The sequence below is a fragment of the Streptomyces sp. NPDC051913 genome (assembly GCF_044593635.1).
Taxonomy (GTDB): Bacteria; Actinomycetota; Actinomycetes; order Streptomycetales; family Streptomycetaceae; genus Streptomyces.
On the sequence record NZ_JBIUCI010000006.1, the window covers coordinates 112972 to 169209 of the forward strand.

51 protein-coding genes (2 of these 51 cut by a window edge) are annotated in these 56238 nt (G+C 72.0%); 28 read left to right on the forward strand and 23 right to left on the reverse strand.

Annotated elements, in window-relative coordinates:
* The 3 genes in view from ACIHIX_RS19850 to hmgA are tightly spaced (at most 27 nt apart) and all read right to left on the reverse strand, a layout consistent with a single transcriptional unit that may run on beyond the window.
* Positions 1-220 carry the beginning of a type ISP restriction/modification enzyme gene (locus ACIHIX_RS19850; RefSeq protein WP_399957606.1) on the reverse strand. Its footprint begins 935 nt before the window's first position, so only the first 220 of its 1155 coding nucleotides appear in the window; the start codon lies at positions 218-220; its stop codon lies off the left edge, out of view.
* 26 nt (positions 221-246) lie between these two features.
* Complete coding sequence (locus tag ACIHIX_RS19855) at positions 247-996, reverse strand: GntR family transcriptional regulator (protein ID WP_399957610.1); 750 nt, start codon at positions 994-996, stop codon at positions 247-249.
* Positions 997-1023: 27 nt separating this feature from the next.
* Entirely contained in the window at positions 1024-2340 is a 1317-nt protein-coding gene (gene hmgA, locus ACIHIX_RS19860) for a homogentisate 1,2-dioxygenase (protein WP_399957613.1), read from the reverse strand.
* 192 nt (positions 2341-2532) lie between these two features.
* On the opposite strand from hmgA, the gene ACIHIX_RS19865 reads away from it, so the two are divergent.
* From ACIHIX_RS19865 to ACIHIX_RS19930, 14 genes are all read left to right on the forward strand, one after another.
* Positions 2533-3183: a hypothetical protein gene (locus ACIHIX_RS19865; RefSeq protein WP_399957616.1), complete on the forward strand. Its 651-nt coding sequence runs from the start codon at positions 2533-2535 to the stop codon at positions 3181-3183.
* Positions 3180-3803, forward strand: coding sequence for a TetR family transcriptional regulator (locus tag ACIHIX_RS19870; protein ID WP_399957619.1), 624 nt, complete (start codon positions 3180-3182; stop codon positions 3801-3803). The genes ACIHIX_RS19865 and ACIHIX_RS19870 overlap by 4 nt, the downstream gene beginning before the upstream one ends.
* 71 nt (positions 3804-3874) lie before the next feature.
* Positions 3875-4738 (forward strand): hypothetical protein, encoded by an 864-nt coding sequence (locus ACIHIX_RS19875; protein ID WP_399957621.1) that lies wholly within the window; start codon positions 3875-3877, stop codon positions 4736-4738.
* Positions 4716-10136 (forward strand): caspase family protein, encoded by a 5421-nt coding sequence (locus ACIHIX_RS19880; RefSeq protein WP_399957623.1) that lies wholly within the window; start codon positions 4716-4718, stop codon positions 10134-10136. The genes ACIHIX_RS19875 and ACIHIX_RS19880 overlap by 23 nt, the downstream gene beginning before the upstream one ends.
* Positions 10137-10204: 68 nt before the next feature.
* Complete coding sequence (locus ACIHIX_RS19885; protein WP_399957626.1) at positions 10205-12436, forward strand: molybdopterin oxidoreductase family protein; 2232 nt, start codon at positions 10205-10207, stop codon at positions 12434-12436.
* A gap of 122 nt (positions 12437-12558) precedes the next feature.
* Positions 12559-13968, forward strand: a complete 1410-nt coding sequence (locus tag ACIHIX_RS19890) for a CitMHS family transporter (RefSeq protein WP_399957629.1) — start codon at positions 12559-12561, stop codon at positions 13966-13968.
* Between the two features lie 22 nt (positions 13969-13990).
* Positions 13991-15229: an MFS transporter gene (locus tag ACIHIX_RS19895; protein ID WP_399957632.1), complete on the forward strand. Its 1239-nt coding sequence runs from the start codon at positions 13991-13993 to the stop codon at positions 15227-15229.
* Between the two features lie 102 nt (positions 15230-15331).
* On the forward strand, positions 15332-15964 hold the full coding sequence (locus ACIHIX_RS19900; RefSeq protein ID WP_399957634.1) for a hypothetical protein: 633 nt from the start codon (positions 15332-15334) through the stop codon (positions 15962-15964).
* A 55-nt stretch (positions 15965-16019) separates the two neighbouring features.
* On the forward strand, positions 16020-16910 hold the full coding sequence (locus ACIHIX_RS19905) for a class F sortase (protein ID WP_399957637.1): 891 nt from the start codon (positions 16020-16022) through the stop codon (positions 16908-16910).
* A 206-nt stretch (positions 16911-17116) separates the two neighbouring features.
* Complete coding sequence (locus ACIHIX_RS19910) at positions 17117-18457, forward strand: ABC transporter ATP-binding protein (RefSeq protein WP_399957640.1); 1341 nt, start codon at positions 17117-17119, stop codon at positions 18455-18457.
* 90 nt (positions 18458-18547) lie between these two features.
* Complete coding sequence (locus ACIHIX_RS19915; RefSeq protein ID WP_399957643.1) at positions 18548-18697, forward strand: DUF3574 domain-containing protein; 150 nt, start codon at positions 18548-18550, stop codon at positions 18695-18697.
* Between the two features lie 97 nt (positions 18698-18794).
* On the forward strand, positions 18795-20183 hold the full coding sequence (locus ACIHIX_RS19920) for an aldehyde dehydrogenase family protein (RefSeq protein ID WP_399957646.1): 1389 nt from the start codon (positions 18795-18797) through the stop codon (positions 20181-20183).
* A 10-nt stretch (positions 20184-20193) separates the two neighbouring features.
* Positions 20194-21273, forward strand: a complete 1080-nt coding sequence (locus tag ACIHIX_RS19925) for a Zn-dependent alcohol dehydrogenase (RefSeq protein ID WP_399957649.1) — start codon at positions 20194-20196, stop codon at positions 21271-21273.
* Between the two features lie 192 nt (positions 21274-21465).
* Positions 21466-22788, forward strand: a complete 1323-nt coding sequence (locus ACIHIX_RS19930; RefSeq protein WP_399957652.1) for an MFS transporter — start codon at positions 21466-21468, stop codon at positions 22786-22788.
* Here ACIHIX_RS19930 and ACIHIX_RS19935 read toward each other — a convergent pair.
* From ACIHIX_RS19935 to ACIHIX_RS19945, 3 genes are all read right to left on the reverse strand, one after another.
* The gene (locus tag ACIHIX_RS19935; RefSeq protein ID WP_399957654.1) at positions 22780-23700 is read right to left on the reverse strand and encodes a DMT family transporter; all 921 of its coding nucleotides are present in this window, start codon (positions 23698-23700) and stop codon (positions 22780-22782) included. The two genes, ACIHIX_RS19930 and ACIHIX_RS19935, sit on opposite strands and share 9 nt — an antisense overlap.
* 109 nt (positions 23701-23809) lie before the next feature.
* Positions 23810-24550 carry an ArsR/SmtB family transcription factor gene (locus tag ACIHIX_RS19940; protein ID WP_399957656.1) on the reverse strand — a complete coding sequence of 247 codons (741 nt, stop codon included), beginning with the start codon at positions 24548-24550 and terminating at the stop codon, positions 23810-23812.
* A gap of 34 nt (positions 24551-24584) precedes the next feature.
* Positions 24585-25226, reverse strand: a complete 642-nt coding sequence (locus ACIHIX_RS19945; protein WP_399957659.1) for a TetR/AcrR family transcriptional regulator — start codon at positions 25224-25226, stop codon at positions 24585-24587.
* A gap of 89 nt (positions 25227-25315) precedes the next feature.
* On the opposite strand from ACIHIX_RS19945, the gene ACIHIX_RS19950 reads away from it, so the two are divergent.
* From ACIHIX_RS19950 to ACIHIX_RS19960, 3 genes are all read left to right on the forward strand, one after another.
* Complete coding sequence (locus ACIHIX_RS19950; protein ID WP_399958564.1) at positions 25316-26470, forward strand: acyl-CoA dehydrogenase family protein; 1155 nt, start codon at positions 25316-25318, stop codon at positions 26468-26470.
* A gap of 80 nt (positions 26471-26550) precedes the next feature.
* Positions 26551-26838 (forward strand): YiaA/YiaB family inner membrane protein, encoded by a 288-nt coding sequence (locus tag ACIHIX_RS19955; protein WP_399957662.1) that lies wholly within the window; start codon positions 26551-26553, stop codon positions 26836-26838.
* A gap of 108 nt (positions 26839-26946) precedes the next feature.
* Positions 26947-27570, forward strand: coding sequence for a TetR/AcrR family transcriptional regulator (locus ACIHIX_RS19960; protein WP_399957665.1), 624 nt, complete (start codon positions 26947-26949; stop codon positions 27568-27570).
* Positions 27571-27589: 19 nt separating this feature from the next.
* Here ACIHIX_RS19960 and ACIHIX_RS19965 read toward each other — a convergent pair whose 3' ends face one another.
* Positions 27590-28051, reverse strand: coding sequence for a MaoC family dehydratase (locus ACIHIX_RS19965; protein WP_399957668.1), 462 nt, complete (start codon positions 28049-28051; stop codon positions 27590-27592).
* 95 nt (positions 28052-28146) lie between these two features.
* On the opposite strand from ACIHIX_RS19965, the gene soxR reads away from it, so the two are divergent.
* Positions 28147-28650 (forward strand): redox-sensitive transcriptional activator SoxR, encoded by a 504-nt coding sequence (gene soxR, locus ACIHIX_RS19970; protein WP_399957671.1) that lies wholly within the window; start codon positions 28147-28149, stop codon positions 28648-28650.
* 45 nt (positions 28651-28695) lie between these two features.
* Here the strand turns inward: soxR and ACIHIX_RS19975 are convergent, their stop codons facing one another.
* The 3 genes from ACIHIX_RS19975 to ACIHIX_RS19985 form a co-directional block, all read right to left on the reverse strand.
* A complete protein-coding gene (locus tag ACIHIX_RS19975) occupies positions 28696-29763 on the reverse strand; it encodes an RNA ligase (ATP) (protein ID WP_399957673.1) in 1068 nt (355 codons plus the stop codon).
* A 106-nt stretch (positions 29764-29869) separates the two neighbouring features.
* Entirely contained in the window at positions 29870-30601 is a 732-nt protein-coding gene (locus ACIHIX_RS19980; protein WP_399957676.1) for a 3-keto-5-aminohexanoate cleavage protein, read from the reverse strand.
* 185 nt (positions 30602-30786) lie between these two features.
* Positions 30787-31389, reverse strand: coding sequence for a hypothetical protein (locus ACIHIX_RS19985; RefSeq protein ID WP_399957679.1), 603 nt, complete (start codon positions 31387-31389; stop codon positions 30787-30789).
* A gap of 221 nt (positions 31390-31610) precedes the next feature.
* Here ACIHIX_RS19985 and ACIHIX_RS19990 point away from each other — a divergent pair, with 221 nt between their 5' ends.
* A complete protein-coding gene (locus tag ACIHIX_RS19990) occupies positions 31611-34397 on the forward strand; it encodes a penicillin acylase family protein (protein WP_399957681.1) in 2787 nt (928 codons plus the stop codon).
* 28 nt (positions 34398-34425) lie between these two features.
* Here ACIHIX_RS19990 and ACIHIX_RS19995 read toward each other — a convergent pair whose 3' ends face one another.
* Together ACIHIX_RS19995 and ACIHIX_RS20000 are read right to left on the reverse strand one after the other, a co-directional pair.
* A complete protein-coding gene (locus tag ACIHIX_RS19995; protein ID WP_399957684.1) occupies positions 34426-35766 on the reverse strand; it encodes a serine-threonine protein kinase in 1341 nt (446 codons plus the stop codon).
* 107 nt (positions 35767-35873) lie between these two features.
* A complete protein-coding gene (locus ACIHIX_RS20000; RefSeq protein WP_399957688.1) occupies positions 35874-37109 on the reverse strand; it encodes an exo-beta-N-acetylmuramidase NamZ domain-containing protein in 1236 nt (411 codons plus the stop codon).
* 163 nt (positions 37110-37272) lie between these two features.
* Here ACIHIX_RS20000 and ACIHIX_RS20005 point away from each other — a divergent pair, with 163 nt between their 5' ends.
* Genes ACIHIX_RS20005 through ACIHIX_RS20015 form a run of 3 tightly spaced genes read left to right on the forward strand, consistent with a single transcriptional unit; the run spans position 37273 to position 40344 of the window.
* On the forward strand, positions 37273-38046 hold the full coding sequence (locus tag ACIHIX_RS20005) for an SDR family oxidoreductase (protein ID WP_399957691.1): 774 nt from the start codon (positions 37273-37275) through the stop codon (positions 38044-38046).
* On the forward strand, positions 38043-39710 hold the full coding sequence (locus ACIHIX_RS20010) for a class I adenylate-forming enzyme family protein (protein WP_399957693.1): 1668 nt from the start codon (positions 38043-38045) through the stop codon (positions 39708-39710). The genes ACIHIX_RS20005 and ACIHIX_RS20010 overlap by 4 nt, the downstream gene beginning before the upstream one ends.
* A 40-nt stretch (positions 39711-39750) precedes the next feature.
* The gene (locus ACIHIX_RS20015; protein ID WP_399957696.1) at positions 39751-40344 is read left to right on the forward strand and encodes a TetR/AcrR family transcriptional regulator; all 594 of its coding nucleotides are present in this window, start codon (positions 39751-39753) and stop codon (positions 40342-40344) included.
* A gap of 177 nt (positions 40345-40521) precedes the next feature.
* On the opposite strand, the gene ACIHIX_RS20020 is transcribed toward ACIHIX_RS20015, so the two are convergent.
* From ACIHIX_RS20020 to ACIHIX_RS20030, 3 genes are all read right to left on the reverse strand, one after another.
* A complete protein-coding gene (locus tag ACIHIX_RS20020) occupies positions 40522-41736 on the reverse strand; it encodes an acyl-CoA dehydrogenase family protein (RefSeq protein WP_399957699.1) in 1215 nt (404 codons plus the stop codon).
* A 6-nt stretch (positions 41737-41742) separates the two neighbouring features.
* On the reverse strand, positions 41743-42765 hold the full coding sequence (locus ACIHIX_RS20025; RefSeq protein ID WP_399957702.1) for a phosphotransferase family protein: 1023 nt from the start codon (positions 42763-42765) through the stop codon (positions 41743-41745).
* A gap of 238 nt (positions 42766-43003) precedes the next feature.
* On the reverse strand, positions 43004-43300 hold the full coding sequence (locus ACIHIX_RS20030) for a hypothetical protein (RefSeq protein ID WP_399957705.1): 297 nt from the start codon (positions 43298-43300) through the stop codon (positions 43004-43006).
* Positions 43301-43420: 120 nt separating this feature from the next.
* Here ACIHIX_RS20030 and ACIHIX_RS20035 point away from each other — a divergent pair, with 120 nt between their 5' ends.
* Positions 43421-44398: an NADP-dependent oxidoreductase gene (locus tag ACIHIX_RS20035; RefSeq protein WP_399957708.1), complete on the forward strand. Its 978-nt coding sequence runs from the start codon at positions 43421-43423 to the stop codon at positions 44396-44398.
* Positions 44399-44441: 43 nt separating this feature from the next.
* Here the strand turns inward: ACIHIX_RS20035 and ACIHIX_RS20040 are convergent, their stop codons facing one another.
* The 4 genes from ACIHIX_RS20040 to ACIHIX_RS20055 are packed head-to-tail and all read right to left on the reverse strand — an operon-like array spanning position 44442 to position 46669.
* Entirely contained in the window at positions 44442-44768 is a 327-nt protein-coding gene (locus ACIHIX_RS20040; RefSeq protein WP_399957711.1) for a DUF202 domain-containing protein, read from the reverse strand.
* Positions 44765-45157, reverse strand: a complete 393-nt coding sequence (locus tag ACIHIX_RS20045) for a YidH family protein (RefSeq protein ID WP_194083759.1) — start codon at positions 45155-45157, stop codon at positions 44765-44767. Before ACIHIX_RS20045 ends, ACIHIX_RS20040 begins: the two co-directional genes overlap by 4 nt.
* A gap of 55 nt (positions 45158-45212) precedes the next feature.
* Positions 45213-45728 carry an NUDIX hydrolase gene (locus ACIHIX_RS20050; protein WP_399957714.1) on the reverse strand — a complete coding sequence of 172 codons (516 nt, stop codon included), beginning with the start codon at positions 45726-45728 and terminating at the stop codon, positions 45213-45215.
* Positions 45729-45775: 47 nt separating this feature from the next.
* Positions 45776-46669: a DMT family transporter gene (locus ACIHIX_RS20055; protein ID WP_399957717.1), complete on the reverse strand. Its 894-nt coding sequence runs from the start codon at positions 46667-46669 to the stop codon at positions 45776-45778.
* Between the two features lie 417 nt (positions 46670-47086).
* On the opposite strand from ACIHIX_RS20055, the gene ACIHIX_RS20060 reads away from it, so the two are divergent.
* The 4 genes from ACIHIX_RS20060 (at position 47087) to ACIHIX_RS20075 (ending at position 51025) form a co-directional block, all read left to right on the forward strand.
* On the forward strand, positions 47087-48037 hold the full coding sequence (locus ACIHIX_RS20060; RefSeq protein WP_399957720.1) for a hypothetical protein: 951 nt from the start codon (positions 47087-47089) through the stop codon (positions 48035-48037).
* Between the two features lie 30 nt (positions 48038-48067).
* Positions 48068-49591 (forward strand): APC family permease, encoded by a 1524-nt coding sequence (locus ACIHIX_RS20065; protein ID WP_399957723.1) that lies wholly within the window; start codon positions 48068-48070, stop codon positions 49589-49591.
* Between the two features lie 74 nt (positions 49592-49665).
* Positions 49666-50421 (forward strand): molybdopterin-dependent oxidoreductase, encoded by a 756-nt coding sequence (locus ACIHIX_RS20070; protein WP_399957726.1) that lies wholly within the window; start codon positions 49666-49668, stop codon positions 50419-50421.
* Complete coding sequence (locus ACIHIX_RS20075) at positions 50405-51025, forward strand: cytochrome b/b6 domain-containing protein (protein WP_399957729.1); 621 nt, start codon at positions 50405-50407, stop codon at positions 51023-51025. The genes ACIHIX_RS20070 and ACIHIX_RS20075 overlap by 17 nt, the downstream gene beginning before the upstream one ends.
* A gap of 1110 nt (positions 51026-52135) precedes the next feature.
* Here the strand turns inward: ACIHIX_RS20075 and ACIHIX_RS20080 are convergent.
* Positions 52136-53533 carry a GntP family permease gene (locus ACIHIX_RS20080; protein ID WP_399957731.1) on the reverse strand — a complete coding sequence of 466 codons (1398 nt, stop codon included), beginning with the start codon at positions 53531-53533 and terminating at the stop codon, positions 52136-52138.
* A 49-nt stretch (positions 53534-53582) separates the two neighbouring features.
* The gene (locus tag ACIHIX_RS20085; protein ID WP_399957734.1) at positions 53583-54089 is read right to left on the reverse strand and encodes a gluconokinase; all 507 of its coding nucleotides are present in this window, start codon (positions 54087-54089) and stop codon (positions 53583-53585) included.
* Between the two features lie 127 nt (positions 54090-54216).
* Between ACIHIX_RS20085 and ACIHIX_RS20090 the strand changes: the two genes are divergently transcribed.
* The gene (locus ACIHIX_RS20090) at positions 54217-54918 is read left to right on the forward strand and encodes a FadR/GntR family transcriptional regulator (protein WP_399957738.1); all 702 of its coding nucleotides are present in this window, start codon (positions 54217-54219) and stop codon (positions 54916-54918) included.
* A 6-nt stretch (positions 54919-54924) separates the two neighbouring features.
* Here ACIHIX_RS20090 and ACIHIX_RS20095 read toward each other — a convergent pair whose 3' ends face one another.
* Both ACIHIX_RS20095 and ACIHIX_RS20100 read right to left on the reverse strand, forming a co-directional pair.
* Positions 54925-55296: a YchJ family protein gene (locus ACIHIX_RS20095; protein WP_399957741.1), complete on the reverse strand. Its 372-nt coding sequence runs from the start codon at positions 55294-55296 to the stop codon at positions 54925-54927.
* A 12-nt stretch (positions 55297-55308) separates the two neighbouring features.
* A protein-coding gene (locus tag ACIHIX_RS20100) for a M1 family metallopeptidase (protein ID WP_399957744.1) crosses the window boundary here: on the reverse strand, positions 55309-56238 show its 3' portion. Its footprint extends 414 nt past the window's final position; only the last 930 of its 1344 coding nucleotides appear in the window; its start codon lies off the right edge, out of view — the gene reads right to left on this strand; the stop codon is at positions 55309-55311.

Below are 56238 nucleotides of genomic sequence, written 5' to 3' on the forward strand. Positions count from 1 at the left end.
CCGGCAGCTGCCCGACCGCGGAGCGCAGGGTGCGGGAGCGCGTCGGCTCGAACAGGGCGTCCCGGTCCGGGCCTTCGGCCTTCAGCAGGGCGTCCCAGCGGGCTTTCAGGGATGCCGCGTCCGGTCCCGCCGGCCACCCCCGGCCGAGCCGCGGCGGTGCGACGGACCACGGCATGAGGTCCGCGAGCAGCGGAGCGTCGTCGTGCGTCACGCTGGGCATCGTACGACTTGGAAACGGCACCGGGGTCAGGTCGCCTCCAAGGTCACCGTGAAGGAGAAGCGGTCGCCGCGGTAGTGGATGACCGCCGCGTCCAGCACCCGGCCCTGCGTGTCGTAGGTGACGCCCGTGTAGTGCAGGATCGGGCTGAGCAGCGGTACTTGGAGGAGCTGGGCCGTCTCCGGGTCCGCGAGGCGGGCCTCCACGGTGTCCGTGATGCGGCTGATGTCCGCGCCGACGACATCCCGCAGCACCTTCGTCATCGGCCAGCGGACCAGGTCCTCCGGGTCGACCCGGGAGGCGAGTTCGGGGCGGATCCAGTTGCGCGCGTGGTTGGTCGGCTCGCCTGTCTTCTCGTCGGAGCGCAGCCGGTGGTACGTGCCCACCTCGTCCAGATCGGGGAAGTGCTCGGCGAGTTCGGGCGGCACCGGTCCCTTGCCGTGGTCGAGCAGCTCTGTGGTCATGCCCGACTGCTGGGCCACGATCGCGTCCACCGAGCCGAGCAGCCGCACGGGCGCGGTCCGCAGGGCGTTCGGCTCGATGAACGTGCCGCGCCGGCGGTGGCGGGTGATCAGCCCCTCGTCCTCCAGCTCCTTGAGCGCCTGCCGCATGGTCAGCACGCTCACCCCGTAGTGCCCCGCCAGCTGCTCCTCGGTGGGCAGCCGCAGCGGGTCCTGGGGCGAGCGGCCCAGTATCGAGGCGCGCAGCGACTGCGACACCTGGTACCAGAGCGGCAGTTTGCGGTTCAGGACGATCGAGTCCGGGGCGAAGGAGGTCACCAGGCCATCCGTACCGGTCGGGGATCTTCAGTGCAAGGGGCGGAAGTGGCGCTCCAGGCCCTTCCACACGTCGTCGTAGTGGCGTTGCAGATGGTCCGCCTGGGCCGCGTGCGCGGTGAGCGTGACCGGCCAGCGCGTCTCGAACATGAACGCCAGTCCGTCGTCGACCTTCCGTGGCGCCAGCTCCGCCGCGCTCGCCCTGTCGAAGGTGTCCCGGTCGGGACCGTGCGCCGACATCATGTTGTGCAGCGAGCCGCCGCCCGGCACGAAGCCCTCCGCCTTGGCGTCGTAGGCGCCTTCGATGAGGCCCATGTACTCGCTCATCACGTTCCGGTGGAAGTACGGCGGCCGGAAGGTGTCCTCGCCCACCAGCCAGCGCGGCGCGAAGACGACGAAGTCGACCCCGGCGAGACCGGGGGTGTCGCTCGGCGACGTCAGCACCGTGAAGATCGACGGGTCCGGGTGGTCGTACGAGATCGACCCGATGACGTTGAAGCGGCGCAGGTCGTAGACGTACGGGAGGTGGTTGCCGTGCCAGGCGACCACGTCCAGCGGGGAGTGGTCGTACGTCGCCGTCCAGAGGTTGCCGCAGAACTTGTTCACCACCTCCACCGGGCCCTCGACGTCCTCGTACGCGGCGACGGGCGCCTTGAAGTCGCGGGCGTTCGCGAGACCGTTGGCGCCGATCGGGCCGAGGTCGGGGAGGCGGAAGGGGGCGCCGTAGTTCTCGCAGACGTAACCGCGGGCCGAGGTGTCGAGGAGCTCGACCCGGAAGCGGACGCCCCGCGGGATCAGGGCGACCTGGCCGGGCTCGGCGTGCAGCAGCCCGAACTCGGTGCGCAGCAGGAGCCCGCCGCGCTCCGGGACGATCAGCAGCTCGCCGTCGGCGTCGCTGAAGACACGGTCCATGGAGTCGGTGGCGTGGTAGAGGTGCACGGCCATGCCGGTGCGCTGGGTCACGTCGCCGTTGCCGCCCAGGGTCCACAGGCCGGCCAGGAAGTCGGTGCCCTCCGTGGGGTCGGGGAGGGGGTTCCAGCGCAGCCGGTTCGGGTCCGGGACGGACTCGGTGAAGGGGGCCGTACGGATCCGGCCGTGGTGGGTGTGGGTGAACGCCGGGTGGGCCGCGGAGGGGCGGATGCGGTACAGCCAGGAGCGGCGGTTGTGGGCGCGGGGTTCGGTGAACGCCGTACCGCTCAGCTGTTCCGCGTAGAGGCCGAGGGGGGCGCGCTGCGGTGAGTTGCGGCCCTCGGGCAGTGCCCCCGGGACCGCCTCCGAGCTGTGCTCGTTGCCGAACCCGGAGAGGTAGGTCAGGCCCTCCGCGGTCTTCCGCGCGTCCCCGCTCATGATCGCTCCCTTGCGCTCTGATTCCTATGGACCACCGTAGGAATGCGTTTTCGTCCGCGCAAGGGGGAGCGCCCGGTCCGGTGATCGGTCCGGTGATCGGCCCGCTCCCGGGGCGGGCCTCCTCATCAGGGAGGATGAACAACCAGTCTTCAGGGGGATCCGACTTTCGGATGACTGTTCTACGCTCCCGGCATGTCGTGGACGCGGGCCCTGCCGACCGCGCTCGCGGTCTGTGTCCTTGTGCTGACCGGAACCGCGAGCTGCGATTCGGACGACGGGCGACAGAAGGAGCGAGCGGTGTCGCCCTCACCGGTGGGCAAGGTCCTCAAGGACACCGACGAGGAGGGGCGGCACTACCGTGAGGTGGACGACAAGGACGCCCCCGAGGTCGGCATCGAGGTGCAGCCGGAGACGGACGCCAGCTGGGACGTACGCCTGACCGTCAGCAACTTCCGCTTCTCCCCGGCCGGCGCGAAACCCGAGGCCGTCAAGGGACGCGGACTGGTCTACCTGTACGTCGACGGCGACCTCGTCTCCCGGCTGCGCACCCCGGACTGCCGCATCCCCGGCGACCTCGTCCCGCGCGGCACCCACACCGTCACCGCCCGCCTCTACGCCGACGACGGCACGGTGTGGGCGGTCGACGGCGAGGCGGTGGAGAGCGCGGCCGACATCACCGCGTCGGGCGCGGAGGCGTCACCGAGTCCGGACGCGTCGCCCCGCCCGGACGGCACGCCGGGTCCGGAGGCCACCGCCACCACGCCGGACGCGCTGAGTGCACCGGGCACGTATGTCCGTACTGGGGGGCGAGGTTCACCGGACCGCGCCGGAAAGGCATCATGAAGCCCGTGCCCCACGCGACATCCGCGACATCGCTCCGCCGAGCCCCCGTGCAGCGGCGCAGCGCCGAACGGCTGACCAGGATCCTCGACGCCTGCGCCGACCTCCTCGACGAGGTCGGCTACGACGACCTGAGCACACGGGCCGTCGCCCAGCGGGCCGGCGTCCCCATCGGCTCCGTCTACCGCTTCTTCGGCAACAAACGGCAGATGGCCGACGCCCTCGCCCAGCGCAACCTCGAACGCTTCACCGAGCAGGTCGGCGAGCGCCTCCAGGGCGCCGACGGGGGCTGGCGGGTGGCCCTGGACGCCGTACTGGACGAGTACCTCGCCATGAAGCGCACGGTGCCCGGCTTCTCCCTCATCGACTTCGGCAACCAGATCCCCGTCGGCGCCCGCGTCGCCGAACCCAACCACCGGGTCGCCGACCGCCTCATCGCACTCCTCTCCGGCTACCTCGGCCGCGACGCCGACGAGGATCTGCGGCGCACCTTCCTCATCGCGGTGGAGACCGCGGACACCCTGGTCCACCTGGCGTTCCGGGTGGCCCCCGACGGCGACGAGAAGATCATCGCCGAGATGCGGGAGCTGCTGCGGGCGTATCTCTCCCGGGTGCTGGACTGACGCGGAACGTCCCGTGCGGGCACCCCCGTTGCTAAGGTGATCCAGCCTCGGCCCGGCGACAGGGGGACGCCATGACGCGGGTGGTCTGCATCCACGGTGTCGGTCAACAGCACGCGGGGGAGCGCCAGTTGGCCTCCGCCTGGCACACCGCGCTCGCCGACGGCCTGCTGCGCGCCGGCTCCTCGCTCGCCCTGACGCCCGACGACGTGCGCTGCGTCTTCTTCGGCGACCTGTTCCGCCGGCCCGGCCGCACCCTCGCCGTCGGCGACCCGCCGCTCGACGCCTCCGACGTCGAAGCGGGCTTCGAGACGGAGCTGCTCCTCGCCCTGTGGCAGGAGGCGGCCCGCACGGATCCCGCCGTCCTGCCGCCGGACGCGCGGACCCTCGCGCGCACCCCGCAGGCGGTCCAGCGCGCCCTGAACGCCCTCAGCCGGTCCCGCTTCTTCGCGGGCGTCGCCCTGCGCGCCCTCGTCCTCGACCTCAAACAGGTCCGTGCCTATCTGTGCGACACCGCCGTACGGGACGCCGTCCAGGCGCGGGTCGCCGCCGCCGTGGACGAACGGACCCGGGTGGTCGTGGCGCACTCCCTGGGCAGCGTCGTGGCCTACGAGGCCCTCTGCGCGCACCCCCGGTGGCCGGTGCGGGCCCTGGTGACGGCCGGGTCGCCCCTGGGCATCCGCAACCTGGTCTTCGACCGGCTGCGCACCGGCGTGCACGGCCGACCCGGCGACTGGCCGGGCGGTGTCGAACAGTGGACCAACCTCGCCGACGAGGGAGACGTCGTCGCCCTGGTGAAGGACCTGCGGCCGCTGTTCGGCGAGCGCGTCCGCTGCCATGTGGTCCACAACGGGGCCCGGGCGCACGACGCGACGCGCTACCTGAACACGGCCGAGGCCGGCCGAGCGGTCTCCGATGGCTGCCGCGTCCCCCGCTGAGGCCCCGGCGCCCGGCCCGGCCACCGGCCCCCCGCGCCGCTATCTCATCGCCGCCGCCGTCACCGAGGTGTCGGCACACCCCGAGGCCGAACGCGCCGAACTGGCCGACGACCTGCGCCGGATCGAGAACCTGTTCCTCGACGAGCTCGGCTACCGCCGGGGTGCCGACGCCGGTCTCGATCCCACCCGCGAGGACCTGTGCGCCGCACTGCGCGGCTTCGCCACCGACCCCGACCGCCGCCCCGACGACCACGTCGTCGTCTACCTCGCCGCCCACGGCGTCATCGACCCCGACAGCCACGGTCACTACCTGCTCCTGCGGGACAGCCGCACGGACGACCTGTACGGCACGGCCCTGCCCACCGAGGACCTGGTCGGCCAGGTCTGGCAGGGCACCTCCGTCGAGCGGCTGCTCGTGCTGATCGACGCCTGCTACGCCGAGGAAGGCGCCGACAAGGCCCTGCGCCGCGCCCTCGACGCCCGCCGCTACCGGGAGCCGGTCACCGAGCACGGCAGCACCGGCCTGGTGCTGGTCGCCGCGTCCCGCCGCAAGGAGGAGGCCTTCACCGGGGCGCTCTCGGCCGCCTTCGACCGGGCCGTGCGCCGCCATGCCACGGCCGGACACGCAACCGCCCACATCAGCCTCGAACAGGTCATGGCGGCCATCAGCGCCGACCCCGAGGTGCCGCCCGCCCAGCGCCCGGTCTGGTCCCTCGCCCACGCCACCGGCGACATCCCCGCCTTCCTGCCCAACCCCCGGTACCTGCCCGACGCCGCCGGGCTGAAGCTGGAGGAGATCGACCGGATCGTGGCCGTCGCCGCCCGCGAGAAGGACGCCCGCGAACAGGACATGCGCGGCTTCTTCCTGCCCCGGGCCCGCGGCACCGACGTGGCCACCGAGGAGGTCTGGGACTTCACCGGCCGGCATGTGGCCCTGGGCGACATCACGACCTGGCTCGATCCGCGCCGCGCCGAGGAACGCCTGTGCGTGGTCACCGGGGACCCCGGCTCCGGCAAGTCGTCGGTGCTCGGGATGGTCGCGGTGCTCACCGACCCCGAGCGCGCGGACGCCGTGCCCCGCGACGGACTGCCGCCGCTGCTGCCGCGCCCCGGAGACGTCGACGTCCGCGTCAACGCCAGTCATGTGACCACCCGCCAGTTGCTGGACGCCCTGTCCGCCGCGGCCGGCTGCGCCGCCGACTCCCTCGGCGCGCTCTCCGCCCATCTGCAGACCCGCAGCAGACCCCTGGTCGTCCTCCTCGACTCCCTCGACGAGGCCCTCGCCCCGCACGAGACCGTCGACGAACTCCTCGCCCCGCTCACCGACCCCGAACGCCGCCTCCCGCTGCGCCTCCTGGTCGGCGCCCGCCCGCACATCGCCGACCGACTGCCCGCCGACGCACCGCGCATCCACCTCGACTCCGAGCGGTACGGCGACCCCGGCGCCGTCCGCGCCTACGCCCGCAAGCTGCTCACCGCCCCCGGCTCCACCCTGCGGCGGACCGAGCCCCGCCTCCTGGACGCCGTCGCCGAAGCGGTCGCCGAGGCCGCCGGCCGCTCCTTCCTCGTCGCCCGCATCACCGCCCGCACCCTGGCCCGGGAACCCCGCCCCCCGGACCCGTACGACCGGACCTGGCGCGACGGGCTGCCCAGACTGCCCGGCGAGGCCATGGAACGCGACCTGGTCCAGCGCCACGGCCCCCTCGCCGCCCGCGCCCGCGACCTCCTGCTGCCGCTCGCCTACGCCCAGGGCGCCGGCCTGCCCTGGGCGGGCGTCTGGCCGCGCCTGGCCTCGGCGCTCACCGGCCGGGACTACGGCGACGAGCACGTCGTATGGCTGCGGCAGGCGGCGGGGTCGTACGTCGTGGAGAGCGTGGAAGCCGGGGGATCGGTGTACCGGGTGTACCACCGGGCGCTGATCGAGTACCTGAGGGAGGGGCGGGACACGGAGGCCGTCCAGCGGACGATCACCGAGACGCTGCGGCCCGTCGAACACCCCTATGTGCGCCGGTACCTGGCGCTGCACGCGGGGGAGGGCGGGGTGCTCGACCCGCTGGTGCAGGACGCCGGGTTCGTGCTGGGCGCCGAGCCGGGGCGACTGCTCGCGGCCCTGCCGGCACTGCGGACGCGGGAGGGACGGCGGGCCGGGCGGGCCGTGCGGGATCTGGAGGAGGAGCTGCGGGACCGCGCGGGACGGGGAGCGGACCCGGAGGGACGGGCCCGGCTCCGGCTGGCGGCGGTGTGCCGACGCGCCGAGCCGCTGGCCGCCTCCTGCGACCGGGGCGAGGAGGAACTGCCGTGGCGGGCGCGGTGGGCGGCGTGGAATCCGGAGCAGGGGGAGCGTCGGTACGACGGGATGAGCTTCGCGCTGGGGAGCGGGGTGGTGGTGCCGCAGGAGGACGGCGCCAGGTTCCTGGACCTGGAGCGGCGCACCCCGGTGTGGATCGACCTGGACGACGGGGGCATGTCGCGCCTGGACCAACATGAGGCCCGCTGGTTCCGGAGCACCCTGACCGCCGTGCCTCAACTGGGGTACGCCGCGGCGGGGTTGTACGCCGACTTTCATGCCGCGCTGGACAGGGGCAGGGTGCGCATGACGCATTTCGCGCGCCTGCTGCACCTCTGGCAGGGCGCCACGCAGCGTACCTGGGTGCTGCCACCGGTCCCGGAGGTCGACCCACGGGTCGAGGAGCACTTTCCGCAGACGGCGGACCAACTGGTGGTGGCGGCCGGTCCGGACGGGCTCCCGACGGTCGCGGCCCTGCGGATGCGGAGCGGGCATCTGCTCGTCTACCGACTCGGCACCACCCGGGCCAATCCGCCGCTGACCCGGCGCCAGCGCCGCTCGCAGTCGAAGTGGGCGCTGGAGGATTGGCAGGAGCGGGCGGACTGGCTGACGGGGGTGACCGAGCTGGTGCTGTCCCCGGCGGAGACGGGCTACCGCGTGACCGCGTGCACGGCGCCTAGACAGTCGGCCGGAACGCTGTTGCTGGGTTGCGACGACGGCCGGGTCGTGCACCTGGAGTCGGAGACCCACGAGCGCCGGGAGACGACGGCCACCGGCCATGAGGGCGCCGTCACCCTCATCGAGCAGATCGGGCCCCACCCGCTCGGCCGCCTCCTGGTCACCGCGGGCGAGGACCGCACCGTACGGGTGTCGTCCCTCGCCACCGGCAAACCCGTCAGAACCCTGCTGACGGACATCGCGCCGACCATCTCGCTGGCCGCCCACCGCGTCGGACGCCGGTGGATCGTCGCCGCCGTGACGGAGGACGGCCGTCTGCACCGCATCGACCTCGACAACGGACGTCCGCTCGGCCTGCCCATCCGCGTGGACCGGATCCGCGTCCACGCCGTGGCCTTCGATCTCGGCCCCACGGCCTGTGTCAGCGTCCAGGGCGACCGGCGCGGCCTGCAGATCTACGACCTGGTGACCGGCGAGCGCGTCGGCGGCCAGGTTCTGGAGCACGCGGCGACGGCGCTGTGCCGGGTCGGCGACACGGTCTGCGTCGGCGGCTCGGACGGCGTCGTACGCCTGTGGCCCACCCCGCACGCGGCGGACTCCACGCGGGTCACCGCACACGAGTTGCAGGTGCTGGCGCTCGGGGAGATCCGCGGCCCGACCGGTGAGCCCGCTCTGGTGAGTGTCGGGCAGGACTGGGTCATCCGCTGCTGGGACCTGGCGAGGTCGCACGAACTGTGGCGGCGCTGGTGGCCCGTGCCGGCGCTCGGGCCCGGCGTGAGGGCGATCCACCCGGTCAGCTGCGCGGCCGTGGGCCGGCTCGCCGACGGCCGCGACTACGCCGCCGTCGGCGAGCTGGCCGGGCACGTCCGGATCCTCGTCCTGCGCGCCGGAACGCCGGTCGCCGAGCAGGAGTTCACCGTCGCGGACACGCTCACCGAACTGACCACGGGCCGGATACGGGGCCGGGACGTCCTGGTCGCCGGCACCGGGACGGGCCGGATCGTCTGCTGGGACGTCGGCGCCGGGCGGATGTACGTGTACGGTCCGGCTCCCGCCGAGGAGGTGTGGACCACCGCCCTGGCCCTCGCGCCCGACGGCACCGGACGACTGGCCGTGGGCGGGCTCGACGGCTCGGTGCGCGAGTGGTCCCTGCCGGCCTGCCGCCCCCTCGGCCCGGCCCGGCACACGCATCGGGGCCTGGTGCGAGCACTCGCCCACACCACCGGCGGGCTGGTGAGCGGCGGTGTCGACGGCCGGCTGATCGCCCACGACGACGGCTGGGAGCGACGGCTGCCCGAACCGGTCGCCACGCTGCACCGGACGGCGGAGGGACTGCTGTGCGGTGACGACCGAGGCCACATCTGGTGGCTGCGGGAGGGACCGGAGGGCCGCCGGGTCGTGGAGGCGCTCGACGCGGTCCGTCCCGTGACGGCCGTCGCCGCCCTGCCCGCCGCGGCACGGCCGGGAGGACTCCTGGTGGTGACGGGCGGCGGCGACGGCTCGCTCCAGGCCCGGGACGCGGAGCACGGCACACTGGTCCGTCGCCTGCGGCCGGTCGGGGAGTCCGCGCCGAACTGGCTGGGCACCGTGTCGGGAAGCCGGCCACGGCTCTTCGCCCGGAACGAGGAACGGCTTCTGCAGTACTGGGACCTCGGCCCGGACGGCACGCCTGCCGCGGACGGCCGTCCCGTCTTCCTGCCCCTGGACCACGAGCGTTCCGATGCGCGGCACACGACGCTCCCCGACGCGACCGGGGACCAGGTGCTGTTGTCGCTCGCGACCGACTGGCCCGTGCACCAGCGGGTTCTCGCCCTCGACGTCGACCGTGGCCCGTTGGCCGACGAGCCGTGTCCCGTCGGCGGAACGAAGGGCTTCCCCGTCGGGACCCAGCAGGCGGTGTACTGCGCGGGCAGACTGCTGGTCCTGCTGGCGCTCGACCCCGAGGTGCTGGGCGTGCTCGACACCACGACCCGCCAGTGGGCGATTCTTCAGGTGGCGAGCAGTTGGGTCGTCGGCGCCTTCGCCCTGCCCGGTCCCGACGGCGGGGAACTGCTGCTGGTCAGCGACGTCGACACGGTGATCCTGCCGTGGAGCCGGCTCCGGACCCTGTTCGCGCCCCCTGGAGAGCGGCCGCGGCGATTCCGGGAGTTCCGGTTCCGGGGCCGCAGCCGCTGGTACGGAGTCGCCGAGGGCGTGGGCGTGCGCACCGAGCACCCGCCCTCGTTCTTCCCGGACCTGTGCGTGCTCCTCCCCGACCGGCAGCGCTACGTCCTCGGCGACCGTGCCCAGCTCCTGGTCGCCCGCGCCCGCGGCGGCGCGATCCCGCGCCGCATCACCCTGCCCTCCCCCTGCACGGCCCTGGCCACCGGCCCCCGAGGCGAGCTGATCGTCGGCACCGGCAACGGACCGATCCTGTTCGACCGGCTCGGCTGACCCCTCCCCTCCATGCCTACTGGTCGGTATGCTCTCCCGGGACAGGCACCGCTGCCCCGGGAGGACCCGTGTCCCGCACCGCCCTGCGTATCTGCCCCCTGTGCGAGGCCACCTGCGGCCTGACCCTCACCATCGAGGGGACCCGGGTCACCGGCGCCCGCGGCGATCGCGACGACGTCTTCAGCCGGGGGTTCATCTGCCCCAAGGGCGCCTCCTTCGGCGCCGTCGACGGCGACCCCGACCGGCTGCGCACCCCGCTGGTGCGCCGGGACGGCGAGCTGCGCGAGGCCACCTGGGAGGAGGCCTTCGACGCGGTCGCCGCCGGCCTGCGCCCGGCCGTGGAGCGCTACGGTCCGAACGTCGTCGGCGTGGTGCTGGGCAACCCCAACGTGCACACCATGGCCGGCGCCCTCTACCCGCCGGTCCTGCTCGCCGGCCTCGGCACCCGCAGCGTCTTCACCGCCTCGACGGTCGACCAGATGCCCAAGCACGTCTCCAGCGGGCTCCTCTTCGGCGACGCCAACGCCATCCCGGTGCCCGACCTCGACCACACCGACCATCTGCTCCTCATCGGCGCCAACCCGCTGGAGTCCAACGGCAGTCTGTGCACCGCCCCCGACTTCCCCGGCAAGCTCAAGGCGCTCAAGGCCCGCGGCGGCACCCTCACCGTCATCGACCCGCGCCGCACCCGCACCGCCAGGCTCGCCGACCGCCACCTCGCGATCCGCCCCGGCGCCGACGCGCTGCTGCTCGCGGCGATGACGTACACGCTCTTCGAGGAAAACCTCGTCGACCCGGGCGAGTCGACCCCGCACCTCCAAGGGCTCGACGAACTCCGGGACGCCGTACGGGACTTCACCCCCGAAGCCGTCGCCGAGGCATGTGACGTCGACGCCGGCACCATCCGTACCCTCGCCCGTGAACTCGCCGCCGCGCCCACCGCCGCCGTCTACGCCCGCATCGGCAGCTGCACCGTCCCGCACGGCACGCTGGCCAGCTGGCTGGTCGACGTGCTGAACATCCTGACGGGGAACCTCGACCGTCCGGGCGGCGCCCTCTTCCCGCAGGCCGCCACCGACCGCACACCCCGGCCCGCCGGACCCAGCCACGGCTTCGCGCTGGGGCGCTGGCACTCCCGGGTGAGCCGGTACCCGGAGGCCAAGGGGGAGCTGCCGATCTCCGCGCTCGCCGAGGAGATCGACACCGCGACGCCCGAGGGCGAGCCGATCCGCGTGGTCGTCACCGTCGCCGCCAACCCCGTCCTGTCGGTGCCCGACGGCGACCGGCTCGACAAGGCCCTCGGCGGGCTCGACTTCATGGTCAGCGTCGACCCCTACCTCAACGAGACCTCGCGCCACGCCGACGTCGTCCTGCCCCCGCCCCCGCCCTCGCAGAGCCCGCACCACGACTTCGCCTTCAACACCCTCGCCGTACGCAACCAGGTCCGCTACAACCGCCCCGCCGTCCCGCTGGAGCCCGGCCGGATGGCCGAGACCGAGATCCTGGCCCGGCTGGTCCTCGCCGCGACCGGCATGCACGGCGCCGACCCCTCCGCCGTGGACGACCTGGTCATCGGACAGACCCTCGGCAAGGCGGTCAAGGAGACGTACTCCCCGGTGCACGGCCGTGACGCCAAGGAACTCGCCGGACAGCTGTCCGGCGCCTCCGGCCCCGAGCGGCGGCTCGACATGATGCTGCGCCTCGGCCCCTACGGCGACGGCTTCGGCGTACGACCGGACGGGCTGAGCCTGGAGAAGCTGCTGGCCCATCCGCACGGCATCGACCTCGGACCGCTCGCCTCCCGGCTGCCACAGCCGCTGAAGACCCGCAGCGGCAAGGTGGAGCTGCTGCCGCAGCCGATCGCCGACGATCTGCCGCGCCTGCGGCAGGCCATGGCCGATCGGGCGGAGGGTCTGGTTCTCGTCGGCCGCCGCCATCTGCGCTCCAACAACAGCTGGATGCACAACGTCCCCGCCCTCACCGGCGGCACCAACCGCTGCACCCTGCACATCCACCCCGAGGACGCCGCCGGCCTCGGACTCGTCGACGGACAGGCGGTCGGGGTGAAGGGCGCCGGGGGAGCGGTGACCGCCCCCGTCGAGATCACCGACAGCGTGCGCCGGGGCGTGGTCAGCCTCCCGCACGGCTGGGGCCACGACCGTCCCGGAACCCGCATGAACCACGCGGCCAAGGACCCCGGCGTCAACGTGAACCAGCTGCTCGACGGCCGTCTCCTGGACCCGCTGTCAGGCAACGCGGTCCTCAACGCCGTACCCGTCGAATTGATCACGAAGCTGTGACCTGCAGTTTTGCGCTTATTGCTCGCAGGTCAACGTCTTGTTAACACCGCTTGACGGCACCTAACGTCCATCGCACCGCCGGCCCTGGTGGGAGTTCAAGGGCGAACGTTAGGTATCCACTCATGCTGACCATCCTCGGCTTCGCCATGATCGCGACCTTCCTGGTCCTGATCATGATGAAGAAGATGTCGCCGATCGCGGCGCTCGTGCTGATTCCGGCACTGTTCTGTGTGTTCGTCGGAAAGGGCGCCAAACTCGGTGACTACGTCATCGACGGCGTCACCAGCCTCGCCCCCACCGCGGCGATGCTCATGTTCGCGATCGTCTACTTCGGTGTGATGATCGACGTCGGCCTCTTCGACCCGATCGTGCGCGGGATCCTGAAGTTCGCCAAGGCGGACCCGATGAGGATCGTCGTCGGTACGGCGATCCTCGCCGCGATCGTCTCGCTCGACGGCGACGGCTCGACCACCTTCATGATCACCGTCTCGGCGATGTACCCGCTGTACAAGCGTCTGAAGATGAGCCTGGTCGTGATGACCGGTGTCGCCGCCATGGCCAACGGCGTGATGAACACCCTGCCGTGGGGCGGCCCGACCGCCCGTGCCGCCACCGCGCTCAAGCTCGACGCCAGCGACATCTTCGTCCCGATGATCCCGGCGCTCGCGGTCGGCCTGCTGGGCGTGTTCGTCCTGTCGTACTTCCTGGGTCTGAAGGAGCGCAAGCGCCTCGGTGTGCTGACGCTGGACGAGGTGCTCGTCGAGGAGAAGGAGTCCGAGACGGTTCTCGTGGGTGCCGGTTCCGGTTCCACGGGCAGGACGGTCACCGGCGGTTCGGGCTCCGGCGGTTCGGGCTCCGGCACCGACGCCGAGGACGACGACGAGGAGCGCTTCACCGTCCTCGACCCCCACCGCGCCACCCTGCGTCCCAAGCTGTACTGGTTCAACGCGCTGGTCACGGTCACGCTGCTCACCTCCATGATCATGGAGTGGCTGCCGATCCCGGTGCTGTTCCTGCTCGGCGCCGCGCTCGTGCTCACGGTCAACTTCCCGCACATCCCCGACCAGAAGGCCCGGCTCGCCGCCCACGCCGACAACGTCCTGAACGTCTCCGGCATGGTCTTCGCCGCCGCCGTCTTCACCGGCGTCCTCCAGGGCACCGGCATGGTCGACCACATGGCCCGCTGGATGGTCGACGTCATCCCCGACGGCATGGGCCCGCACATGGCCCTCGTCACCGGCATCCTGAGCCTGCCGCTCACCTACTTCATGTCGAACGACGGCTTCTACTTCGGCGTCCTGCCGGTCCTCGCCGAGGCCGGCGCCGCCCATGGTGTCTCCCCGCTGGAGATGGCCCGCGCCTCCCTCGTCGGCCAGCCGCTGCACATGTCGAGCCCGCTCGTCCCGGCCGTGTACGTCCTGGTCGGCATGGCCAAGGTGGAGTTCGGCGACCACACCAAGTTCGTGGTCAAGTGGGCCGCCCTCACCTGCCTGATCATCCTCGGAGCAGGCATCCTCTTCGGCATCATCTGAACCACCCATGGAGGACTCGCACATGGTGCCCGGTAGGAACCGCGGCTGGCTGCTCCGCCTCGTCATCGCCTTCAGCTTCGCGCAGGGGGCGGTGTCGATGGCCCGGCCCGCCGTCTCCTACCGGGCCCTCGCGCTGGGCGCCGACGAACAGGCCATCGGCATCATCGCGGGGGTCTACGCCCTGCTCCCGCTGTTCGCCGCGGTCCCGCTGGGCCGGCGCACCGACCACGGCCGCTGCGCACCCCTGCTGCCCGTCGGGGTCATCCTGATATCCGGCGGCTGCGCGCTCAGCGGACTCGCCGACTCCCTGTGGGCGATGGCGATCTGGAGCGGGGTGATGGGCCTCGGCCATCTCTGCTTCGTGATCGGCGCGCAGTCCCTCGTCGCCCGCCAGTCCGCCCCGCACGAACAGGACCGCAACTTCGGCCACTTCACCATCGGCGCCTCCCTCGGCCAGCTCGTCGGCCCGATCGCCGCGGGCGCGCTGATCGGCGGCGACGACATGGCCGGCACCAGCGCGCTCGCCCTGCTCGTCGCGGGGGCGGGCGCCGCGGTCGCGTTCGGCTCGCTGTGGCGCATCGAGGACCGTACGGCGGTGAAGTCCCTTACGCGGCAAGGCGACCGGGTGCCCGTCGGGCGCATCCTGCGCACCCGGGGTGTGCCGGCGGGCATCTTCATCAGCCTGGCCGTCCTCTCCGCGACCGACATCCTCACCGCCTACCTGCCGGTGGTCGGCGAGCACCGGGGCATCGCCCCCTCCGTGATCGGCCTTCTGCTCAGTCTGCGTGCCGCGGCCACCATCGCCTGCCGGCTGGTGCTGACCCCGCTCCTGCGGCTGCTGGGCCGCGCCATGCTGCTGACCGTCACGTGTCTGCTGGCCGCCGTGGTGTGCGCGGGCATCGCCCTGCCGGTGCCGGTGTGGGCGCTCGCCCTGATGCTCGCCGTGCTCGGCTTCTGCCTCGGCGTCGGGCAGCCGCTGTCCATGACGACGGTCGTGCAGGCGGCCCCCGACGGCGCCCGCTCCACGGCCCTCGCCCTGCGGCTGACCGGCAACCGCCTCGGCCAGGTCGCCGCGCCGGCCACGGCGGGCCTGGTCGCGGGGGTCGTGGGCGCGGCGGCGCCGTTCGTGATGCTCGGGGCGCTGTTGCTGCTGTCGGCGGGCGTCGCGCTGCGCTCTCCGGCGAAGCCGGCCGGGGCGTCGGGGGCGGCGCCGGGGCTGCGCCGTTCGGGAAGGGCTGTGGGCCGTAAGGAGGACGCCTGACGGAGTGTCGGGCCGTGGTACCCCGCCTGGGGCGGCGCATATGACAGAGAGTCAGGCGCGATGCGATTCGTATGAAAATCGCCAGACTCGGAGGAATTGCGCATGCTCATCGCCGCCCGTCCCCGCCGCGCCAGCGGCCGTACCGCAGCCCTCGCAGCCCTCGCCGTCGCCGGCACCGTACTGATCGGCGCACCCGGCACCGCCGCGGCGGCCCCCGGCGACAACGGCGACGTCAAGATCCACAACCCCGACACGGACCCCGGCGACCCCAGGAACGAGCCGAAGGTCTGTGACTTCTATCTGGACGCCGTCAACTTCGACGCGCTCGAACACTTCACCTACACCATCGACGGGCAGGGCAACGGACCGAACGCGGGCACCGGGCACCTCGCGGGCAGCGCCACGGCAGACGCCCAGGGCGCCGCGCACACCGGGACGCTGACGCTGTCCGACGGGCTGTACAAGCTCGTCTGGAAGGGCGACAACTGGCAGGGCGCGGGCAAGCAGAAGGTGTTCACCGTCGACTGCGACGGCTCGTCGCCGACGCCGACTCCCACCTCGACGAGGCCGGGCGGCGGCCCGGGCGGTCCCAACGGCGGCCCGCCGGCCGGCGGTGGCGGACTCGCCCGGGACGCGGCGATGGGGCCGGTCGCCGGCGCCGCCGCGGTGGGGCTGGCCGCGGTCGGCGGCGCGGTGTGGCTGCGACTCCGCCGTCGCCCGCATGGCGCGTCCTAGTCCGAGGCGCGGGCCCCGGCGCCGGACGCGTGTCTACCGCCTGACGAGGACGGTCGTGGCGGTGGTCGGTCTCGTACTGGCCGGTGCGCTCTGGACGCACGACGCGGAGTCCGGCGGAGCTGCGGTGCCCGGCACGGTGGTGGACGCCGCCGCGCCGGGCACCGCCGGGGCCCCGGCCGCCCGTGCGGAGGGACGTACGGGGCAGGCGGGAGCGGGACAGCAGGAGCGCCCCGCGAGGGGTACCGGCCTGCACATCCCGCCGTCCGCCCCGGCCGGCGCCCGGAGCCCGACCCCCGCCGCGGACGGGAACTCGGCCCGGCCGCCCCAGCCGTCCACGACCGGTGGCGGCCGGCCCGGCCGTCCGGCCCCGTCCACGGCCGGTGGCGGCGTACGGCCCGGCCGTCCGGCCCCGTCCACGAGCGGTGTGCGGCCCGGCCGCCCTCCGGCCCCGGCCCTTCGCCCCCTGCCGCCCTCCCGGGCCACCCGCATCCTCATCCCCTATCTGGACGTCGACGCTCCGGTCACGGACCTGCGCCTGGACCGGCACCGGCGTCTGGAGGCGCCGCCGGGTGACGATCCGAACCTCGCGGGCTGGTACAAGGACGGCCCGGCCCCCGGCGCGCAGGGGACCGCCGTGGCCGTGGGCCACCTCGACACCGACACCGGCGGTGCGGTCTTCGCGGGCCTGACCGAGCTGAAACCCGGCCGTCTGATCGAGGTGCGGCGAGCGGACGGGCGGACCGCCGTCTACACCGTCGACGCCGTACGGGAGTTCGAGAAGGCGCACTTCCCCGACCGGGAGGTCTACGGCTCCCGAGGCCGCCCCGAACTGCGCCTCATCACCTGCGGCGGCGACTACGACCGCAGAACCGGCTACTCGGGCAACGTCGTCGTCTTCGCCCACCTGTCGGCAACCCGGGCGGCACCGACGGCGCCCCGGCACTGAGGCCACCCCCTCCGGTCCGGCCACCCGGGGCTGAATATGACCGTCCGGTTTCTCACCTGCTGGACCATGGCGTCCGATCCTGCCCATTCCCTTCCCCCTGCCGCGCACATTCCGTTAACTTCCGTGACCCATAGGCCCCGTGCGACTCGCCCGGGGCATTCGGCCACGGAGCAACAGCGCTCAGTCAGCCCCCGGGGGCACCTGCCATGACACGCGCCATCTCTCTGCACGACGTGAGCAAGAGCTATACGCGAGGCACCCGGGTGGTGGACCGGCTGACGCTGGACATCGCACCCGGTGAGTTCCTCGTGCTGCTCGGTCCCTCCGGGTGCGGCAAGTCCACCGTCCTCAGGATGATCGCCGGCCTGGAGGACATCGACGAGGGCGAGCTCCAGCTCGACGGCGAGTACGCCAACGATCTCCCGCCGTCGGGCCGGGACATCGCGATGGTCTTCCAGAACTTCGCCCTGTATCCGAGCATGACCAGCCGCGACAACATCGGCTTCCCGCTGCGCATCGAGGCCCCCGGCGCGGACCCGCGTCCGCGCGTGGACGCCACCGCCCGGATGCTCGGCATCGAGGAACTCCTCGACCGCTTCCCCGCCCAGCTCTCCGGCGGCGAACGCCAGCGTGTCGCCATGGGCCGGGCCATCGCCCGCCACCCCTCCGCGTTCCTGATGGACGAGCCGCTGTCCAATCTCGACGCCAAGCTCCGCAACCACCTGCGCGCCGAAATATCCGCGCTCACACGCGAGTTGGGCGTCACCACGGTCTACGTCACCCACGACCAGGCCGAGGCCATGTCACTCGGCGACCGCGTCGCCGTCCTGCGCGGCGGCGTCCTCCAGCAGGTCGGCAGCCCGCGCGAGGTCTACGCCCTGCCCCGCAACGTCTTCGTCGCCGCCTTCATCGGCACCCCGCGGATCAACCTCCTCCAGGGCCTGGTCCGCGCCCCGCTCGACGGCGCGATGACCATCAGCCTCGGCAAGCAGTACCTCCGGCTGCCCGAACCCCTCTCCCTGGACCACCAGTTGCTCCGCGTCCAGCAGGGCCGCGAGGTCATCGTCGGCCTGCGTTCGGAGGCGGTGCGCATCGCCAAGCCGTCCGCCGCGCGCCCCGGCGAGATGCCGCTCACCGGTCTGGTCGAGCACGTGGAGTTCCAGGGCCACGAGAACCTCGTCCACTTCAACACCGGCTCCCGCCCGGCCGTCGTGCCCGACCTGGAGGCCCCGCGCCCCGCGGCCCGCCCGGCCCGGCGCCGCCGCCGCGAGGGCGGCCCCGGCGTCCTGGACCGCCTCCGGCAGCGCGCCGACGCCCTGCGCGCCGGCCCGGTTGTGGTCCTCGACGAGCCGGTGGCCGACGCGCCCGTGGTGCCCCCGGACGGTCGCCTCCCCGGTGACCTGATCGTCCGCACCACCCCCGACCTCCAGCTCCGCCACGGCATGCACGTCCCCCTCCTCGTCGACCTGGCCCACCTTTTCGTCTTCGACCAGCACGGTGAACGCATCAGCCCGACCCCGGCCCGCCTGCCCGACCTGGAGGAGTGAATCCCGGCGCGGCGAGCCCTGCATCGAGACCTCCTCTTCTTCGGCACCGAGCGCCCCGACGGCGGCCCGGCCGTCACCGACCGGCAGTTCATGGGGTTCGTCGACAAGGAGGTCACCCCGGACTTCCCGGACGGGCTGACCGTGCAGAACGGCCGCGGACAGTGGCGGGACGCGAGCGGGAAGACCTTCGGCCAGGAGGCGGTGGGGAGGGTCGACGGCCGGGCCGGGGTCAGCTTCTGATGGCATGAGGACATGAGCGTCTGGCATTCGAAAACTAACATCGCTAGTTTATGTGCCGGACGACGACATGGTCACGCCCCCGCCGGGAGGACGCACGATGAAGGCACATGACGGCATGTACATCGACGGCACATGGCGGCCCGCCGCCGGCCGGGACACGATCGAGGTCGTGAGCCCGGTCGACGAGCAGGTGATCGGCCGGGTCCCGGCCGGTACCGCCGAGGACGTCGACACCGCCGTACGGGCCGCCCGTGCCGTCCTCCCGGCCTGGGCGGCCACCCCGCCCGCCGAGCGGGCCGCGCGGCTGACCGCCCTCCGGGACGCCCTCCTGGCCCGCAGGGACGAGATCGCCGAGACGGTCACCGCCGAGCTGGGCTCGCCCCTGAAGTTCTCCGAGAACGTGCACGCCGCCGTCCCGATCGCGGTCGCCGGCTCGTACGCCGAACTCGCCGCGACCCACGCCTTCGAGGAGAAGGTCGGCAACTCCACCGTCTTCCACGAGCCCATCGGCGTGGTCGGCGCGATCACACCCTGGAACTACCCGCTGCACCAGATCGTCGCCAAGGTCGCCCCGGCCCTCGCGGCCGGCTGCACGGTGGTCCTGAAGCCCGCCGAGGACACCCCGCTCGTCGCCCAGCTCTTCGCCGAGGCCGTCCACGAGGCCGGCGTACCGGCCGGTGTCTTCAACCTCGTCACGGGCCTCGGCCCGGTCGCGGGCCAGGCCCTCGCCGAGCACCCGGGCGTCGACCTGGTCTCCTTCACCGGCTCCACCGCGGTCGGCCGCCAGATCGCCGTCACCGCGGGTGCCGCGATCAAGAAGGTCGCCCTCGAACTCGGCGGCAAGTCCGCCAATGTGATCCTGCCGAGTGCCGATCTGGCCAAGGCCGTGAACGTCGGCGTCGCCAACGTGATGTCCAACTCGGGCCAGACGTGCAGCGCGTGGACCCGCATGCTCGTCCACCGCGACCAGTACGACGAGGCGGTGGCGCTCGCCGCGACCGCCGCCGCCAAGTACGGCGACCGCATCGGCCCGGTCGTCAACGCCAAGCAGCGTGCGCGGGTGCGGAGTTACATCGACAAGGGCGTCGCGGAAGGCGCCCGGCTGGTCGCCGGAGGGTCGGAATCCCCGCGCGAGCAGGGCTACTTCATCGCCCCGACCGTCTTCGCCGACGTCACCCCCGAGATGACGATCGCCCAGGAGGAGATCTTCGGCCCGGTCCTGTCGATCCTCCGCTACGACGACGAGGACGACGCCCTGCGCATCGCCAACGGCACGGTCTACGGCCTCGCCGGTGCCGTCTGGGCCGGCGAGGAGACCGAGGCGGTGGCCTTCGCCCGCCGGATGGACACCGGGCAGGTCGACATCAACGGCGGCCGCTTCAACCCCCTCGCCCCCTTCGGCGGTTACAAGCAGTCCGGCGTCGGCCGGGAGCTCGGCGCGCACGGACTCGCCGAGTACCTCCAGACCAAGTCCCTCCAGTTCTGAGGAGCGCCTCATGGTTCGCGCAGCAGTCCTTCCCGCCGTGGGCGCCCCGCTGGAGATCACCGACATCGAGCTCCCGGAACCCGGTCCCGGCCAGGTCCGCGTCCGGCTCGCCGCCGCCGGCGTCTGCCATTCCGACCTGTCCCTGTCCAACGGCACCATGCGGGTCCCGGTCCCCGCGGTGCTCGGCCACGAGGGCGCGGGCACGGTGGTCGCCGTGGGCGAGGGCGTCACGGGGGTGGCGCCTGGTGACGGTGTCATCCTCAACTGGGCTCCCTCCTGCGGCCGTTGCCACGCCTGCTCACTCGGTGAGGTCTGGCTGTGCGGCAACGCCCTCAACGGCGCCGCCGACGTCTACGCCCGCACCGCGGACGGCACCGACCTCCATCCCGGCCTGAACGTCGCCGCGTTCGCCGAGGAGACGGTCGTCGCGGCGTCCTGCGTCCTGCCGCTCCCCGACGGCGTCCCGCTCACCGACGCGGCCCTCCTCGGCTGCGCCGTACTCACCGGCTACGGCGCCGTCCACCACTCGGCACGCGTCCGGGAGGGCGAGACGGTCGCCGTGTACGGCGTCGGGGGAGTGGGCCTGGCCACCCTCCAGGCGGCCCGGATCGCGGGCGCGTCGAAGATCGTCGCGGTCGATGTCTCCCCGGAGAAGGAGGAGTTGGCGCGCGCGGCCGGGGCCACGGACTATGTGATCGCCTCCGAGAACACCGCCCGCGAGATCAGGGGCCTCACCGGCAAGCAGGGCGTGGACGTGGCGGTGGAGTGCGTGGGCCGCGCCTCGACCATCCGCACCGCCTGGGACTCCACCCGCCGCGGCGGCCGGACGACGGTCGTCGGCATCGGCGGCAAGGACCAGCAGGTCACCTTCAACGCCCTGGAGATCTTCCACTGGGGCCGGACCCTGGCGGGCTGCGTCTACGGCAACTCCGACCCGGCGGAGGACCTGCCGGTGCTCGCCGAGCACGTCCGCGCGGGCCGCCTGGACCTGGGCGCCCTGGTGACGGAACGGATCGCCCTCGACGGCATCCCGGCCGCGTTCGAGAACATGATCGCGGGCAAGGGCGGCAGGGCGCTGGTCGTCTTCTAACACGCACGCACGCACGCCACGCCGCACCACGCCACGCCCCTGACCCCGGCCCGACCCAGGCCGGGGTCACAGGCGTGCCCACCAGCCCCTTGAGTGCTCGGGGCAACCTTCCCGCACAACCATTGCCTCCATACCGTCCGGTTAGTATGTTCGCCGCCAACGTCCCCACCGCACCCATCGGAGTGTGCACGCATGGACATGGCCCCCTCCGCTCCCTCCCTCCCCACGACCGCCCTCCCCACGGTCAACCGCCGCCGCGTAGCCACGGCGGCCGCCCTCGCCTCCGCCGTCGAGTGGTACGACTACTTCGTCTTCGGCATAGCCGCCGCCCTGGTCCTCGGCGACCTGTACTTCCCGGCCGGCAGCTCCACCGCCGGCGTCCTCGCCTCCTTCGCGACCTTCGCCGTGGGCTTCCTGGCCCGCCCGATCGGCGGCATCGTCGCCGGCCACCTCGGCGACAAGCGCGGCCGCAAGCCGATGCTGGTCCTGGCGCTCACGCTCATGGGCCTCGCCACGACCGGCATCGGCCTGCTCCCGACGTACGACACGATCGGCGTCGCCGCCCCGATCCTGCTGGTCGCCCTCCGTGTCGTGCAGGGCATCGCGGTCGGCGCGCAGTGGGGCGGCGCGATGCTGCTGGCCACCGAGTACGCCCCCGAGGGCAAGCGCGGCATCTACGGCAGCGTCGTCCAACTCGGCGTCCCCATCGGCGTGGTGACCGCCAACACGGTGTTCCTGCTGGCCGGCGCGTTCACCACGGACAGCGGGTTCGCGGCCTGGGGCTGGCGCGTCCCGTTCCTCATCGGCCTGTTCGTCCTCGCACTGGCCTGGTACATCCACGCCAAGGTCGAGGAGACCCCCGAATTCCGTGCGGCGGAGCGGGCGTTGGCCGAGAAGGAGAAGTCGGAACAGAGCTCCCCGCTGCGTACGATCCTGCGCGGCCACCTCGGCACGGTCCTGCTCGCGGGCGGCTCCTTCGCCGTGAACACCGCGACCTTCTACATCCTCATCACCGGCGTCCTCGACTACACGACCCGTGAACTCGACATGAAGAAGAGCGCGGTCCTCACCGTCTCGCTCTGTGTCAGCCTCACCCAGCTCGTCCTGATCCCGGCCGCGGCGGCACTCTCCGACCGCTACGGCCGCATCCGGATCTACACCATCGGCGCGATCGGCATCGCCGCGTGGGCGATCCCGCTGTTCCTGCTGATCGACACCGGCTCACTGCTCTGGCTCGCGGTCGCCACCTTCGTCGCCAGCTGCTTCCTGAGCATCATGTACGGCCCCCAGGCCGCCCTGTTCGCCGAGCTGTTCACGCCGGAGATGCGCTACACCGGAGCCTCCCTCGGCTACCAGATCGCGGCCGTGGCGGGCGGCGGGCTCGCGCCCTTCCTGATGGTCCTGCTCCTGGAGGCGACCGGCACCTCCCTCGCCGTCTCCGGCTACATCATCGCCCTCTCCGTCATCGCCCTGATCTCCATCAAGGTCCTTGCGGGCAGGGCACGTTCACACTGAGTCGGTGACCTTCGCGGGCCGTGGCGCCACCGCCGCCGCGGCCCGCGACCGGGACACCGCGACCCCCGCGAGACACAGCACCCCGCCCGCCAGCGTGAACAGCCCCGGCACCTCACCGAGCGCCACCCAGGACATCAGCACGACCAGCGCGGGCACCGCGTAGGTGGTCGCGCCCATCCGGCTGGCGGTCGTACGGGCGAGGGCGTACGCCCAGGTGGTGAAGGCCAGCGCGGTGGGAAAGACACCCAGATAGACCATGTTGAGCGTCGCGGAGACGGGCGCGTCGGCCACCTGGTGGACCAGCTGCCCGGCGAACGGCAGACACACGACGGCCCCCACGAGACAGCCGTACGTGGTGACTTGCAACGCGCTGGCGGCCCCGAGCGCCGGCTTCTGAGCGACGACCCCACCGGCGTAGGCGACGGCGGCGAGCAGACACAGCACCACCCCGAGCACGGACGAACCGCCCCCGCCCGACATCGACAGCCCCACGGTGACGGCCCCCGCGAACGACACCGCCATCCCGGCGAGCAGCCGCGGCGGCATGGCATCCCCGAGCAACCGTGAGCCGAGCAGCGCGATGAGGATCGGCCCGATGTTCACCACCAGGGCGGCGGTACCGGCGTCCACCTGCTGCTCACCCCAGTTCAGGACGACCATGTAGACCCCGAACCAGAGCAGCCCGGATATCCCGATGCCGGGCCAGGCGGCTCGGGGAGGGGGCCCTTCGCGTCGTACGAGACACAGGGCGCTCAGCGCGATGACACCGGAGAGCAGCCGCCCGAGCGCGAGGGCACCGGGCGAGTAGACATCCCCCGCACTCCGGATGGAGACGAAGGCGGAGGCCCAGAGCAGGACGGTGACAAGGGCAGCACCGGCGGCGAGGAGGTCAGGGCGACGGTGGTTCATCATGCTCCTGAGGCTAGGAAGGTTCGGTGTCTGAGACCGGCGGGATTCGGACCGTGAGGATCCGCGGCTCCGTTGGGGCTGGTCGCGCAGTTCCCCGCGCCCCCAGAAGCCCTCAGCGCAACGTCGTTGCCTGGATGCCCAGCAGCTTCGCCAAGGCCCGCTCTCCCTCCGTTGTCACCTTCACCGCCCGCTCCGACCCGATCCGCACGCACCACTCCGCCTCCAGCGCATGTCGGCAAAGAGCCGCCCCGGCCACGCCCGCAAGATGAGGCCGCCGCTCGGTCCAGTCCAGGCAAGCCCGTACCAACGGCCGCCGCCCCCCGCGATCAAGCGCGATCCCCACCCGCTCGAACCACTCCGACCCGGCATCGGTCAGAGCGAACCCCGCGTCCTGCCGCAGGAGTCGACGCTCAGTCATCGCGTCGGTCACCACAATCCCGAGCCGCCCCGCAAGATGGTCGTAACAGGTACGCCCCCGCGCCATCGCGGACCTCGCGCTGGACTCCCGCAGAGTCCGCGGACGCACCCCCGCCTCCGGCGCCACCTGCGCCGACAGCTCCTCCACCAGCTGTGCCACCCGCGCGTCAGCGAGCCGTACATACCGGTGCCGCCCCTGCCGCTCCTCCGCGAGCAGTCCACCCGCGACGAGCTTGCCCAGATGCTCGCTCAGCGTCGACGCGGCGACACCCGCATGCCGGGCCAGCTCACCCGCCGTCCACGCCCGCCCGTCGAGCAGCGCCAGCAGACATGCGGCGCGCGTCTCGTCGGCGATGAGTCCGGCGAGCCGGGCCAGCTGGCTCGCCCGGCGGTTCCCGCGGTTCCTGGGGTCCCTGGAGGTCATGCCTCCCAGCATGGGACACCAACACTTCGGCGCCCACCGAAGCGTGCTACGCGGGCCGCTCTACCTGCGCGTACTGCCCCGCCAACCCGTCCAGCAGCGCGGCGAGCCCGGTCTCGAAGGCCCGCTCGTCGATCTTCTCCTGCTGCTCGGCGAGAAGGTGGGCCTGGCCGAGGTGCGGATAGTCGGCGGGGTCGTACGCGCTCTGGTCGTCCACGAATCCCCCGGCGAAGGAGCCGAGCGCGGAGCCCATGATGAAGTACCGCATCAGCGCGCCGATGGACGTGGCCTGCGCGGGCGGCCAGCCGGCGTCGACCATCGCGCCGTACACCGCGTCCGCGACCCGCAGTCCGGCGGGCCGTCGGCCGGGCCCCTGGGCGAGGACGGGAACGATGTGCGGGTGGTCCCGCATCGCGGACCGGTAGGAGACGGCCCAGTCGTGCAGCGCGGTCCGCCAGTCGCGGCCGTCCTCGAACATCGACAGGTCGACCTGGGCGCTGACCGAGTCGGCCACGGCCTCCAGGATCTCGTCCTTGGTGCGGAAGTGGTTGTAGAGCGAGGGCCCGCTGACCCCCAGCTCGGCGGCGAGCCGCCGGGTGGACACGGCCGCGAGGCCCTCCGCGTCCACGAGGGCCCGTGCCGTCTCGACGATCCGGTCGGTGCTGAGGAGGGGCTTGCGCGGTCGGGCCATGGCGCACATAGTAGGGCTGCACAAAGAAACTAGCAGTGCTAATTTAAATGTACGCCTTTCATGCGCCTTTCAAGTGGGGTGATCTCGTGGTGAACCTGGGACTCAGCGAGGAGCAGGAGGCCGTACGGCGGCTCGCCCGCGACTTCGTGGAGCGCGAGATCGCCCCGCATGTCATCGCCTGGGACCGCGCCGAGGAGGTCGACCGGGGCATCGTGAAGAAGCTGGGCGAGGTCGGGTTCCTGGGCCTGACGATCGACGAGGAGTACGGCGGCTCGGGCGGCGATCATCTGGCGTACTGCCTGGTGACCGAGGAACTCGGCCGCGGTGACTCCTCCGTGCGCGGGATCGTCTCCGTCTCCCTCGGCCTGGTCGCCAAGACCATCGCCGCCTGGGGGAGCGAGGAGCAGAGGCGGCAGTGGCTGCCGGGGCTGACCTCGGGGGAGTACGTCGGCTGCTTCGGCCTCACCGAGCCCGGCACCGGCTCCGACGCCGGGAACCTCGTCACCCGCGCGGTGCGCGACGGTGGGGGAGACTACGTCATCAACGGCACCAAGATGTTCATCACCAACGGCACCTGGGCCGACGTGGTGCTGCTGTTCGCCCGCTCCACCGACGCCCCCGGCCACAAGGGCGTCTCCGCCTTCCTCGTCCCGACCGACACCCCCGGCCTGAGCCGCCGCACCATCCACGGCAAGCTCGGCCTGCGCGGCCAGGCCACCGCCGAGCTGGTCCTGGAGGACGTGCGCGTCCCCGCCTCCGCGCTGCTGGGCGAGGAGGGCAAGGGGTTCTCGGTCGCCATGTCGGCGCTCGCCAAGGGGCGGATGTCGGTCGCGGCGGGCTGTGTCGGCATCGCGCAGGCGGCCCTGGACGCGGCCGTGCGGTACGCCGGTGAGCGCGAGCAGTTCGGCAAGCCGATCGCGAGCCACCAGTTGGTCCAGGAACTGATCAGCGACATCGCCGTGGACGTCGACGCGGCCCGGTTGCTGACCTGGCGGGTCGCCGACCTCGTCGACCGCGGCCTGCCCTTCGCCACCGAGTCCTCCAAGGCCAAGCTCTTCGCCTCGGAGGCCGCGGTCCGGGCCGCCAACAACGCCCTCCAGGTCTTCGGCGGCTACGGCTACATCGACGAGTACCCGGCGGGCAAGCTGCTGCGCGACGCCCGCGTGATGACCCTCTACGAGGGCACCAGCCAGATCCAGAAGCTGGTCATCGGGCGGGCGCTGACCGGGGTTTCGGCCTTCTGAGGCGTTCTGAGTACGTGCGTCTGCGGGCCTGAGTATCTCGGCGGATGTGGTGCGCGCCGCGTCCGCCGAAGCTGGTCCCCATGAGCGACACACCGGTCAAGCAGCAGAGCACGGCGGCCTTCTACGGCCAGGCCGTCGCGTCCTTCGCCGTCGCGATGGCCGCGACCGCCATCGGCATCGTCCGCCTGGACGCCAACGCATGGGTGCGGGGCTTCCTCGCCATCGCCGTCCTGTACCTCGTCACCTCCGCCTTCACCCTCGCCAAGGTCATCCGGGACCGCCAGGAGGCCGGGCAGATCGTCAGCCGCGTCGACCAGGCCCGCCTGGAGAAGCTCCTCGCCGAGCACGACCCGTTCGAGAAGCTCTGAGCCGTGTTGCTGGACTGCGCCGACCCGATCCGCCGGACCGGCACTAAGCGCTCGCTCACCTGGGGCGGTATGGTGGTGCCTCTGTACGTGGAGAGGGGCGAGCAAGCGATGAGTACGGCGGAGGACACGGCCGGCGGCGAGACGTCGGCGTGGGGCGAGGTCACGCCCGACGCGGCACGGCGCCTGCTGATCGCGGCGGTGGAGGCCTTCGCCGAGCGCGGCTACCACGCCACGACGACGCGGGACATCGCGGGCCGCGCGGGCATGAGCCCCGCCGCGCTCTACATCCACTACAAGACCAAGGAGGAGCTCCTCCACCGCATCAGCCGGATCGGCCACGCGAAGGCCCTGGAGATCCTGCGGACCGCGGCCCGTCGCGAGGGCACCGCCACCGAGCGGCTCGCCGACGCGGTCGGCTCCTTCGTCCGCTGGCACGCCGGCGGCCGTACGACGGCCCGGGTCGTCCAGTACGAGCTGGACTCCCTCGGCCCCGACGCCCGCGCCGAGATCCTCGACCTGCGCCGGCAGTGCGACGCCGAGGTGCGGGCGATCATCGAGGACGGGGTCGCCTCCGGCGAGTTCGACGTCCTGGACGTCAAGGGCACCACCCTCGCCGTGATGTCGCTCTGCATCGACGTCGCCCGCTGGTTCAACGTCGACGGCCCCTGGACGCCCGACGAGGTCGGCGCGCTCGACGCCGACCTCGTGCTGCGGATGGTGGGAGCCAAGTAGCTCGCGGGGGCGGTGCCCCTCAGAGGTAGTAGCGCGACACCGACTCGGCGACGCACACCGGCTTGTCGCCGCCCTCGCGCTCGACACTGAAGGCGACGGTCACCTGGACGCCGCCCGGCACATCGTCGACCCCGGTGATCACCGCGGTGCCCCGCAGGCGCGAGCCGACCGGCACGGGCGCGGGGAAACGCACCTTGTTGGTGCCGTAGTTGACGCCCATCTTCACGCCCTCGACCTTGATCAGCTGCGGCCCGAAGAGCGGGAGCAGCGAGAGGGTCAGGTACCCGTGCGCGATGGTCGTGCCGAACGGCCCGGTGGCGGCCTTCTCCGGATCGATGTGGATCCACTGGTGGTCGCCGGTGGCGTCGGCGAACAGGTCGATCCGCTTCTGGTCGACCTCCAGCCAGTCGGTGTACCCCAGCTGCTCGCCCACCGCCGCCTTCAGGTCGTCGGCGCCCGTGAAGATCCTCGGCTCTGCCATGTCCCGCCTCCTCGTCCCAGACTCACTCTAAGCGACTGCTTAGCATGGTCGGCCTCGGGGGCCGTGTCAACGGAAGTCTGGGTAGGGTTCGAGGGGTGCCCCAGATTCCCGAGAAGATCCACGAGCTCACGGTCGGCCAGCTCGCCGCGCGCAGCGGTGCCGCCGTCTCCGCCCTGCACTTCTACGAGGCCAAGGGTCTGATCAGCAGCCGCCGCACCACGGGCAACCAGCGCCGCTACGCCCGCGACGCCCTGCGCCGGGTCGCCTTCGTACGGGCCGCGCAGCGGGTGGGCATTCCGCTGGCGACGATTCGCGAGGCGCTCGCCGAGCTGCCGGAGGAGCGGACGCCGACGCGGGAGGACTGGGCACGGTTGTCGGAGGCGTGGCGGTCCGAACTCGACGAGCGGATCAAGCAGTTGAACCGTCTGCGGGATCACCTCACGGACTGTATCGGGTGCGGGTGTCTGTCGTTGGAGTCGTGTGTCCTGTCCAACCCGGATGACGTGTTCGGGGAGCGGCAGGGCGCGGGGTCGCGGTTGCTGGTGGAGAAGCGGCGTGACAAGGAGGAGCGGTGCGTCCCTGAGGGGCGGTGCGGCTGAGGGGGCGGGGGGGTGACGTCGCCGGGTGCGGGTTGTGTCGTGCGTCTACTCGTACTCGGTTCCATTCTTCCTGGTCAGATACGCCGGGCTCACGGCCTTCGCTATGGCCCTGCCGCCGGTGACCTCGCTGTAGCGCCCGGTCGCCGGGCGGATCACCACCCCCTCCCTCAGGTGCAGCTCGCGGCCCGACACCGTCTCTCGTCCGCTCGCCACCTCCAACACCCGCTCGATGTCGTACGGCCCCTCGAAGAGCCTCGGGACCAACGGCAGCTCCCCGTCCAGGAGTTCCGCCGGGTCCAGCCAGCGCACCTCGCCGTCGATCTCCGCGGAGACGTCGAAGACCGCGTAACCGAGGGTGTCCCGGCGGCCGTCCGCGCCGTACGTGAGGTCCTGCACGCCCGCGCCGTAGACCTCGGCGAAGATGCCGACCCGGGTCGCGCCGAGCCGGTCGGCCAGGCGGGCCGCGACCTCGGGGACACCATGGCCCTGTACCGCCCGCCAGTACAGGTTCCGCGGATCCTCCTTCAGGGCCAGCGACTTCGCGCCGAATCCCTTCGAGGAGACGTACACCCGCTCCTCGCCCGCGAGATACGTGAGCAGACAGGCGGAGCCGTGCAGTTTCTCGGTCAGGACCACCGGCTCCCCCGGGGTGAAGACGTCCGGGTAGCGCTGGATGTTCTCGATGTCGACCCAGGGCAGCAGATCGGGCGCGGACTCCACCTCGCCGCTCATCGTGGGCGGGATCGGGGGCACCCACTTGGTGATGCCGAGCCGCTCCGCGAAGTCGGTGCCGTCCGCGGCGGCCCGCGTCAGGTCGACGTCGGCGAGTGCCGAGGGTCGGCAGACGATGCCCTGCGAGAGCTCACCGCGCAGCCGTACGGCCTTGACCCGGTCCGCGTTGCCACCGGCCAGTCGTCCGGTCAGCCCCAGCTCCTCGATCAGACCGGCGGGCAGCACGGACTGCTCGGGGATGTACACGGCCGCGTCGCCGGTGCGATAGGCGCCCTTGGCGACGACGGCCCGGTACAGGCCCACCTGGGCCAGTTCGAGTGCGTCGGCGTTGGGGTGGTCGTGGACGGTCAGCACTTCGGCGGTGACGCGCAGCGTCGACATCGGGGCTCCTCGGTCATGTGCTCAGGTGTGTTTCATCGCCTCCAACTGTCCGTATGCGAAAGGGGTGGAGCGAGGGGATTTGCGGCTGGTACCGTCGCCGGTCCGTTCACGACGAGCGTCTCGCCCACCCGTACCGGTCCAGCCCCGCCGCCACCAACTGCGCGTTGGACGAAGCCGGTTCGCCGTCCGGGAGCAGCAGCGTGTCCTCCAGGCCGATCCGGGTCGCAAGACGCAGGCGTCCGGCCAGCCGCAGGACCGGCCATGCCCCGCCGTCCTCGCCGTGCAGCAGCACCGGGCGGCCGTGCGGTGCCGTGCCGAGGTCGGCCAGCAGGGCGCGGGCCGTGTCCTGGGCGGTGTCAGGTGAGGTGTCCGTCACCTCGGCCAGCACCCGCAGCACCCTCGGCCCGAGCGGCGATCTCGCGAACCGCGCCGCCGCGTCCGTACCGGACCAGATCCCGGCCTCCACGCCCACGCCCCGCTCGATCAGCGCGGCGGCCAGCTCCTCCGCCCCCGGTTCGTGCCAGTTGACCGAGGCGTGGTCGGGGAGCGCCGTCCAGCCGCGGATCCGCTCCAGGCGGGCGGCGGGGTCAGGTTCCGCCCAGGCGCCCGTGGTGACGCCGACCGGGACCGACACCCGTGCCCGTATCGCCTCCAGGGTTGTCGCGAGCACCCGGGGTGACAGCGTGTCGCCGCCGCAGGGCGTCTTGGGGTGGACATGGACGTCCGTGGCCCCGGCCGCGACCGCCGCCGCCGCGGACTCGGCCATCGCCTCCGGCGACAGCGGCACCGCCGCACCGTCGGCCGCCCCTCGGGGCCCGTTGAGACACACCTGAACCATGACTCGATGGTGCCAGTCGGCACCGACAACGCCCCCGGCGAAGGCCGTACCTGTGGACAACCGGCCCGATGTGGAAAAACCCGGGGCAACGCTCACGGCCGTCACACGTCGTCATGGTCGTCATGGTCTTCACGGTCGTCAAAGAGGGGGTGCGGCATCCCCGGCGCACCCCCGGGTCGCACCACTCAGGCGGACACCAGCAGCCGTCCACGCCTGGACGCCGCCAGGGCCTCGGGTGTCAGCACCGGACGCGGCACCACGATCCCGCAGTCCGTGCAGACCGGGCCCGAGGAGGGTTCGTGGGCCAGGTCGTACTTCCAGACCAGTCGCTCCCCGCGGCACACCGGGCACAGGGAACCCGGTTCACGCTCCAGCCCGGAGATCAGTTTGCGCAGCACGTCGGCCAGCGGCTCACGGGGGTGGAGCCGCGGGTCGTCGCACCAGGCGACACCGAAACCGCCCCAGGTCAGCCGGTGCCAGTCGTCGACACTGCCCGGCCTGCGCAGTCCGTCGTGCTTCTCCTTCTTGCGTCGCTCGGCGAACTCGACCTCATAGGCCAGCCAGACCGAACGCGCCTCCTCCAGTTCGTCCAACGCGGCCACGAGCCGCGCCGGATCGGGGGACCGGTCCTCGGGACCGAATCCCGCCCGGGAGCACAAGTGGTCCCAGGTCGCCCTGTGTCCGTACGGAGCGAAGCGCTCAAGGCACTTGCGCAGTGAGTAGCGTCGCAGCGCCAGATCGCACCGTGGATCTCGCACCTGTCTCGCCAGACTCCGGAAACCGGCCATCGCCCTGCACCTCCGTCACACCTGCACCTGTACTTCGGTCACTTCGGCGTCGTCGAACGGACGTCGCCGAATAGACGTATCGACAAGCGATTTGGCTCCATCCGATTTCCGATGACCCCCATTCGCCTCCGGATCGGGTACCAAAACTTGACGCATGTTCATCTTCAATCCCGGGGATACCGGCGGTAACGTCCGGCCCACCCCCGTCGGTAGGAGCTGCCATGCCTCGGCGCACCTCACGCACCGCTCTCGACAGACTGAGAACTCCCGGCAGACTCACCGGGTTCCTGAAGACCGCATCCGTATGCGCCCTGATTGCCGGTCTTTTGTCCCCTCTTGGCCAAGCAGCGGCGGCAGCCGAGGCGACGGCCGCCAACGACTACTGCGGCAGCCAGTGCTCCGACATCCTGCCGCCCGGCGAGAACGGCAACGCCACCCTCGCCCAGATCCTCCTCAACCAGGCCTTCGGCTCCCAGCCCGACCACGCCGAGGACCAGCTCGGCCCCTACGCCAACCTGGCCAAGGGCTACTCCTCGCTCACCAACGCCACCATCAACACCTTCTTCAACGACGCCTCGTTCGGCGTGGCCTCCGATCAAGTCGCCTCCACCCTCAGCCCGGCCGGCCGCACCGACGTGACGATCGTCCGCGACAAGAAGACGGGTGTGCCGCACATCACCGGTACCACCAGATACGGCACCGAGTTCGGCGCCGGCTATGCGGCGGCCCAGGACCGGCTGTGGCTGATGGACGTCTTCCGCCACGTCGGACGCGGCCAGCTGACCACCTTCGCGGGCGGTGCCCCCTCCAACCAGGGCCTTGAGCAGCAGTTCTGGCGCAACGCCCCCTACAGCGAGGCCGATCTCCAGGCCCAGATCGACAACGCCGTGGCCAACAACGGCACCCGCGGCCAGCAGGCCCTCGCCGACGCCAACGCCTACCTCGCCGGCATCAACGCCTACATCGACGCCTCCGACAGCGGGCGCTACTTCCCCGGCGAGTACGTGCTGACCGGCCACAAGGACTCCGTCACCAACGCCGGCACCATCGACCACTTCAAGCTCACCGACCTGGTCGCGCTGGCCTCCGTCATCGGCGCCCTGTTCGGCTCCGGCGGCGGTGGCGAGGTCAACAACGCGATATCGCTGATGGCCGCCCAGGAGCAGTACGGCGTGACGAAGGGCACCGAGGTCTGGGAGTCCTTCCGCGAGCGCAACGACCCCGAGGCGGTCCTCACCGTCCACAACGGCGAGAGCTTCCCGTACGCCACCAAGCCCGCCGCCCCGGAGGGCGAGGCGCTGCCCGACGCCGACTCCGTGTCCACCGAGCCGCTGGTCTACGACCCGACCGGCACCGGCGGCGACCAGAGCGCCTCGGCGGCAGCCGCCACGGCGACCGCGAACGCCCTCACCTCCGCCAAGCGCGGCATGTCCAACGCCCTCGTGGTGAGCGGCAAGTACACCGCGAGTGGCCACCCGGTCGCCGTCTTCGGCCCGCAGACCGGCTACTTCGCACCCCAGCTGCTCATGCTCCAGGAGATCCAGGGCCCGGGCATCAGCGCCCGCGGCGCCTCCTTCGCGGGCCTGAGCATGTACGTCGAACTCGGTCGCGGCCAGGACTACGCGTGGTCCGCCACCACCTCCGGCCAGGACATCATCGACAGCTACGCCGTCGAGCTGTGCCAGGACGACTACCACTACCTCTACCACGGCACCTGCACGGCCATGGAGAAGATCGAACAGAAGAACTCCTGGGCCCCGACCACGGCCGACGGCACCGCCGCCGGCTCGTACACCATGCGGGTCTGGCGCACCAAGTACGGCCCGGTGGAGTACCGCGCGACCGTCGGCGGCAAGAAGGTCGCCTACACCACCCTGCGCTCCTCGTACATGCACGAGGCCGACTCGATCATCGGCTTCCAGATGCTGAACGACCCGGACTACGTCAAGAGCCCGCAGACCTTCCAGAGCGCGGTGCAGCACATCAACTACACGTTCAACTGGTTCTACGCCGACTCCACGCACACCGCGTACTACAACAGCGGCGACAACCCGGTCCGCGCGAGCGGCGTGGACGCCGAGTTCCCGGTGTGGGCGCAGTCGGCGTACGAGTGGAAGAACTGGAACCCGACGACCAACACCGCCGACTACACGGCGGCCTCGGCCCACCCCAACTCCATCGACCAGGACTACTACATCTCCTGGAACAACAAACAGGCGAAGGACTACACCACCGCACCCTGGGGCGACGGCTCGGTGCATCGCGGCAACCTCCTGGAGGACCGCGTGAAGAAGCTCGTCGCCGCGGGCGGCGTCACCCGGGCCGCACTGGTGAAGGCGATGGCCGACGCGGCCCTCGCCGACCTGCGCGCCGAGGACGTGCTGCCCGACCTGCTGAAGGTCATCAACAGCAGCACGGTCACCGACTCCACGGCCGCGGCGGCGGTGACCAAGCTCCAGACCTGGCTCACGGCGGGCGGCAAGCGCACGGAGACGTCGGCGGGTTCGAAGGCGTACGCCAACGCGGACGCGATCCGCATCCTGGACGCGTGGTGGCCGCTCCTGGTGGAGGGCGAGTTCAAACCCGGCCTCGGCAGTGACCTGTTCACCGCCTTCCAGGCCAACCTGCCCGTCGACGAGTCCCCGTCGGCCGCACACGGCCCGACCGGCGCACACGCGGGCAGCTCCTTCCAGTACGGCTGGTGGTCCTACGTCGACAAGGACATCCGCGCGGTGCTCGGCGAGACCGTGCAGGGGCCGCTGGCGAACAAGTACTGCGGCGGCGGCAGCCTCAGCGCCTGCCGGGACATCCTGATCAGCACCCTGAAGACGGCGGCCGGCAAGACCGCGGCCCAGGTCTACCCGGGTGACGACCTGTGTTCCGCGGGCGACCAGTGGTGCGCCGACTCGATCGTCCAGCGCACCCTCGGCGGCATCAAGCACTACAACATCAGCTGGCAGAACCGGCCGACCTACCAGCAGGTCGTGGAGTTCACCTCACACCGGTGAGCTGAGCTGAGCGGACGGTGGCGGCGGGTCAGCGGATGCGGCCCGCCGCCACCACCAGCTGCGCCAGCTCCCGATGCACGATGTCACTGTGCGCCCCGGCCGGCGCGCCGCCGTCCTTCACCACCGACGCCGCGTCGACGTTCACGCACCCGGAGGTCGGCAGCGTCGTCCTGAGCGCGTCGGCGAGCTTCCACGCGCGCGTGCCCGGCACCGCCTGCACCCCGTCATGGCCCATCGCCCCCCACTTGGCGCCCAGCATCCGTCCGAGGTCCACCCCGGCGCTCGCCGCGTCCCCGGCCATGCGCGAGGCCAGCGGGTACATGGTGCTCAGGGCCTGGTCGAAGCGGGAGAAGCAGCACACGAGGGGGCCGTCGATGCGGTTCTGCTGCCCCTGCAACACCCCTCCCGCGCGCGGGTCGTGCGGCAGCCGGGCCGCGAACGCGTAGTGCGAGAAGGCCCCTTGGAGCAGCGTCACCGACTTCACGGTGTGCACCCCGTCGGGCAGGCCGCGCAGCGCGAACGACACCAGACGCCCGCCGAAGCTGTGCCCGACGAGATGCACCCGCACCTGCGGCCGCTCCGCCGCGAGCTGCCCGATCACCCGCCCGAGCCCTCGTTCACCGACCGTCCCGGCGCGCCGCTTCATCGCGTAGTACGTGGCCTGCCGCAGCAACTCGTGCGCTCCGTCCCAGGGGTTGGGGATCGAGAAACCCTCCGTCACTCCGTCCGGCACTCCCTCCGGTACCCCGTCCGGTGCCTCGACCTCGGCGAGCCCCCGCGCGAAGTCCTCGCACACCCCCACCACCGGTCCGGAGAACATGTCCGGCTCGCTCTGCGGCACGCCCTCCGCGAGGGTGTCCGCCCCGAACAGCGCCTGCGGCCCTGCCGGGACCACCTCGACCAGCATCCGCACCAGCCGACCGAACTCCTCCAGCTCGGACTCCTCGCGCGGCTGCTGGTCCAGCATCCGCGCGATCTGGTCGATGACGGTGGCCCGGCCCGGGAAGGTCTCCAACAGCGCGTGCCGGGTGTCCTTGTCCAGCGCCGGACGCCGGGTGGTCTCGGCCGCCACCGACCGCGGGAAGTCCGGGATCGGCTCGTCGGAGAACCGCATCGACGGCCACACCACCCCCACGAACCCGAGCTTCGCCTGGGGCGCGAGCTCCGGGATCGGCGCGAAGAAGCGGCTGTAGAGCCGGGTCGCGCCCGAACGGTCGTTGTTCCAGCCGTGCGCGAAGACGATCAGATCCCGCACACCGCGCTCCGCGACACCGGACAGCAGCCGGTCGCGCCGTCCCCCGTCCGGGTCGCCGTCCGCGTCGAAGGTCAACTCCCAGTACGGGCTCACGCTCATCGCCGGATCCGCCATGACTGGCCCCCTCGTCCCCCGAAGTGGTGCGATGCCGTCGCATCGTCCTCCTGTGGGGCGAAGTTGGCCATACTTCGCGAGTCAACTGCCCGGTTCGGCCCAGGGGCTCATCTGTACAGCAGGTACTCCTTACGGATGCGGCGGAACGCCGCCAGCTCCTCGCGCCAGCCCGCCACCACCTCGTCGGGGCCCGCGCCCGCGTCGATCGCGGTCCGCACCTGGGTCGAGCCGGTGAGCTTGTCGATCCAGTTGTCGGACCGCCAGGCGAACCCGGGCCACTCGTGTTTCGCGGTCACGAGCAGCGCGACCCCCGTGCGGACGGGGTCGTACGCGGCCCGGTCGTGCACATGGATCTGCACTCCGCCGACCGTCCTGCCCTGGAACTTGGAGAACGTCGGCGCGAAGTACGCCTCCCTGAAACGCACGCCCGGCAGCCCGAGTTCGTTCGCGGCGGCGGCCCAGCGCCCGTCGATCCCCTCCGCGCCGAGCAACTCGAAGGGACGGGTGGTGCCCCGCCCCTCCGACAGGTTCGTCCCCTCGAAGAGACACGTCCCCGAATACACCAACGCGGTGTCCGGCGTCGGCATGTTGGGGCTCGGCGGCACCCACGGCAGCCCGGACGCGTCGTAGAACTGCGACCGCTTCCACCCGGTCATGAGTACGGTGTCCAGCGCGACGGGCGTGGCCAGGAACTCCCCGTTGAACAGCCGTGCCAGCTCGGCGACCGTCATGCCGTGCGCCTGTGAGATCGGCTGCCGCCCGACGAAGGTCGCGAACTCCTTGTGCAGGACCGGGCCTTCGGCGAAGCGGCCGGTGACGGGGTTCGGGCGGTCGAGCACCACGAACCGCTTCCCGGCGAGCTGGGCCGCCTCCATGCAGTCGTAGAGCGTCCAGATGTACGTGTAGAAGCGCGCGCCCACGTCCTGGATGTCGAAGACGACGGTGTCGACGCCGGACGCGGTGAAGACGTCGGCGAGGGGTTGGCCGCTCTTCAGATAGGTGTCGTAGACCGGGAGCCCGGTGGCGGGGTCGTCGTAGCGGCCCTCGGAGCCGCCGGCCTGGGCGGTGCCGCGGAAGCCGTGTTCGGGGCCGAAGACGGCCCGTAGGTCCACCTGAGGGTCTGCGTGCATGACGTCGACGACGTGCTGGGCGTCCCGGGTGATGCCGGTGGGGTTGGTGACGATGCCTACGCGTTGGCCGTTGAGGAGGGTGTAGGCGTCTGCCGCCAGGCGTTCGAAGCCGGTGTGCAGGCGGCGGTGCGGGGCCGCGGAGGCGGGGGGTGCGCAGGAGAGTGCGGTTGCTGCCGTTGTCGCTGCGAGGAGTGCTCGTCTGGATAGGCGCATGGGGTGCACGGTATTGCTCCCGCAGGTCGTGCGGAAGGTGCGGGTGGTTCGTGGCTTGTCGCGCAGTTCCCCGCGCCCCCAAGGGCCTGATCCCACCCCTTCCTAGTGACATACCGACCGGTTAGTCTGGCCACAGCCTGGAGCCGCATTCCTAAGGAGACCGATGGTGGAAGCCCTGCGAGACGCCGGAGTCGTCGTCACCGGAGCCGGGGGAGGGATCGGGGCCGCCCTCGCGCGGCGGTTCGCCGCCGAAGGGGCCCGGGTCGTCGTCAATGACCTCGACGCCGACCGGGCCAAGGCCGTCGCCGAGGAGATCGGCGGCATCGCCGTGCCCGGCGACGCTTCCGCCGTCGTCGCCGACGCCCGTGCCGCGCTCGGCGGTGCCGTCGACGTGTACTGCGCCAACGCCGGGGTCGCCTTCGGCGGGCCCGAGGTGGACGACCTCGCCGATGCCAAGGCCTGGGAGCTGTCCTGGGACGTCAACGTCATGGCACATGTGCGTGCCGCCCATGAACTGCTCCCGGGATGGCTGGAGCGGGGGAGCGGGCGGTTCGTGTCGACCGTGTCCGCGGCCGGGCTGCTGACCATGATCGGGGCCGCGCCGTACGCCGTCACCAAGCACGGGGCGTACGCCTTCGCCGAGTATCTGTCGCTGACCTACCGGCACCGGGGCGTCAAGGTCCACGCCATCTGTCCGCAGGGCGTGCGCACCGACATGCTGGCCGCCACCGGCACCGCGGGCGACCTGGTGCTCAAGCCGACCGCGGTCGAGCCGGAGGACGTCGCCGAGGCGCTGTTCCAGGGCATGGAGGAGGACCGCTTCCTGATCCTTCCGCACCCCGAGGTCGCCGCCTATTACCAGGCCCGCGCCGCCGAGCCCGACCGCTGGCTGGCCGGTATGAACCACATCCAGCAGAAGTGGGAGGAGGCGCGGTGACCGACTCCCTGTACGCCGCCAAGCCCTGGGTCGCCCTCCTCAACGACGCCCAGCGCGCACCGATAGACCCCGCCGACTCCCTCGTCCATGCTCTGCGAAGGGCTGCCGGTGACGTCCCCGACCGCACCTTCCTCGCCTACTTCGACGGGCGGCTGAGTTACCGCGAGGTCGACGCGCTGAGCGACTCCGTCGCCGGGCATCTTGCCGCCCGGGGCCTGGAGCGCGGCGACCGGGTGGCGATCCTGCTCCAGAACTCGCCGCACTTCGTGATCGCCCTGCTGGGCGCGTGGAAGGCGGGCGCGGTCGTCGTGCCGGTCAACCCCATGTACAAGGCGGGGGAGGTCACCCATGTCCTGCGGGACGGCGAGGTGGCCGCGCTGATCTGCTCCGACCGGGCCTGGGAGTCGTATCTGCGCGAGACGACCGCGGACTCGCCGGTGCGGATCGTGCTCACCGGCTGCGAGCTGGACTTCCAGACGCGCGACGACGCGCGCGTGCTGGCCTTCGAGCGGCTGCCGCGGGCCGCCGACGCCGACGACCTGGCGGCCGTGGCCCGCGCGGGCCACCAGGCGCCCGAGAGCCGTGACCCGGCCCCCTCCGACATCGCGCTCATCAGCTACACCTCGGGCACCAGCGGCGCCCCCAAGGGCGCCACCAACACGCACGCCAACATCATGTGCAACGCCGAGCGGCAGCGCACGGGCCTGGCGCTGCCGGACGCGCCGGTCTACTACGCGCTCGCCCCGCTGTTCCACATCACCGGGATGGTGTGCGAGCTGGGGGCCTGTCTCAACAGCGCGGGCACGCTGGTGCTGACGTACCGCTTCGAGACGGGTGTCGTGCTGGAGGCGTTCGCCGAGCACCGGCCGCACTACACCGTCGGCCCGTCCACCGCGTTCATGGCGCTGGCCGCCCACCCGGACGTCACCCCGGACCACTTCGCGTCCTTCGTGAACATCTCCTCCGGTGGCGCCCCCGTGCCGCCCGCCCTGGTGGAGAAGTTCCGGGCGGGCTTCGGGCCGTACATCCGCAACGGCTACGGGCTCACCGAGTGCACCGCGCCCTGCGCCTCCGTGCCGCCCCAGCTGGAGGCGCCCGTCGATCCGGTGTCCGGGACGCTGGCCGTGGGCCTGCCGGGGCCCGAGACGGTCGTGCGCATCGTCGACGACCAGGGCGCCGAGGTGCCCTTCGGCGAGCAGGGCGAGATCCTCGTGCGCGGACCCCAGGTCGTGCCGGGCTACTGGCGGCGCCCCGAGGCCACCGCCGAGACCTTCCCGGACGGCGAGCTGCGCACCGGCGACATCGGGTTCATGGACGAGCAGGGCTGGCTGTACGTCGTCGACCGCAAGAAGGACATGATCAACGCGTCCGGCTTCAAGGTCTGGCCGCGCGAGGTCGAGGACGTGCTGTACACCCACCCGGCGGTGCGCGAGGCGGCGGTGGTCGGCGTGCCGGACGGGTACCGCGGCGAGACCGTCAAGGCGTACATCAGCCTGCGGCCGGGTGTCGACACGGACCCGGATGAACTCGCGGTGTACTGCAAGGAGAGACTGGCCGCCTACAAATACCCGAGGCAGGTGGAGATCCTCCCCGACCTGCCGAAGACGGCGAGTGGGAAGATCCTCCGACGGGAACTGCGTTCCCGCCGACAGGACGAGCGCTAGCGAACGAGCGGCAGCAAACGGAAGGGCAGGTGGCGACAGAGTGGCCAGGACGACGGACGGGGACGGTACGCCCGTCCCGCAGCGGCTGCTGGCCGCCGCCACCCGGCTCTTCGCCGAACAGGGCTACGACCGCACCTCCGTGCAGGAGATCGTCGAGGCGGCCGGCGTCACCAAGGGGGCGCTGTACCACTACTTCGGCTCCAAGGACGACCTCCTGCACGAGGTGTACGCGCGCGTGCTGCGCGTCCAGCAGGAGCGCCTGGACGCGTTCGCGAACGCGGACGAGCCCATCGAGAAGCGGCTGCGGGGCGCGGCGGCGGACGTCGTCGTGACGACCATCGAGAACCTCGACGACGCGTCGATCTTCTTCCGCTCCATGCACCATCTGAGCCCGGAGAAGAACAAGCAGGTGCGCGCCGAGCGCCGGCGCTACCACGAACGCTTCCGTGCGCTGGTCGAGGAGGGCCAGGAGGCGGGTGTCTTCTCCACCGCCACCCCGGCCGACCTGGTCGTGGACTACCACTTCGGCTCGGTCCACCACCTGTCGACCTGGTACCGCCCCGACGGCCCCATGACCCCGCAGGAGGTCGCCGACCACCTGGCCGACCTGCTGCTGCGGGCGCTGCGCCCGTGAGATGACCGAGGAGGGCCCCGGCCGCCGGATCTCCACGCACGGCAGCCCGGCCCGCTCCCCGATCGGCAGCGGCACGAACGCCACCCCGATCCCGGCCCGCACCAGCTCCACCGGCAGCCCGGCCTGGGTGACGTTCCGCCGACGCGCAGTGCGGGCCTCACCGGCCCGCAGCGCGGCTCACACGTACTTCTTCAACTCCCGCCGCGCCAGCGACCGCTGGTGCACCTCGTCCGGGCCGTCCGCGATCATCAGCGTCCGCGCACCCGCGTACAGCTCGGCCAGCGGGAAGTCCTGGCTGACACCGCCCGCGCCGTGCAGCTGGATCGCGCGGTCGATGATGTCGACCACCGCGCGCGGCGTGGCGATCTTGATGGCCTGGATCTCCGCGTGGGCGCCCCGGTTGCCGACGGTGTCCATCAGCCAGGCCGTCTTCAGGACCAGCAGCCGCAGCTGCTCGACCGTCACACGCGCGTCGGCGATCCAGTTGTGGACCACGCCCTGCTGGGCCAGCGCCTTGCCGAAGGCGTTGCGGGACACGGCCCGCCGGCACATCAGCTCGATGGCCCGCTCCGCCATGCCGATCAGCCGCATGCAGTGGTGGATGCGGCCCGGACCGAGGCGGGCCTGCGCGATGGCGAAGCCGCCGCCCTCCTCGCCGATCAGGTTCGCGACCGGCACGCGCGCGTGGTCGAAGATCACCTCGGCGTGACCGCCGTGGTAGTGGTCCTCGTAGCCGAAGACCTTCATGGCGCGCTTGACCGTCACGCCCGGGGTGTCGCGGGGGACCAGGACCATGGACTGCTGGCGGCGGATGTCGGCGCCGTCCGGGTCCGTCTTGCCCATCACGATGAAGATCTTGCAGTCCGGGTTCATCGCCCCGGAGATGTACCACTTGCGACCGGTGATGACGTAGTCGTCGCCGTCGCGCTCGATGTACGTGGTGATGTTGGTGGCGTCCGAGGAGGCCACCTCCGGCTCGGTCATCGCGAACGCCGAGCGGATCTCACCCGCCAGCAGCGGCTCCAGCCACTGCTTCTTCTGCTGCTCGTCGCCGAACTGGGAGAGCACCTCCATGTTGCCCGTGTCCGGCGCCGCGCAGTTCAGCGCGGTCGGCGCCAGCTGCGGCGAACGGCCGGTGATCTCGGCCAGCGGCGCGTACTGGAGGTTGGTCAGCCCCGCCCCGTACTCGGCGTCGGGCAGGAAGAGGTTCCACAGGCCCTGCCTGCGCGCCTCGGCCTTCAGCTCCTCCACCACGGCCGGGGTGTCCCACGGCGACGCCAGCGCGGCGCGCTGCTCCTCCGCCACCGCCTCGGCCGGGTAGACGTACTCGTCCATGAAGGCGAGCAGCTTGGCGCGCAGTTCCTCGGTGCGCGCGTCGAACGCGAAGTCCATGGCGGGTCAGCCTTCCTGAAGGGTGGTGAGGCCGTGCTGGATGAAGACGGGGACGAGGTCGCCGATGCGGTCGAAGCCGCGGCCGACCGTCTGGCCCAGGGTGTAGCGGTAGTGGATGCCCTCCAGGATCACGGCGAGCTTGAACCACGCGAACGCCGTGTACCAGGAGACCTGGGAGACATCGCGCCCCGAGCGGGCCGCGTAGCGCTCGACCAGTTCCGCGGGATCCGGGTGCCCCGGTGCCTCGGCGGTCGTGGAGACGGGGGAGTCCGGCATGCCCAGCGGCAGGCTGTACATGACCAGCAGACCCAGGTCGGTGAGCGGGTCGCCGAGCGTGGACATCTCCCAGTCGAGGATCGCCTTGATGCGGTCGTCCTCACCGATGAGCACGTTGTCGAGCCGGTAGTCGCCGTGGATGACCGTGGCGGCGGGAGAGGCGGGCAGCCTGCGCCCCAGCGTCGCGTGCAGCTCGTCGATGCCGGCCAGCTCACGGTTGCGGGAGGCGTCCAGCTGCTTGCCCCAGCGGCGCAGCTGACGGTCCAGGAAGCCCTCGGGCCGGCCGAAGTCGGCGAGGCCCACCTCGGCGGGGTCCACCGCGTGCAGCTCGACGAGGGTGTCCACGAGCGCCAGCACCGCCTCACGCGTGCGTGCCGGGCCGAGCGGGGCGAGCTGGTCGGCGGTGCGGTACGGGGTGCCCTCGACGAACTCCATGACGTAGAACGGCGCCCCGAGCACCTCCTCGTCCTCACACAGCAGCAGCGGCTCGGGCACCGGCACGTTCGTCGGGTGCAGCGCGCTGATCACCCGGTGCTCGCGCTTCATGTCGTGCGCGGTGGCCAGGACGTGGCCGAGCGGAGGCCGTCGTACGACCCAGCGCGAGGTGCCGTCGGAGACCGTGTAGGTGAGGTTCGAGCGTCCGCCCTCGATCAGCCGGCCGGTCAGGGGGCCGTGGACCAGGCCGGGCCGCTCGCGGTCGAGCAGGCCGCGCAGCCGGTCGAGGTCGAGGCCGGGCGGATGGTCGGGGCTCATGCATCGCTCCTACGGGCAGGTGAACGGTGTCTGAGGACCCATGATGCCGACCGGTCGGTATGCCGTCCAGTGTGCAGGGCGAACGTGATTCGGGCCACGATAGGCCGACGGCTCCCCGCGCGCCTACGACGGGGAGCCGTGGAACTGCCTCCTGCGTGCTTCTCGGTGCCTTCGCGGTGCCTACGCGATGCCTTCTTCCGTGCCTTCGCTGTGCCTTCTCGGGCAGGTCGGCGACGGGTCAGTGATCGTCCCAGTGCCCGTTGTGCGCGGCGTGCCGGTGGCCGTCGTGCAGATAGTCGACATGGTCGCCGTGCAGGACGCTCTCGTGACCGCAGCCGTCCCCGTGCCGGTGCTCGTGCGCCTCGTGGGCGACATGGTCGCCCGGCTCGCACTCGTCCCAGTGCCCGCCGTGCTCGCGGTGCAGATGCCCGCCGTGGGCGTAGTCGACGTGGTCCCCGTGCGGGACCTCGGTGTGTCCGCAGTCCGGGCCGTGGGCGTGCGTGTGGGAGGCGTGTTCCTGATGGAGGGTGCTCATGTGCTCACCTTCGGAGAAGCCTGGGATCTTGCCGATGACGTCGGACAGGCTGCCACGCGAACGCCGCATATCCGGGCATCCCGCTTGCGTGGCGTCCGACTACCCCGGAGGGTCGGTGCCATGAAGGCCATCAGCTATTCACGCTACGGCGGCCCCGAGGTCCTCGCGTACGGCGATGTGCGCGATCCCAAGGTCGGGGTCGACGCGGTGCTGGTCAAGGTCCGCGCGGCGGCCGTCAACCCGGTCGACTGGCACTGCCGCGAGGGGCACCTCGACCGGATCCTCGACCCCGTCTTCCCGGTCGTCCCCGGCTGGGACGTCTCCGGCGTGGTCGTCCAACTCGGCGTCTCCGTCACCGAGTTCGAGGTCGGCGACGAGGTCATCGGCTACGTCCGCGAGGACTTCCTGTCCCGCGGCACCTTCGCCCAGTACGTGGCCGCCCCCGTGCGCACCCTCGCCCGCAAGCCCCGCAACCTCTCCTTCGAGGAGGCGGCCGGCCTGCCGCTGACCGGTCTGACGGCCTACCAGGTGCTCGTCAAGGCGCTCCAGGTCAAACGCGGTGAGACGGTCCTCGTGCACGCCGCGGCCGGCGGAGTCGGCTCGATCGCGGTACAGCTCGCCCGGCACATCGGCGCCCGGGTCATCGGTACGGCGAGCCCGGCCAACCACGACTTCGTACGGAGCCTAGGCGGCGAGCCGGTCGCGTACGGCGAGGGTCTGGCCGAACGGGTGCGCGGTCTCGCCCCGGAGGGCGTGGACGCGGCGTTCGACACGATCGGCGGCGAGACCCTGACAATCTCCGCCAACCTCCTGGCCCCCGAGGGCCGCCTGGTCTCCATCGCGGACGCCGAGGTCGTCGCCTACGGCGGCCGCTACTTCTGGGTCCGCCCCGACGCCGACGACCTCCAGCGCCTGTCCGAACTCGCGGAACAGGGCGTGGTCTCGGTGCATGTGTCGGAGAGCTTCCCGCTGGAACGGGCGGCGGAGGCCCAGCGGCTGAACCAGGAGGGGCGGACCAGGGGGAAGATCGTGGTCACGGTGGACTGGGAGACGCAGGAGGGGGAGGCGGGGGAGGGGAGCGCGGGCTCGCCGGGCTAGCCGGGCTCGCCGGGCCGGCCGGGCCGGCCGGGCCGGCCGGGTCTCAGAACACCAACGCCGCCCCGCACACCGCCACCGCCACCGTGCACAGCGCCGCGGCCGTGGCGTGCCGCGGGGCGAGCGCCAAGGGGCTCGGGTCCGCCGCGAGCGCCCGGATACGGCGGTGCGCGAGCAGCAGGAAGCCCAGCCAGAGCACGGTGCACAGGGCGCACGCGACGACACCGACCGCGGACACCTCGCCGTGCAGCGCGGTCTTCACGGCGAGGACGGCGGCGACGGTGGCGGACAGGGTCGTACGACGCCACGCGAGCCGTGTGCGCTCCGGCTGGAGCCCCGGATCGCGTCCGGCGTCGGTGACCGCCGCGCTCACCCCTCCCACCCGACGAGCACGACGACGACCATCGCGAGGGCGACGACCGCGACCACCACGCTCAGCAGCGCGGGGAACCGCGACACCGGCAGATCCTCGCCCCGGCGCATCGCCCGTTCGCAGCGCATCCAGTGATTGACCGCCCGCAGCGAGCACAGCACACCGGCGCCGAGCAGCGCGAGGGCCAGCCCGACCCGCCAGCCCCAGCGCAGGTCCGGCAGGAACTGGTCCACGGCGAAGCCCCCGCCGATCAGCGCGAGCGCGGTGCGCAGCCAGGCCAGGAAGGTGCGCTCGTTGGCGAGCGAGAACCGGTAGTCGGGCGTACCGCCTTCCTCCCGGACCTCCTCGGGCGCGAACCAGAGCCGGACGTTCCGTGCGAATTCGATCACGCGCAGGACCCTACCCGGCGGGCCACCTCCGGCCCTGCGGGTGGTGGGCCCGGACTCAGCTCCCCTTCCGGTGCTCCTTGAGCCGCGCGTACGCGTCCACCCCGTCCGGCACCCAATCCCACTCCGTCAGCCGCCGCTCCACCTCGTCCTCGGTCAGGAAGTCGTGCCAGGCGACCTCCTCCACCTGCGGACTGACCGGCAGCTCGCAGCGCACCTCGTACACCGCCGACCACCAGGTCTGCCCGGCCCCGTCGTCGTACAGGAACTTGAAGAGGAAGGAAGGCCGGGGGAGGCCGCTGACGCCCAGCTCCTCCTCTGCCTCGCGCAGCGCCGCCCGGTCGTAGGACTCGCCCGCGCCGACCACTCCGCCGACCCACATGTCGTACCGGGACGGGAAGACCAGCTTGGTCGGGGTGCGGCGGTGCACGAAGAGCCGCCCGTCGGCGTCCCGCGCCTGGATGAAGACGCAGCGGTGGCGGAGCCCACGGGCGTAGGCCTCGCCGCGCGGGGACCGTCCGACGACCTGATCATGCTCGTCGACGATGTCGAGGATCTCGTCAGCAGCGCTCATGGGCCCATCCAAGCAGCACGGGCGGACACGCCGCCGCGTGCTCGGCCTCAGTTCGGCTGGAGCCTCCGCGCCCGGACTGCCTGCGTCGCCCCGCTCGGCATGGCCGGGTGCAGCCCGAGGAGCACGATTCCCACCACGACCGCCGCGAGCCCGGCCGCCTCCCAGGCCAGTGCCCCGGTGTCGGTGCGGAGCCGGTCGCCGAGGAAGCCGACGCCGCAGATGATTCCGGCGAGGGGCTGGGCGGCGGTCAGGGCGGGCAGGGACATACGGAGGGAGGCCGTCTCGAAGGCGCTCTGGACGAGGACCAGGCCGGTCACGCCGAGCGCGAGGACGGCGTAGGGCTGCCAGCCGGTGAGGACCTCCATGAGGCCGCCCTCGGAGAAGCGCTGGCCGGTGACCCGGGTGAGGGCGTCCTGGACGCCGTAGAGAAGTCCGGCCGCGACGGCCAGCAGCGCCGGGCCCGAGCTGAGGCGGGAGCGCTTGGCGTACGTCGTCAGCAGCAGCGCGAGCCCGATCATGGCGCCGATGATCAGCCAGTGGCGGAAGGGGTCGGCCACGGCGGAGCCGCCGCGCGGCTCACCCGCCACGATGAACGCCGTCACGCCGCCCGCGAGCAGCAGCAGACCGGCCCAGCCCTGGCGGCCCAGCGACTGCTTGGTCTGATGCCGGGAGAGGGCCATCGCGAAGAGCAGGTTGGTCGCCAGCAGGGGTTCGACCAGGGAGATCTCGCCCTGCCCCAGCGCGATCGCGCCGAGGACCATGCCGGCCACCATCAGTGCGATGCCGCCGAGCCAGCGCGGTACCCGCACCAGGTCGAGGAGCAGCCGGGGCGAGAGGAAGTCGTTCAGGGGCGCGCGCTGGGCCGCGTTCTGCTGGAGGACGAAGCCGATGCCCAAGCAGCAGGCCGCGCTCACGGCGAGAACCAGAACCAGAACCGACACGCTGCGTACCTCGATCACTCGGCCGGGCCACGGGGCGGGTTAGGGGCCGACTGTAGCGCCGTTGGCCCCGGCCTGCTCCCGGGAGTACCCGGATCCGGGCGGTTGACTCGGTCGCGCATCGGGACGGCGCGACCTTTCCGTCATGGTGGGCGCCCTCGTCGCGCGGCGCCATGGCGTGCGCCACATCCGGGCCGTACTCAGGTTCGAAGACGGGTGGTGAAAATTCACAACTACCCCACCAGTCCCTCAAGTTGACGCGTGTAACACCCGTTCCAGCCTTGACGGGAACCATTGGCTGCGGGTTTGCTGTCCGTGATCAGTTGCCCACGCCCTGATGATCAGCCCGCTGATCAACCCCGTGGGCTCACCCCTGCCGACAGTCGACGTCGCGCCACGTCGCACGAGGAAGTCTCCGCGGTGTCACCACCCCCGCCACCCCTGGGCCGCAGCCGCCGACGCGCGGCCCAGGCCTTCGACGCCGCCCTCGACGACGCCGAACTCGTCGCCGCCCGCGCCGCCCTCGCCCAGGGCCGCTGGCAGGCCGCCCGCTCGCTCCTCGCCCACACGGGCGACGACTGGGACCTGCGCGGCCACCGTGTCACCGGCCTCGCCCAGGAGCCCTACAGCGCCGCCTGGACGCGCGACTGGCAGCTCGCCGAACCCGAGTCCGCCGACGCCGCCGTCCTGCTCGCCCTCGCCCAGGTCCAGCGCGCCCTGCGCGGCAAGGAGAAGCCGGACCGCGCCCGAGAGGCCTGCCGGGCCGCCGCCGACCGGGCGCCCACGGATCCCACGCCCTGGCTCGGCCTGCTCATGCTGGAGCAGGGCTCGACCGCCGCCGAGAACGCGGTCCGGCTCTTCGAGCAGATCCGCGCGCGCTTCGCCGACCATCACCACGCCCACCACCTGATGGTCGCCCGCCTCGCCGAGCACCGCGCCGCTGCCGGCCCCGACCCGCTCCACGAGGTCTACGACTTCGCGAACTGGGCCGCCGAGCAGGCCCCCGCCGACTCGCCGCTCGCGATCCTCCCGGTCGTCGCCCACGCCGAGCGCTACCGCGTCCTCGCCACCGCCGGACACGAGCCCCCCGACCCGGCCGCCTCCGGGCACTGGGTCGGCCGCCGGGCCCGCCAGGTGATGAAGGCCGCGTTCGACTGGTGGCTGGAGTGGGAGCACGAGGGCCACCCCCGCCGTCTGGTCGACCTCAACTTCCTCGCCCACGCCAAGGTCTGCGAGGGCCGCGGCGCCGAGGCCGCCGCCCTCTTCCACCGCATCGGCGAACACGCCACCCCGGCCCCCTGGTCGTACCCCGACCGGGACCCGCACTCCGCCTTCCGTGCCGCCCGCGACAGCGCGCTCGGCACGGCGTAACGCCCCCGAACCCAGCTAAGGACGGTCCCGATGACCACGAGCAGAGCCAGCGCCGACGACGGCATCAGTACCTACAAGGGCCAGGAACGGGCCCTGCGCGCCGACCGCCTGGGCACCGGAGGACTGCTCCTGTCCGTCCTCGCCGCGACCGCCCCCCTCATGGTCGTCGCGGGTGTCATGCCCACCACATTCGCGGTGATGGGCATCGTCGGCCAGCCGCTGCTCTTCGTCGTCCTCGGCGTGATCCTCATCCTCTTCAGCATCGGCTACGCCGAGATGAGCCGGCACGTACACAACGCGGGCGCCTTCTACGCCTACATCTCCCGCGGCCTCGGCGGCACCGCAGGCGCGAGCGCGGCCCTCGTCGCCCTCGTCGCCTACAACGCCCTCCAGGTCGGCATCTACGGCATCTTCGGCTTCGAGGTCTCCGGCCTCTTCGCCACCTACGCCGACCTGGAGATCGCCTGGTGGATACCGGCGCTCGCGGCCGTGGCCGCCGTCGGCGCGCTGGGCTGGCTGAAGATCGACGTCAACGCGAAGGTGCTCGGCGTCCTGCTGGTCATCGAGGTGGCCCTGGTCGTCATCTTCGACATCGCCGCCGTCGCCGACCCCGCCAAGGAAGGCCTGTCCCTGCACGCCTTCAACCCGGACACCCTCACCGGCGCGGGCGTCGGCACCGCGCTCTGCTTCTGCATCGCCGCCTTCCTCGGCTTCGAGCAGGCGCCCGTGTACGCCGAGGAGACCAGCCGCCCGCACGTCCTGGTGCCGCGCGTGATGTTCCTCGCGGTCGGCGGCGTCGCCGTCTTCTTCGCGCTCAGCAGCTGGGCCCTCACCGTCGCCACCGGCCCCTCCGCGATCGTCGGCGAGTCGCAGACACAGAGCGCGGGCCTGCTCTTCGGCCTCACCGAGTCCCGCCTCGGCGGCACCTTCACCGACGTCCTGCACGTGCTCTTCGTGACCGGCATGTTCGCGGCGATGGTCAGCTTCCACAACGTCGTCGCCCGCTACGCCTTCGCCATGGGCCGCGAGGGCCTGCTGCCGCGCGCCTTCGGCCGTACGACGGGTTCGAGCGGCGCGCCCGGCACCGGCTCGCTCCTCCAGACCGCCGTCTCCGCGCTGGTCGTGATCGCCTTCGCGGTCGCCGACGACAAGCCGACCGGCGACCCCACCGAGCCCGTCCTGCACCTGTTCACCTGGGGCGGCAACATCGGCGCCCTCGGCGTGATCCTGCTGATGGCCGCGGCCTCCTTCTCGGTCGTCGTCTTCTTCGTCCGCCGCGGCGCCGCCGGCGCCCAGGCCTGGCGGCTGACCACCTCAGCCGTCGCGGGCCTCGCCCTGCTCGTCATCGCCGGCTACACGGTGAAGGACTTCGACGTCCTGGTCGGCGCGGGCCCCGACTCGTCCCTGAGCTGGCTCCTGCCCGGCATCGTCGGCGCCTCCGTACTGGTCGGCCTCGCTCAGGGCCTGTACCTGCGCTCCCGCTCCCCGGAGGCCCACGCCCGCATCGGACTGGGCAACGAGGCGTTCCAGCTGGAGAAGGCGGCGCAGTCGTAAGAAGTGGTTACGGAAATCTGACGGGCACCCGCGAAACCTGGTCCGCCAGGGCTCGCGGGTGTTCGAATGAGTACGTGAATCCCGAACAACCCGAGGCGGAGGGCCCGCACCCCGAGACGCCCGAGACGGCGGGCCGGCCCGTCGGCCGCCGCGTCCTCCTCGGCACCCTCGGCCTGGGCGCCCTCGGCGTGGTGGCGGCGCCCACCCTCCAGCGCGGTCTGGAGGCCTTCCTCGGCAGCGCCGCCGACAAGGACCCCACCGGCCTCACCGGCCTGCTCCCCAACGGCGGCGGCTTCCGCTACTACTCGGTCGCCTCCTCCGTCCCCCACAAGAACGCCGCGAACTACCGCCTGAGGATCGACGGCCTCGTCGACCGCCCGGCCACCTACACCCTGAACGACCTGCGCGCGCTGCCGCAGACCCGGATGGTCAAGGACGTCCAGTGCGTCACCGGCTGGCGGGTCCCGGACACCCCGTTCGAGGGCGTACGCCTCTCCCATCTGCTCGACACCGCCGGAGTGCGGGCCGAGGGCACGGCGATCCGCTTCTCCTGCTTCGACGGCACCTACACCGAGAGCCTCACCCTCGACCAGGCCCGCCGCGCCGATGTCCTGGTCGCCCTGCGCATGCAGGACAAGGACATCGGCCACTCCCACGGCGGCCCGGTCCGCCTCTATGTGGCCCCGATGTACTTCTACAAGTCCGCCAAGTGGCTCTCCGGCATCACCGTCACCAAGGACGTGCAGCCCGGCTACTGGGAGGACCGCGGCTACGACGTCGACGCCTGGGTGGGCCGTTCGAACGGACGGGACGATGACCCTACGAGCTGACGCCCCGCCCGCGACGAGGATCCGCCGCTTCGGACCCGCGCAACGCTGGGTCCACCGCACGACGGCCGCCCTGATGGGCGTCTGCGTCGCCACCGCGGCCTGTCTCTACATCCCCGAGTTCGCCGAACTCGTCGGCCGCCGCGAACTGGTCGTCCGTATCCACGAGTGGGCGGGCCTCGCCCTGCCCGTGCCGGTGCTGGCCGGCCTCGTCTCCCGCGCCTTCCGCGCCGACCTCGGCTTCCTCAACCGCTTCGGCCCGCACGACCGCCGTTGGCTCCGCGCCGCCCTGCACCGCGACAAACGCCCCTCGTCACGCCCCGCGGGCAAGTTCAACGCCGGGCAGAAGATCTACGCCTCCTGGATCGCCGGCGCCACCCTGGTCATGCTCGGCACGGGCCTGCTGATGTGGTTCACCCACCTGACCCCGATCCGCTGGCGCACCGGCGCTACCTTCGTCCACGACTGGCTGGCCCTGACCATCGGCATCGTCCTCGCGGGCCACATCGGCATGGCGCTCGGCGACCCGGAGGCCCGCCGCGGCCTGCGCACGGGCCTGGTCAGCAAGGAGTGGGCCGACCGGGAGCACTCCCTGTGGCGTCACTGACTCGCCCGGTGTCGCGGCCCCGTCAGGCGCTACGACGGTGAAGGCGCCCTCCGCCCGCACCTCGACGCCGCCGAACCGGACCGCCACGTCGACCTTCTTCGGCAGCCCGCCGGGATCGAGCGCGGGGACCACCACGTCCAGCACCACCCGGTCACCCTCCTGGGCGCCGAGCGCCGGTGGCCCGTCCGACAGGCGCCCGTCGATCAGCACCTGTCCGTCCCGCGGCAGTTCGGCGGGGTCGAAGTAGACACCGCTCAGCTCGACGGCGACGGTCTCGCCGGACCGTGCCTCGCCGTCACCGCCGGTGTCGACGCCGGCCAGCCGGTAGGCGCAGGCGGGTGCGCCGGAGGAAGAGGCATCCAGCCGCACGGTCGCGGCGGGGTGGCGCCGGTGGAAGTCCAGCAGACCGCCGAGGACGGCGTACGCGGCACGCCCCTTGCAGGTGGCGGCTCGCCCGGCGACGGCGGCGTACTCCTCGGCCGCCGTGTCCCAGTCGCCGCCCTTGCCCTGCACGGCCAGACAGGCGGAGGCCAGACCGCGCAGCACTCGCCATTCGGCATCCGCCGAGGTGGCCGGGATGCCGTCGAGGACGGTCCCGCACTCGGCTGGGGCGCGGAGCCGGTCGTAGACGCTCGACGGGTCCGAAGCAGCGTCGGTGTTCGGTGAGTTCGGGCCGGGCGGTAGCCACGGAGGGCTCTGGAGGGGCCGTACACCGGGCGAAGGGGTGGGGGAGGGGCTGGAACTTGCGGCCCCGTGCGGGCTGTCGGTGACGTGCGGGGTGTCCGCGTGACCGTGGGGTGACGGGCGGGCCGGTGTGGGGGAGGGCAGGGGTGCGACCCTGCGTCCCGCGGGGGCGTCGCTCGACGGACCGGCGGTGACGGCCCCGCCGCCTCCGTGTCCCCGGTCCGGCGTGTCCCTCCCGTCCCCGGTGAAGGCCGCGGCGGCCACCGCCACCGCTCCCGCGATGAGCAGCCCCGAGACACGCACCCCCAGGGAAACCGCCATGACGCCCCCCGACGACGGTAGGCCCCTGGGGTCAGAACCCAGGGGCCTACCATCATCGGGCCACCGGCGGCCGCTGGGGAAGCCGGTGAGTGCGACGTCGTACCGCTAGATGACCAGCGAGAGCAGCAGGACGAGACCGCCCGCGACCACCGAGATGATCGTCTCCATGACGGACCAGGTCTTGAGGGTCTGGCCGACGCTCAGGCCGAAGTACTCCTTCACCAGCCAGAAGCCGGCGTCGTTGACATGGCTGAAGAAGAGCGAGCCGGCGCCGATGGCGAGGACCAGCAGGGCCGCGTGGGTCGTCGACATGTCGGCGGCCAGCGGGGCGACCAGACCGGCCGCGGAGACCGTGGCCACCGTCGCCGAACCGGTCGCGAGACGGATCGCGACGGCGATGAGCCAGGCCAGCAGCAGGGCCGGGATCGACCAGTCCTTGGAGATGTCGAGGATCATCGCGCCCACGCCGGTGTCGATCAGCGTCTGCTTGAAGCCGCCGCCCGCGCCGACGATGAGGAGGATGCCCGCGATGGGCGCGAGCCCCTTCTCCACCAGCGGCGTGAGACGGTCCCTGCCGAACCCGGCGGGACGCAGCAGCGTGAAGATGCCGAGGATGACCGAGGCGAGCAGGGCGATCAGCGGGGAACCGATGACGTCGAAGACACGCTGCGTCGTGTTCTCGGGGTCGTCGATGACGATGTCGACGAGCGCCTTGGAGAGCATCAGCACGACCGGCAGGAGGATCGTCGTCAGCGTGGCGCCGAAGCCGGGACGCTTGTCCAGGTCCTCCGAGACGCGCTGCGGAATCATCTTGTCCGGGGCCGGGACGTCCACCCAGCGGGCCGCGTACCGGGAGAACAGCGGACCGGCGATGATCACCGTGGGGATCGCGACGAGGACGCCGAGCGCCAGCGTGACACCCAGGTTCGCCTGGACCGCGTCGATCGCGACCAGCGGGCCGGGGTGCGGCGGGACCAGGCCGTGCATCACGGACAGACCGGCGAGGGCCGGGATGCCGATGCGCATGAGCGAGTAGTTGCCGCGCTTGGCGACCATCAGCACGACCGGGATCAGCAGGACGACGCCGACCTCGAAGAACAGCGGCAGACCGATCACCGAGGCGATGAGCACCATGGCCCACGGCATCGACCGGCCGCCCGCCTTGGCGAGGATCGTGTCGACGATCTGGTCGGCGCCCCCGGAGTCGGCGAGCATCTTGCCGAGGATCGCGCCCAGCGCGATCAGCACGCCCACACCGGCCACGGTGGTGCCGAGACCGGTGGTGAAACTGGCGATGGCCTTGTCGAGGGGCGCTCCGGCGAACGCGCCCAGCGCCAGCGACCCGATGGTCAGCGACAGGAACGCGTGGAGCTTGAACTGGGTGATGAGCAGGACGATGACGGCGATGCCCGCCAGGACGGCGATGCCCAGCTGAGCGTGACCGGCCGAGGTGATGGGCTCGACGGGGTCCGCTGCCAGCAACTCGACGCTGAGTCTGGTCACGGGGGTTTCCCTTGCAGGTACGGGGACGGGGGAGAGAGGCTGCGGGGGGTTACGGGAGTTCGCTCAGGGCCTTCGCGGCCCGGGCGGTGATCTCCTCGGGGCTGCCGGTGACGTCCACCACGACACCCGACTCGTCGCCCTCCAGCGGCTGGAGGGTGGCGAACTGGGAGTCGAGCAGCGCGGTCGGCATGAAGTGCCCCTGCCGATGCGACATCCGGTCCTCGATGAGGGCGCGGTCGCCCGCGAGGTGCACGAAGACGAGCCCGGGAGCGGCGACGCGGAGCCGGTCGCGGTACGACCGCTTCAGCGCCGAGCAGCTGACTACCCCGCCGAGCCCCGCCCGCCCGTGCGCCCAGTCGCCGATGGCGTCCAGCCATGGCCACCGGTCGTCGTCGGTGAGGGGGGTGCCGGCCGACATCTTGGCGATGTTGGCCGACGGGTGGAAGTCGTCGCCCTCGGCGTACGGGACGCCGAGACGCGCCGCGAGCAGGGGACCGATGGTGGTCTTGCCGGTGCCCGCGACGCCCATGACCACGACGACATGGGGGGTGTTCATCGCTGCCTACCTGTCTTCGTTGACGTGATGTCGACGCAACTGAAACTCATTAGGTACGACTAATCAAGAGTCTGTGACGAATAAGTCTGACTTTTTGAGCCCGTGATCCGCCGCGTACGCTGAGTGCATGAGCACACCGGGCCGGGGTCTGCACGGCCAAGTACTGGACACCCTCGGCCCCGCGATCACCGCGGGCGAGTACCCGCCGGGCAGCGTTCTGCGCACGGACGAACTGGCCAAGGAGTTCGAGGTCTCCCGCTCCGTCATGCGGGAGGCGGTCCGCGTCCTGGAGTCCATGCACCTGGTCGAGTCCCGCCGCCGGGTGGGCGTGACGGTCCGCGCCAAGTGCGAGTGGAACGTGTACGACCCGCAGGTCATCCGCTGGCGCCTGGCCGGCGCCGACCGCCCTCAGCAGCTGCGCTCGCTGACCGTCCTGCGCTCGGCGATCGAGCCGGTCGCGGCGGGCCTGGCCGCCAAGCACGCCACCGCGGAGCAGTGTGCCGAGCTCACCGAGTCCGCCCTGGGCATGGTCGCCCACTCACGCGGCCACCAGCTGGAGGGCTATCTGCTCCACGACATGGCCTTCCACCGGGTGATCCTCACGGCCTCGGGCAACGAGATGTTCGCCCGCCTCGGCGACGTCGTCGCCGAGGTCCTGACCGGCCGCACCCACCACGAGGTCATGTTCGAGGACCCCGACCCGGCCGCGGTCACCCTGCACGTCCAGGTCGCGGAGGCGGTCCGCGAGGGCGACGCGGTCCGCGCGGAGACCCTGACCCGCGAGATCACGGTGGGCGCGCTCCAGGAACTGGACATCCTGGCCCCGTAGCCGGTGCTACGCGGGGAACTCCCCGTCGACGTACACCCAGGCCCCGTCCACCCGCTCGAACCGACTGCGCTCGTGCAGCGATCCCCCGGCGTACGACGCCCGGAACTCCACGGTCCCGGTGTGGTGGAAGGCGGACCCGTCACCCGTGCCCAGAATCTCCAGCCCCGTCCACCGCGTCCCCGGATCGAGGTCGAGCCGCCCGGGCCGCGTCCGCGGATGCCACGTCCGCAGCAGATACCCCGCGTCCAGCCGCACGAAGGCGCAGTACCGGGACCGCATCAACGCCTCGGCGGTCGGCGCGGCGGCACCGGAGTGATACCGCCCGCAGCACTCGTCGTAGGGCTGGGACAGGCCACAGGGGCAGGTACGCGCGCTCATGGCACCCATTCTCTAACCGGCCGCCCGTGTCTCCGGCATCGGCAGCGCAGGCAAGGCCGCCCCGTACACCCACGCGTCGAAGACATCGTCCAGCGGCTCGGGCGCGAACCGCGCCGTATGCGCGGTGAACGTCGTCGTCGTCACCGCCCCGCCCCGGTGCAGCCCCGCCCACCCGCGCAGCATCCGGAAGAAGGGCTCGTCGCCCATCGCGCAGCGCACCGCGTGCAGGGTCAGCCCGCCGCGCTCGTAGAGCCGGTCGTCGAACATCGACTTGCGGCCCGGGTCGGCCAGCCGCAGGTCCTGCGGCAGCCCCGACAGCAACCGGTGCGCGGCGGCGGCGAGTTGCTGGGCGCTGCGGCCGCCCGAGCGCTCCGACCACAGCCACTCGGCGTACTTCGCGAACCCCTCGTTGAGCCAGATGTGCCGCCAGTCGGCGATCGAGACACTGTTCCCGAACCACTGGTGCGCCAGCTCGTGCGCCACCAGCCGCTCCGAACCCCGCGCCCCGTCCACATGGTTGGCGCCGAAGAGCGACAACCCCTGTGCCTCCACGGGCACATCGAGCTCCTCCTCCGTCACCACCACCGCGTACTCGTCGAACGGGTACGGGCCGAACAGCTCCTGGAAGAGGTCCATCATCTGCGGCTGACGCGCGAAGTCCCGGGAGAACTCGGGCAGCAGCTGCGCCGGGATGTGCCCGTGCTGCGGCACCCCGCCCGGCCCCGGATCGCCCAGCAGCACCGTCTGGTACTTGCCGATCGCCAGCCCCACCAGATAACTCGACGTCGGCGCCGCCTGCTCGTACACCCAGGTCGTCGTGGAGGCACGGGTCGTACGGGTCAGCAGTCTGCCGCCCGCGACCACCGCGTACGCCGACGGTGTCGTGATCGAGATCTGGTACGACGCCTTGTCCGCCGGGCGGTCGTTGCACGGGTACCAGGA

Coding starts and splice junctions, on each gene's coding strand:
- hmgA (WP_399957613.1), bottom strand. CDS start 2,340: ATGAGCGGGGACGCGCGGAAGACCGCGGAGGGCCTGACCTACCTCTCC.
- ACIHIX_RS19865 (WP_399957616.1), top strand. CDS start 2,533: ATGTCGTGGACGCGGGCCCTGCCGACCGCGCTCGCGGTCTGTGTCCTT.
- ACIHIX_RS19870 (WP_399957619.1), top strand. CDS start 3,180: ATGAAGCCCGTGCCCCACGCGACATCCGCGACATCGCTCCGCCGAGCC.
- ACIHIX_RS19875 (WP_399957621.1), top strand. CDS start 3,875: ATGACGCGGGTGGTCTGCATCCACGGTGTCGGTCAACAGCACGCGGGG.
- ACIHIX_RS19880 (WP_399957623.1), top strand. CDS start 4,716: ATGGCTGCCGCGTCCCCCGCTGAGGCCCCGGCGCCCGGCCCGGCCACC.
- ACIHIX_RS19890 (WP_399957629.1), top strand. CDS start 12,559: ATGCTGACCATCCTCGGCTTCGCCATGATCGCGACCTTCCTGGTCCTG.
- ACIHIX_RS19895 (WP_399957632.1), top strand. CDS start 13,991: ATGGTGCCCGGTAGGAACCGCGGCTGGCTGCTCCGCCTCGTCATCGCC.
- ACIHIX_RS19900 (WP_399957634.1), top strand. CDS start 15,332: ATGCTCATCGCCGCCCGTCCCCGCCGCGCCAGCGGCCGTACCGCAGCC.
- ACIHIX_RS19910 (WP_399957640.1), top strand. CDS start 17,117: ATGACACGCGCCATCTCTCTGCACGACGTGAGCAAGAGCTATACGCGA.
- ACIHIX_RS19915 (WP_399957643.1), top strand. CDS start 18,548: ATGGGGTTCGTCGACAAGGAGGTCACCCCGGACTTCCCGGACGGGCTG.
- ACIHIX_RS19920 (WP_399957646.1), top strand. CDS start 18,795: ATGAAGGCACATGACGGCATGTACATCGACGGCACATGGCGGCCCGCC.
- ACIHIX_RS19925 (WP_399957649.1), top strand. CDS start 20,194: ATGGTTCGCGCAGCAGTCCTTCCCGCCGTGGGCGCCCCGCTGGAGATC.
- ACIHIX_RS19930 (WP_399957652.1), top strand. CDS start 21,466: ATGGACATGGCCCCCTCCGCTCCCTCCCTCCCCACGACCGCCCTCCCC.
- ACIHIX_RS19935 (WP_399957654.1), bottom strand. CDS start 23,700: ATGATGAACCACCGTCGCCCTGACCTCCTCGCCGCCGGTGCTGCCCTT.
- ACIHIX_RS19940 (WP_399957656.1), bottom strand. CDS start 24,550: ATGCTGGGAGGCATGACCTCCAGGGACCCCAGGAACCGCGGGAACCGC.
- ACIHIX_RS19945 (WP_399957659.1), bottom strand. CDS start 25,226: ATGGCCCGACCGCGCAAGCCCCTCCTCAGCACCGACCGGATCGTCGAG.
- ACIHIX_RS19955 (WP_399957662.1), top strand. CDS start 26,551: ATGAGCGACACACCGGTCAAGCAGCAGAGCACGGCGGCCTTCTACGGC.
- ACIHIX_RS19960 (WP_399957665.1), top strand. CDS start 26,947: ATGAGTACGGCGGAGGACACGGCCGGCGGCGAGACGTCGGCGTGGGGC.
- ACIHIX_RS19965 (WP_399957668.1), bottom strand. CDS start 28,051: ATGGCAGAGCCGAGGATCTTCACGGGCGCCGACGACCTGAAGGCGGCG.
- ACIHIX_RS19975 (WP_399957673.1), bottom strand. CDS start 29,763: ATGTCGACGCTGCGCGTCACCGCCGAAGTGCTGACCGTCCACGACCAC.
- ACIHIX_RS19980 (WP_399957676.1), bottom strand. CDS start 30,601: ATGGTTCAGGTGTGTCTCAACGGGCCCCGAGGGGCGGCCGACGGTGCG.
- ACIHIX_RS19985 (WP_399957679.1), bottom strand. CDS start 31,389: ATGGCCGGTTTCCGGAGTCTGGCGAGACAGGTGCGAGATCCACGGTGC.
- ACIHIX_RS19990 (WP_399957681.1), top strand. CDS start 31,611: ATGCCTCGGCGCACCTCACGCACCGCTCTCGACAGACTGAGAACTCCC.
- ACIHIX_RS19995 (WP_399957684.1), bottom strand. CDS start 35,766: ATGGCGGATCCGGCGATGAGCGTGAGCCCGTACTGGGAGTTGACCTTC.
- ACIHIX_RS20000 (WP_399957688.1), bottom strand. CDS start 37,109: ATGCGCCTATCCAGACGAGCACTCCTCGCAGCGACAACGGCAGCAACC.
- ACIHIX_RS20005 (WP_399957691.1), top strand. CDS start 37,273: ATGGTGGAAGCCCTGCGAGACGCCGGAGTCGTCGTCACCGGAGCCGGG.
- ACIHIX_RS20020 (WP_399957699.1), bottom strand. CDS start 41,736: ATGGACTTCGCGTTCGACGCGCGCACCGAGGAACTGCGCGCCAAGCTG.
- ACIHIX_RS20025 (WP_399957702.1), bottom strand. CDS start 42,765: ATGAGCCCCGACCATCCGCCCGGCCTCGACCTCGACCGGCTGCGCGGC.
- ACIHIX_RS20030 (WP_399957705.1), bottom strand. CDS start 43,300: ATGAGCACCCTCCATCAGGAACACGCCTCCCACACGCACGCCCACGGC.
- ACIHIX_RS20035 (WP_399957708.1), top strand. CDS start 43,421: ATGAAGGCCATCAGCTATTCACGCTACGGCGGCCCCGAGGTCCTCGCG.
- ACIHIX_RS20050 (WP_399957714.1), bottom strand. CDS start 45,728: ATGAGCGCTGCTGACGAGATCCTCGACATCGTCGACGAGCATGATCAG.
- ACIHIX_RS20065 (WP_399957723.1), top strand. CDS start 48,068: ATGACCACGAGCAGAGCCAGCGCCGACGACGGCATCAGTACCTACAAG.
- ACIHIX_RS20075 (WP_399957729.1), top strand. CDS start 50,405: ATGACCCTACGAGCTGACGCCCCGCCCGCGACGAGGATCCGCCGCTTC.
- ACIHIX_RS20085 (WP_399957734.1), bottom strand. CDS start 54,089: ATGAACACCCCCCATGTCGTCGTGGTCATGGGCGTCGCGGGCACCGGC.
- ACIHIX_RS20090 (WP_399957738.1), top strand. CDS start 54,217: ATGAGCACACCGGGCCGGGGTCTGCACGGCCAAGTACTGGACACCCTC.
- ACIHIX_RS20095 (WP_399957741.1), bottom strand. CDS start 55,296: ATGAGCGCGCGTACCTGCCCCTGTGGCCTGTCCCAGCCCTACGACGAG.